This is a genomic window from Paucisalibacillus globulus, assembly GCF_900184735.1.
Classification (GTDB): Bacteria; Bacillota; Bacilli; order Bacillales; family Amphibacillaceae; genus Ornithinibacillus; species Ornithinibacillus globulus_B.
Window position 1 is genome coordinate 93132 of the sequence record NZ_LT855385.1, and the last position, 57671, is coordinate 150802.

Consider the following 57671-nt stretch of genomic DNA (forward strand, 5'->3'; position numbering starts at 1 on the left):
GTGTCTACCTTGCCGCGGGCGGCTGGTGAGCCTCGGGCCAACAGGATGTTGGTCACAAAGGCGTTGCCTCAGGATGAGGCGTTCCTAGCCTTTGAACCCCTATTTTGCTCTTGCGGGGTCTCACCGAAGCCTATCATCCCGCAGGACAAGGTACGCTACGAAAGCGATACATCGCACGCAGAAAAAGTGATTTTCTTTTTCAAGGAGTCTCCGTGTATTTCCTTCGCTGGTGTTGAGTGGTTTAAATCAGCACACAGACTTTATAAATTAAGTTGAATAGCTATCTTTTTTAGAGAACTAAACTAGCGCAGGCAGAATACGGAGACTCCTCGAAAATAAAGAGCAATTTTCTTCGTGCGATGATTATGCTGCCGAAGCCTTCCTTGTCCTGCGGGAATAGCACGTGTCCGAAGACCCCGCAGAGGCGGGTTTTCCTCGAGGAGGCTGAGGCCTGGCCCGTGGAAAGCGGAGTATTCTGCCGGAGCGGTAGCATTAGGCTTCACCATTTTAAATAAGGTTAAGTTACCTCACAGTTTCTATCAACAAACAACTTACTGTACGATAATATCCTTTTACTAAGTTGTACTAGTGGAAAAGAAATCTTCCCACTTTATAATAATTTCCTTACGTCTTAATGCGTAGATTAACAAAAGTAACGCAGATAATGATACGATGATATGCATAGGAGATAAGCTCGATAACCACCCACCAATTGATGTGTACAGCAGCGCTAGCGGTATACTACTTAACAGTGATGATCGAGTATAGTCAGAGAAATCGGAAGTTATTTCGATTAAACACAAGGATAACAAATGAAAATGAATAAAAGGAACTAGACGTAACAAAGAAATTTGTGTCGCAGTTAATTCAGTATGTTTACCAATTAGTTTCTTCTTCATGCGCATTAAGCGTTTTGATGTTTTAGGCATCCACTGAATCACAATATAAAAAATCATACTAGATAATGTAATACCTATTATGGAAAAAACTGTACCATAAAACACACCAAATATAATTCCACCTGATACACAAATAAACACAACAGGTAAGAAAAACAGAGGACGGAGTAAGTGTACACTTATAAATAATAACGGGGCGAACAATCCTCCTGTCTGTACAATTGCCATGATGTAGTTCCCGAATAATTCCATACGACTCCTCCTTCTTTCACAGGTAAGAAAGATATACAATGCATGAACTATTTACGGTACATGTATATGACAAGAGACGAGCTATTATGACATGAAAAAATAACCATATAGCACAACATGAACAATAATAATGAATGGTATACCAATGCGGAAGGAATTATGTTTTGTCTTATGACGAAAAACTCGCATTCCAATAAAAGAACCAATAGCTCCTCCTAAAATAGATACTCCCCATAGGGTGCGTTCAGGTATACGCCACTCATTATTTTTAGCGCGTTTTTTATCTACACCCATTAAGACAAAACCTAATAAATTAGCAAATCCAATATAATATAGCAATTCAGGGATCTCTACCATATACATTTTCCTCTCATTATGTAAAAATAACCAAACCAGCCTTAGCTAGTTTGGTTATTTTTAATTAGTTGTTTAGTGCAGCTTTAGCTTTTTCAGCTAATTGAGCAAATGCTTGTGAATCGTTCACAGCTAGGTCTGATAACATTTTACGGTTAATTTCAATACCTGCTAGTTTTAATCCATGCATTAATTTGTTATAAGAAAGATCATTTGTGCGTGCTGCAGCGTTGATACGTGCGATCCATAGCTTACGGAATTCACGCTTTCTATTTTTACGGTCACGATAAGCATATTGACCTGACTTCATTACTTGTTGTTTTGCAGTTTTAAATAACGTTCTTTTAGAACCGTAGTAACCTTTAGCTAATTTAAGTACGCGTTTACGACGAGCGCGCGTAACTGTTCCACCTTTAACACGTGGCATAGTAATTCCCTCCTAATTGGACCTTCATATATGTCATTTTAGTTTAGTAGTTATAATCCGTTATTGTGTACAATACTCCTTATTTAGGAAGCATTGCTTTGATACGCTTGTAGTCACCAGAAGAAACTAGTGTACCTTTACGTAATTTACGTTTTTGCTTTTGAGATTTATGAGCGAACATATGGCTTGTGTAAGCATGTGATCTTTTTACTTTTCCGCTACCAGTTTTTTTGAAACGTTTCGCAGAACCTTTATGAGTTTTCATTTTTGGCATGTTGATTTCCTCCTCGAATGCTTAAATGCTTATTACTTATTTTCATTGATTGGAGCAAGCATCATAAACATGTTACGACCTTCCATCTTCGGTTGTGATTCAACTGTTGCAATGTCTTTTACTTCTTTTGCAAAGCGATCTAAAACCTCACGACCTAGCTCCTTATGTGTAATTGCACGTCCGCGGAAACGAACTGCTGCTTTTACTTTGTCACCTTTTTCTAGGAATTTACGTGCATTCTTCAACTTTGTCTCAAAGTCATGAGCACCAATTCCTGGGGTGAAGCGTACTTCTTTCACGTTAATAATCTTTTGATTTTTGCGAGCTTCTTTTTCTTTCTTTTGTTGCTCGTAACGGAATTTACCGTAGTTCATGATTCTTGCAACTGGTGGTTTTGCAGTTGGTGCCACTAAAACTAAATCTAGATTTTGTTTTTGTGCAAGTTCCAATGCCTCTTGACGTGATTTCACACCAAGTTGATCACCATTTGCGTCAATCAATCGTAATTCTTTCGCACGAATCTTTTCATTAACGTTCATATCTTTGCTAATAGCCAGCCACCTCCAAATTTTTTGGGTTTCTGATCCATTACCTGACAAGTTCTTATCAAACAAAAAATGCGGGCACATAAATGCACCCACACGTCTTTAGTCGTTTACAAAAGATGTTAACCAGCCAACAACCATAGTAGCGTTGAAAGGTGAGAAGCGGGTGCCTCTACTTGTCATCAGAATCATTCAATTTTATTCAACTTTTATAGAATACCATGTATATGAATAAATTGTCAACCCTTTGTTCAACATCTATTATACACTACTTATCTAAAATAAGAAAGCCAATATAGATTACCTTTAATTGTACAGGTAATCATAGGTTTTAGGTTTAATAATATGGTTAATACTATCCTAATTGTTATCTACTTTCTTTCATTAAAAACTTTTAATGTTCTTAATTTCTCCATGAGCGATGACTTATAATCTGTGATTTCATATTGTGAATTATTGATTAATGTCTTTTTTATCTGTAACTGATCGTATATCTCTTTCTCTAGGTCACTTCTAGCTTTTAACACGGAAATAGTTCCTTCTAATCCAATAAGTCCTTTCTTTTTCCCATAACCCTGATTCGTATAATAATCAATAAAGCCAGATGACCATTCTTTTGGTCTCTCTTTATATGCTTTTTTGAATGAGTATTCCAAATTATCTTGTTCAATATATAATAGAACAGGATTTAATTTTTCTATGATTTTCGCTAATGTAAGAACATATTGGATTACCTTTTCGTTTTCCGCACCATACTTAACCATACCAATTGTAAGTGGGTTTTGAATAAAGCAACATTCGAATATATATGTATTATTTTCATTTATTGCTTGTTCAGCAAATTGTGTCCATCTCTGAGTAATTAAGTTTATATTCTCGTCTAATGATAATTCATAAATATCTTTATCAAAGATAGCATGAAATAAGTTATCATCAATAGTAATGCCGTATTCCTCCATTATTTTTCGGTACGGTAAGAAATATTCATTCCCCTGCTTAATAACTTTTTCTTGAAATATTTCCTTTAAATCTCCACTACATGCTATAAGACCTTCGAATTCGCTCTTATTAAAATATGATACCCCATCAAAATCAGCAGGATGGTCTAGATTGCCTTCGAGAAATAAGGATGCATTTATTTTGCTTTCTATTAGAATATCATGAACTAACTTTGCAGTAGTGGATTTACCGAAACCAGGAAGCCCCTCTATCAATATTAATTTTGTTTTCAAGAACATACTCCTTTCATAAATAATTTATTATAACGTCTTATATAAAATAACGTTGTCCATTGCACTCACCCCTTATATGTAATCCACAAAATATATAGAATGCTAACCTAAATTTTAAAATAATAAAATGCGCTTGTACATAACACCAGTTTAATCTTACCATAATATTCTGAACAAAAAGTCAATACTATAGAAAAAGGCTACCAAATTTTCATTTGATAGCCTTAACCATTATTTTGAAGCTTTCTTCTTGTGTAATGTCTTTTTCTCTATTTCATCTTTAATTAGTTTCTCGAAGGCATCATTGGATAATGTTTCAGATTTTTGTTCTCCGTATCTTCTTACATTAACCGCATTCTCTTCTACTTCTTTGTCTCCCACTACGAGAGCAAATGGTATCTTTTCAGTTTGCGCCTCACGAATCTTGTATCCAATTTTCTCATCACGCTCATCAACTTCTACACGAACTCCTTGATATTGTAACTTTTCAGCTACTTTCTTTGCATAGTCAAGATGAACCTGTGGTGATACTGGGATAATTTTCACTTGAACTGGTGCTAACCATGTTGGGAAGGCACCTTTATATTCTTCTAGTAAGAAAGCAACAAATCGTTCCATAGTCGATACCACACCACGGTGAATGACGACTGGACGGTGTTCCTTACCATCTTCTCCGATATATGATAGTTCAAAACGTTCAGGTAAAAGGACATCAATTTGTACTGTTGATAGTGTCTCATCTTTACCTAAAGCCGTCTTAACCTGTACATCTAGCTTCGGTCCATAGAAAGCTGCTTCTCCTTCAGCTTCTACATACTCTAGGTTCATATCTTCCATTGTTTCTTTTAGAGTGCTTTGTGTTCTTTCCCACATTTCATCATTGTCAATATATTTCTCTTTATCTTCAGGATCGCGATATGATAGGCGGAAATAATAATCTTCAATTCCAAAGTCTTTATATACATGCTGAATTAGTTCAACTACACGGATAAATTCTTCTTTTAATTGATCTGGTCGTGCAAAAATATGTGCGTCATTAAGAGTCATAGCACGAACACGTTGTAAACCAGCTAAAGCACCAGACATTTCATATCGATGCATAGTACCTAATTCCGCGATTCGAACTGGCATGTTGCGGTAGCTCCAAAGTTGATTCTTAAAAATCATCATATGGTGTGGACAATTCATTGGTCGAAGTACTAATTCTTCATTATCCATTTGCATTGTAGGGAACATATCTTCATGATAGTGATCCCAGTGTCCACTTGTTTTGTACAATTCAACATTTGCTAGAACTGGTGTATATACATGGTTATATCCTAAACGCTCCTCAAGGTCCACAATATAACGTTCGATTTGACGTCGAATAGTGGCACCCTTTGGTAACCAAAGTGGTAGACCCTGACCTACTTTTTGGTTTACAGTAAAGATACCAAGTTCTTTTCCAAGTTTACGATGATCTCGTTCTTTACGTTCTTCCAAAATTTGTAGATATTCTTCAACCTGTGCAGGCTTTTCAAAAGCTGTTCCATAAATACGTTGAAGTTGTTGGTTATTGCTATCTCCACGCCAATAAGCACCAGAGATACTTAATAGTTTAAATGCTTTAATTTTACTAGTAGATGGAACATGGATTCCACGACAAAGATCAAAAAATTCTCCTTGTTTGTAGATTGTTACCTGCTCCTCTTCCGGAATTGCATCAATTAATTCTAGCTTTAAGTCGTCTCCAATATCTGCAAACATTTTCTTTGCTTCTTCACGACTAACTTCAATTCGCTCAATTTGTAAATTTTCATCCACAATCCGCTTCATCTCTTTTTCAATCTTTGGAAGGTCTTCTGGAGTGATTTTTTCTTCCATATCAAAATCATAGTAAAATCCTTCTTCAATAACTGGGCCAACACCAAATTTCACATCTTTATATAGACGTTTAATAGCTTGTGCCATTAGATGGGCTGTAGAGTGCCTCGCGATTTCAATACCTTCTTGATTTTTATAAGTAATAATCTCAATTGCTCCACCTTGAGTTAATTCACGTTTTAAATCAATTTGTTTACCATCTAATTTGATTGCTAAAGCTTGTTTCTTTAATCCTGGTGAGATAGAAGCTGCAATATCTTCTCCAGTTGTTCCAATTGGGAACCCCTTACTAGCACCATCTGGAAACACTATTTTGATTTCTGCCATGTCTAACACTCCTTATTCTATTAATTTTTCTGTAATTAAAAAACGCCCATCCCTCTGCATACATTTGCAAAGGGACGAGCGTTGGTCACGTGGTTCCACCCTAATTTCCGTTAACATAAAACGGCTTAAATCTTTAACGCAGATTTACGCTACTATCTACTTAGAGTTTTCGGTAGTAGAGTTCAAAGGTGGTAATCATTTGGCTGTATGTGGAAGCTTTCACCACTAGGCTTCCCTCTCTTGGCATTACAGGATTCAAATGACCATGTCCTTATCGTTACAGATAAATATATTAAATATAATCCACATTATAGCGCTAGTTATAAGGATAATCAAGACCTAACGTTCACTTTTTAAATAAATTGGAAATGGAAACTTACTAATCGGTTCAAAATCAACTCTTTCTTGGAATACATTGATGACGGTTAACGTTTTTGGTTCGGAAGGATGATCACCATATATTTTTATTTTCTTAGGTGCCATTGCAACTAACGGGGCTAGATTTAATTCATCCTCATCTAAGCCAACTATGTACAGCGGCTCCTTTTGCATTAATACTCGCAATTCCATTCTGGTAAATCTTTTTCCATCTGCTTTAAAGAACGAGAATGTTTTACCTTGTACGATATGAACCACATTGTATATAGGTGTTTTCTTTGCTATATACTCCCGTAACATATTTACAAATTCTTGATGGTCTTCTTCCCGCTTATATTCGTCAATTGCTAGTCCTACCATATTTAATAAATAATCTTTAAATACCTTTAAGCGAAAGTTTACGATTGAATCAAAGTGTATGGTTGTCGTATTTTTCACATTAGAAACAAATAAAGAATATAACAATTGCAGTGGGTCATCTTTTTCCTTCCTCACTTGTACACTTTCATCATCTTCACCAGCAATAAGCCAATGGGTAATATCCAATATTTTTTCAATTTCATCTGTATCCGAGTAATAATAGTACTCTTCTGTAATCCCTTTTATCATGGTTGATAACCGATGGGTGACGAATACATCGATCATCGATTTTACAACAGAATCAGTTAATTCATTATCAGGTTGATGATAGTCAATTTTTAAATGATTCCCCCAATCTTCATGTGTTTTCCAATGTAATTCAATTTTTTTGTTATAATGAAATAATTGCTCACAGAAACTAATAACTTCTTTATTCGAAGAAAAATAAACATCCATTAAGCTTCACTCACCCTCATCAAAAACCAAACTGTTACATTATATGGACATACTTTTTAAAAAATGATAAATCCATTAAAACTAGTAACATTAGTTATTAAAGAGTGAGTCTAACATGTCCTATTATTATCGTTTGTAACATTTTGACTAGACTAAAAAGCTTCTAAAATTCCTCCTAAATAAAAAGCCAATAAAAGAAAAATTCTTTTATCGGCCTACCTCTCTCTCCTATTATCTGCAAATATAGGAACTTCAGTTGTTACTTGCTTTATTCGCTCCATAATTCTTCCTGCTTTAACCGCTTCAATATCACCACGGTTTGTTTTAGCCAGATGATCCTCTAATTGATCCATACTATAGTTAGAGGTGAAGAAAACTGGTAAACGCTCCATCATACGATATTGTAAAATTGTTCCTAGCACTTCATCGCGGAACCATGCAGATTGCGTTTCAGCCCCAATATCATCTAACATAAGAACATCTGCTTTTTTGAAAAAATCGATTTTTTCATTAATAGAGTCATCTTTAATAGATGATTTCATTTCTCGGACGAATTCAGGCATATAAATTAACATAGACGAAAGATTATATTTTTTTAATTCATTAGCAATTGCCCCAAGAAAGTAAGTTTTACCTACACCAAATGGTCCGTAGAGATACAGGCCTTTTTTAGGAAGACCATTCTTAACTTCACCAAGAAATTGAATAATCTCACGAATTGCTTTACTTCTATTAGGATCGTTATCAATTCCGTCAATTGTTGCTTCTAAAATTTCTTTCGGCATGTATAAGCTCTGAATTAACTTATGACGCTGCTGTTCTTTCTCATGTAAGATACGATTATGACATTTCTCATATGTTAAACTGATTTCGTTATTCTCAACACGAAGAATTGGTGAATATCCAGGAACAATATTTTTACAAGATCCATAGGAAGCACAAGCATCACACTGTTTCGACTGAGATTTATACTCATATAATTTAATAAGGCTTCTCTCAATTTCATGTTTCGGTAATTCTGGATGTAAAGATAAGAATTCTTTAATCTCAGGGTCACTCAATACTTCATTTTTAATCTTTATATAGTTTTCTTGAAAGTTTTTATTCTTTTCCATCCATTGTTTGAGTGTGGATTGTACTGGTTTCATGTCCATCATCCTTGTGTATACATGATTATTTTTTTGAACTATTAGAGTATTGCTTTAGTAGAGATGAAATCTCTTCTTTTTCACGTTCTAAGTCTATTGCAGACCCTTTATTAGTATTGTGTGTTTTACTTTTTCGTTCCTTAAACCACTCAGGAACAACTTCCTTGCGTGAACCTTGTTGTTTATAATTACGATAGTTTTGTTGCTTTTTCTCTGTAGCTATACGATATTGTTCTTTCTCTTTTTTAGCAAAAACCATCGCTTCTTTAGCTGTTTGTAAATTCGCTCTTGACCAATGACTAGCGATCTTCTCTAAATACGCCTTTGATAACTTCATATTAGTTTGCAACAAGACATAATGAATTAATACATTCATTACTGGAGAAGGCAACCCTTGGGTAGTCATGATTTCTCTAATCACTTTTAGATCTTGTTCAGAAGCATGGTTACCACTAGATAAATCCTCTAGTAATTGCTTCGGTGAGATTGTTTCAAGTTGATGGATTAATTGTTCTTCCTTCGTCATAGATGGTCTCAGCTCAGGTTGCTTTTTACCTTCTATTAGTTCTGCTTGTTTTGGAGCTAAATGAACAGATGCTTCTTTACGTGATGTCTTAAAGATATCGTGACATGCCTCTTTGAATTCTTCTATATCTAACCTATTTTCATCTGTTAATGCCCAAAGCACACATTTCTCTATTTCATATTCAGCCAGTCCATAAAGCTGCATCATTTGATTAATGATTCGTTTATTATCTGTTGTTAACACTTTCTTATATGGAATCATCCGTGATTTTAACATATGTTCCATCCAAGAAAAATCAATTGTATCTAATTGTGGGCCGTTAGCCTCTGGCAAACGATTAACATTTTGCTTTGGCATAAAATCAGAATGTATCGTATCAAAAACATCCCCGAATGATGCGGTAATATTGGTACCAAGTAACTGTTCGCGTTGCCCTATATAATGATTGTTAAGTAAGGAATATTTGTCCTCACCAATATGATGGTACAAGAGTTGTGAGAGCATAGCATCTCTAAAAAAGTCATACGGAGAGAATGGACTTTGTAATACGTAATGAAAGACCGTTTCCTCCGTTGACTTTTCCTCATATGTTTTTAATAAACCTATTCCCTCTAGCTTCAACCTCGCCTCATATATTTCAACTAATGAGATATTTAAATAATTCATCAATGTATGGTGTGTCTGAATAGGCACTTCTTTTTGAAGGTCTATCTCATGAAGTAATGTTTGATAAAGCATAACAGCTCTAATGCCAAGTAATGGCTGGTAAAGATGGGTTAACGACTTTGAATAATCAACTGGCAAATTACCATGTAAAACAACCGTATAACCATCAACAGGTAATATTTTTCCAATAAAATTCATCTTAACCCTTCTTTCTAGATAATAAGGAGTCTTAGGAGTTCTTCTTGTCTGTTTGGATTAAATCCTTTAATTCATCTAAGAAAACATTGATATCCTTAAATTGACGATATACCGATGCAAAACGTACATATGCAACATCATCCACCTTAGAAAGAAGTTCCATAACCATCTCGCCAACTTCTTTACTATCAATTTCAGATGCGCCTGTATTTCGTAGTTCTTTCTCTACATTAAAAGCAAGCGTTTCTATTTGTTCAATTGAAACAGGCCTTTTCTCACATGCTTTGATTAGTCCACGAATCAACTTTTCACGACTAAATTCCTGCCTTGTACCACCTTTTTTTACAACGATTAATGGAATTTCCTCCATTCGTTCAAACGTCGTAAATCGATAGCCACATTTCTCACATTCACGTCTCCTACGTATAGAACGTCCTTCTTCAATAGGTCTAGAATCTAAAACTTTTGTGTTTTTATTTTGACAGTTTGTACATCTCATCCTAATTAACCCCATTTACTAAACAATAACTATTTTTTATCAATTAATGTTAATTCCTTATCCAATTTCTCATAAAATTGTTTGATTAACTTCGAACTTTTTCCAAAGTCAAATGGAAGTGCAGATTCACTCGTAACGGTAAAATCAATTGCAGTTTGATATGGTCGCACCATAATAACCGTTGCAATAACAAATGCTTTACTACCTTTAACAACATGGAAACTAATCTCTCCATGCTCTAAGGAAACAGAATTAATTTTATAGTTAGTTGATCCTCTAATTATCTCCTCAAGCTTTGCTAGTCCTTTGTCCTTAGTTGTTTTATAATAATGGGTCTCGAGTTCTTTGTCCCAATGCTTCTCTACAGTTTCAGCTTGATTATAAAAAAACCTAGATAATTTCTTGCCAAAAGACATCCATTCCACTCCCATTTCTGCTCTTTCCGAATACTATAACTCTATTTATTTTAACATGTTTTATAGATTTACCCTAGTAAAAATTAAAAGCAAAGAGAGTTGAGCACACTATTTAGCTCAACTCTCTTCTATTCTATCATATTATTAGGTTAAGAAACGGATACTTTTTTTGCCTTTAAAAAACTTCCAACATATTTTACCAGATCCACAACTCTGGTAGAATAGCCCCATTCATTATCATACCATGCTAATACTTTTATTTTATTATCATCCATAACCATAGTGGATAACCCATCTATAATGGCTGAGTAATTTGAAGTTGTATAATCAATGGATACTAATGGTTCATCACTATATTGGATAATACCAGATAATTCATTCTTTGCTGCTGTTTGAAATACATTGTTCACGATTTCTGGTGTTACTGTTTCTTCCACATCAACAACTAAATCAACTAAAGAAACATTTGGTGTGGGAACACGTAAAGCCATACCATGTAGCTTTCCATTGAGATGTGGCAGTACTTCTCCTAAAGCCTTTGCCGCCCCTGTTGAAGTTGGAATTATGGATTGTGTACACCCTCTTGCACGACGCAAATCCTTATGTGGATTATCTAAGTTTTTTTGGTCATTTGTAAAAGCATGAACCGTCGTCATAAGACCATTTATAATTTTAAAGTTCTCGTCTAATACTTTTACCACTGGCGCTAAACAGTTTGTTGTACAAGAAGCATTGGATATAACATCATCAAGAGCTTCGTCATACGTATCATGATTTACCCCCATTACAATTGTTTTATCTACTTCTTTACCAGGGGCTGTGATGACTACTTTTCTTGCTCCAGCTTTTAGATGTAATCCCGCTGATTCTTTTGTTTTGAATTTACCAGTTGCATCAATTACAACATCAATTGTGAGTCTATTCCATGGTAATTTGTCAGGCTCTCTAGAATTAACAAGTTCTACTTTTTTTCCATCTACTAATATTCCTTCATGAAGCGCTTTCACTTCTGGTTGAAAAATTCCGTGTACACTATCATATTTTATAAGGTGGGCCAATGTTTCTGGAGGATAGCTGGCATTAATAGCTACAACCTCTAAATTAGGATCTGAAATTGCTTGCCTGAAAACCATTCTCCCAATTCGTCCAAATCCACTAATTGCAATTCGAGTTTTACTCATGAAAAGTCCTCCTGCATTATGATATACTATTTTATCAAAATTCACATATAGTATAACACATTAAGACTGGAATGTAAGCATAATTACAAAAAAACTCAGAAAGTGGTATTAATACCCTTCCTGAGCCTCTAATACGGACTTGTTAAATATACTTAGGTTGTTTTCATATAGATTGCTGCTATTTAATTAAAAATGTGGGGTAATTCATTTAAGAAAATAGTGTTAGTATACCGCTTCGGCAGAATACTCCGCTTTCCGCTGGCGACTGGTGAGCCTCCTCGCGCTATCTTCTTTAGGGGTCTCACCAATGCCTATCCTCCCGCAGAGTCTCCGTATTCTCCCTACGCTAGTACACGTTTCTATACAAATGATTTTTAAATTGTATAAAAATAAATTAACACTCAATCCTAGCGCAGGAAATACACGGAGACTCCTACGGGAATAGCACGTGTCCGAAGACCCCGCAGAGGTGATCTTTCCTCGAGGAGGCTGAGGCCGTGCCCGTGGAAAGCGGAGTGTATTTCCGTAGCGGCTATGTTGCACCCAAAATAAATTATTAAACGCACAGTTCCCCTATCTACTATAAGTTAAAAACTAGCCAGAAAAACAATACTCTTTTCTAAAACAGCCTATACTTAAAACTTAATGACATATAATAAATACGAAACCAAGAGGCTGAGCCATTGGACAGTTGCAAACAGAAATATTGTTTCCAGTGTATAGTTTGGGTCACTTAACAGTAATAACATTAAAATCGGAATCATCAAGATAGACAGTATACCTGTAACGATTAAACTTTTTGCCAGGATACTAACCTGATATTCATCGTACTTTTTCTTTCGCTTCATGATAATGATAACAATAATTACAATAGTTAAAGCGATAATAATATATCCTAAAAATCGCATATTACCAGTAGCGATAAAATCAGACCATCCATTCCAAAGAGTTGAATTTAGGGTTCTAGCGTGTGACAGTAAGCTTACAAATTCCATATGACCAGCGGTGAAGATATAAATAAACGAATAAAAAATTGATAATAAGCTAATAAAGACAATATTAACAAGAGGCTCCTTTAACAATTTCATTTTCTATCACTCTCCTCAAAAATAAATAGAGTTTCAATCGACATATTAAAGAACTTTGCTAGATCGTAAGCTAACCAAATAGATGGGTCAAATTTACTTTTTTCTATGGCATTAATTGCTTGCCTCGAAACACCAACTTTCTCTCCTAACTGAGCTTGTGTTAGACCATGTTGTTCTCGTAATGCTTTTACATTGTTCTTCAATCTAAGATATCCTTTCTTATGTAAGGTTAACCTTACATAAATGATAGTAATTTACTATAAGAATGTCAAGTGAACCTTACAAATTCACTTTAAAGTATTAGACATAAAAAATGACTATCAAACGTAACGTTGATAGTCATTTCTGTTAATTACTTTCACGAAAGAACTTGCCACTTTTCTAAGATATCTCTAAGCTGCTTGTAGGATTCTTCCTTTGAACCATTATTATCAATTATCGCATCGGCTTGTTTTACTTTTTCTTTTACTGGTATTTGTGACTGAATGCGTTCTAATGCTTCCTCTTTTGTAGAATTATCTCGCTCCATTAGCCGTTCTAGTTGGACATGCTCATCAACATATACGACTAGAATTTTATCTACCATATGTGTCAATTTACTTTCAAATAATAGTGGTATGTCCATGACAACACAGGATTCTCCATCCTTAAGGTATGTTTCTTTTTGTTCTAACATTCTTTTCCTTACAGCAGGATGAACAATGGAATTCAACATCTTACGTTTTTCATTGTTAGAGAAAATAATGGAACCTAGCTTTTTTCGATTAAGTGTTCCATCTGCATTAAGTATTTCTTTACCAAATGCCAAACCAATCTCTTTTAGAGTATCCTCACCGGGTTCTACAACATCTCTAGCAATTTGATCTGCATCAATAACTGGAAGATGAAGTTCTTTTAACATAGAGGATACAGTACTTTTCCCACTTGCGATACTTCCTGTTAATCCAATTACTAAAGCCATACTAATTCTCCTTTAAAGCTTTTGACAATCTAAACAGACATGGGTACCACGTCCACCAACCTTCATTTTGGTGATAGTCTTTCCACAATTCGGGCATGCCTCATTCTCCTGACCATAAACTGATAATTCCTGTTGAAACATCCCCATTTCCCCTTGGCTATTAACATAAGAGCGGATAGTGGTGCCTCCTTGCTTTACTGCCTCCTCTAGGGTCGCTATTGCCTGTCTACGTATTTCTCCGACTTCTTTCTTAGTCAGTTTATTGGCCTTTTTCAAAGGGTGTATCCTTGCTTTGAATAAGGTTTCATCAACATAAATATTTCCCAGGCCAGCAACAACAGTTTGATCAAGCAGCACAGCTTTTATAGAACGATTCGTGTTTTTAAGTTTTTTGTAGAAATAATCTAAGGTAAATTCCTTATCAAAAGGATCAGGGCCGAGTTGAATTAATGGTTTCTGGGTTAATTCCTCACCCTTCCTTACAATATGCATGGTACCAAATTTACGAACATCGTTATAACGTAATTCCTCTTCTGTTGTAAATTCAAATATGACATGGGTGTGCTTCTTAACTGGTTCATCTTTATAATGAACACTGTATTTCCCTTCCATTCTAAGATGCGAAATTAATGTCATATCATCTAGTTCAAATAACAGAAATTTACCTTTTCTTTTTATGTCATGGATCGTTTGTCCCAATAAAAGTAGTTTAAACTCTTCTACATCATCTGGCTTTTTTACGATGTTGCCCCAAAATACATGGACATCTTTAATTGTCCTGTTCAACACAAATCGTTTTAGGGTATTCCGTATTGTTTCTACTTCTGGTAATTCTGGCATTTCTATTTCTCCTTACTTTGCATCATACCAGCTTTCTCCAAATGCATACTCAGCTTTTAGCGGCACACTAAGCTCAACGGTGTTTTCCATCATTGCTGGAACAATTTCTTTTAATTTCTCAAGCTCTTCTTTTGGTGCTTCTAAGATAAGTTCATCATGTACCTGGAGAAGCATACGTGCCTGCATCTTTTCGTCTTTAAGCTTTTCCCTTAAATCAATCATCGCTTTTTTAATGATATCTGCAGCTGTTCCTTGGATTGGTGTATTCATTGCCGTTCTTTCGGCAAAGCTTCTTAAATTGAAGTTTCTGCTCGTTATTTCTGGTAAGTATCTTCTACGATTCATTAATGTTGTCACATAACCTTTATGTTTTGCTTCCTGAACAATATCATCCATATATGCTTTTACCCCAGGATAGCTTTCAAAATAACGTTCAATAAATTGTTTTGCTTCCTTACGAGTAATGCCTAGGTTTTGTGATAGTCCAAAATCACTGATACCATATACAATTCCAAAGTTAACAGCTTTTGCCTGTCTTCTCATATTGGAAGTCACTTCTTCCTCTTTCACATGGAAAACATCCATTGCTGTCTGAGTATGAATATCCTGACCACTCTTAAAAGCAGCAATTAATTTTTCGTCTTTCGCAATATGAGCTAATACTCGTAATTCTATCTGTGAATAATCTGCTGCAAACAAAATCCAATCTTTTTCAGAAGGTACAAATGCATGTCTTATTTTACGTCCTTCTTCAATCCGAATCGGTATATTTTGCAAATTGGGTTCAATTGAACTTAATCTCCCCGTTTGGGTTAAAGCTTGGTTATAGCGTGTATGGATTTTGCTAGACTCCTTGTCAACCACTTTTAATAACCCTTCAATGTATGTAGATTGAAGCTTTCCTAGTTGACGATACAATAAGATTTTCGGAATTATTTCATGGTCATGTTCTAGTTGTTCCAACACATCTGCAGCTGTTGAATATCCTGTTTTGGTTTTCTTAATAATTCGAAGTCCGAGTTTTTCAAATAGTATCGGACCTAATTGTTTAGGTGAGTTTATATTGAATTCTTCTCCAGCTAACTCATAAATCTCTTTCTCAATTTCTTCGAGTCGTCGTTTTAACTCTGTACCCATTTCTTCTAATCTGGGGACATCCACTAGGACACCTGTATGCTCCATTTCTGCTAGGATTAATGCTAATGGCATTTCAAGTTCCTTAAGCAATGTATACAGTTCATGTTCACGAAGCTCTTCTTCCATCTTTTCTTGTAGCAAATGGAGTGCTTTTGTTTTACGAACCAAATGATCTGCCAGTATTTCTTGCCCAGGTACTTTCATTTTTGCGCCCTTACCATATACTTCTTCATCATATAAAACCGACTTTATCCCCATTCTGTGCGCAATAGCTGGAATGTCATGATTGTTTTCTGAAGGGTCTAGTAAATAGGAAGCTAGTAATACATCGAAATGCATTCCTTGTAGATGAATGCCTTTCTTTAACAATGCAACTAATGATTGCTTTGCATCAAAAACAATTTTCTTGCTTTTTGCATCCTCAGCCCATTTCTTAAACACTTCTGACTCTATTGCAACTTCAGTTGGTATAAAGTATGCTTTTTCCTGGTTCGCAATACCGATCCCTTCAATAGGAGCTGTGTGATAACTATCTGAAAGCATTTCAATAATTAATGCCTCGTCACCTGTAAACATTTCTTCAGTAACCTTATCCACTATTTCAAAGTTTATCTCTTCCATTTTTTCTTGTATTTCTTCAACTGTTTCTTCTGCACCGATTCTATTTAATAAGGATTGGAAGCCTAAATCTTTAAAGAGGGATGAAACGTCCTGACTTGAGTAGCCCTCATATGACAGGTCGTCTATTGATACTTCAATTGGAGATTCACAGTTAATCGTTGCAAGCTCTCTACTCATATAAGCATCTTCTTTATGATTGGTTAAGTTTTCTTTTAACTTCTTACCACTGACCTCTTCCAAATGTTCGTATAGGTTATCTAGTGTTTCATATTGTTTTAATAACTTAGTAGCAGTCTTTTGTCCAACACCCGGAACACCTGGGATATTGTCTGAGCTATCACCCATTAACGCCTTCAATTCAATAATTTGTTCAGGTGTAACCTCCATTTTTTCAAGTAGATATTCCGGAGTATAGGCTTCAACTTCGGAAATTCCTTTTTTCGTTACATTTACGGTTACATCTTTAGAAACAAGTTGCAACATATCTTTGTCACCAGAAATAACGGTAACCTCAAAATCCTTCTCTTGCCCCTGCTTTGATAACGTACCAATAATATCGTCTGCTTCATAATTCTCTAACTCGTAGTGGCGGATGTTAAAAGCATCTAGTAATTCTCTAACTAATGGAAATTGCTCTGATAATTCAGATGGCGTTTTTTGGCGGCCACCTTTATATTCCTTATAAGTACTATGTCTAAAGGTAGTCTTCCCTGCATCAAAGGCAACCAATAAATGTGTTGGCTTTTGTTCTTCTAGAATTCTAAGTAGCATGGTTGTAAACCCATAGACTGCATTGGTGTAGACACCTTTGTCATTATTCAACAATGGCAATGCAAAAAATGCTCGATATGTAATACTATTACCGTCTATTAAAACTAATTTATTAGTCATTTATCTTTTCCTCCTTACCGCTCACGCTTTTCATCTATTTTACCATTTAAACAACTTATCGTAAAAATATTGACTGTTTGTAGTGAAATGCTAGGTCGAATACGATTTATGTAAGAGGATGTAGATAAGTTTAAAGTTTATTAGAAACTGTGCGGTAACTAAGCATTATGGTAGCGCATCATACCCGCTACGGAAATACACTCCGCTTTCCGCGGGCGGCTGGTGAGCCTCCTCGCGCTTACGCACTGCGGGGTCTCACCGATGCCTATCCTCCCGCAGGAGTCTCCGTGTATTTCCTTCGCTAGTGTGGAGTGAAATAATTTCAATGCACTCAACACCAATACAAAAATCATTTACTACTATAAATTAGAAAGCTTAAACTAGCGCAGGCAGAATACGGAGACTCCTACGGGAATAGCACGTGTCCGAAGACCCCGCAGAGGCGAACTTTCCTCGAGGAGGCTGAGGCCGTGCCCGTGAAAAGCGGAGTATTCTGCCGGAGCGGTATCATTCCTCCATACTGAATAATTTTAGAGAGTACTTACCGCACAGTTTCTATCAAATCCTCAACTAGATTACAATCAAAAAATCCGAATGGATACGAATTCTAGTGATAGAATTTTATATCGCAATTCGGATTCCATATAGATAATTCTCTCATTGGTTTGGGAAGTAAATATGAAATGTACTACCTACATTCACTTCACTTTCAATCTCTATTTTACCTCTATGAAGTTCTACTATATGTTTAACAATGGCTAGTCCTAAACCAGTTCCACCTGTATTTCGACTTCGCGCTTTATCCACTCGATAAAAGCGTTCAAAGACTCTAGATAATGCATCATTTGGTATTCCAATACCAGTATCTTTCACCATGATATGAATAAATTCTTCCTGTTCCTCTGAAAGGAGTGTAACTTCTCCACCTTTTGGAGTGTAATTAATAGCATTTTCTAATAGGTTGATTAGGACTTGTTTGACCCGAGCTAAGTCTGCACTAAACTTTAGGTTATTTTCACTTTTTATATGTAGAGTTATATCTTTTTGTTTAGCATGCTGACATAGTACAGGAATGACTTCATTAATAATATCGGACAAATCAATAGTAGAAAGAAGTATATGAGATTCGTCCTTCTCTAATTTTGATAAAGTAAGCAAATCTTGAATTAAGGTTTGCAGACGTTTGCTTTCTTCATTAATAATTCCTAGGAAATGTCTTGCTGTTTCTTTATCATTAAGATCCTCGTCGAGTAGCGTTTCTGAGAATCCCCTAATGGAAGTTATAGGTGTTTTCAATTCATGGGAAACATTTGCTACAAAGTCCTTACGCATTGTTTCTAGTTTCTTTAATTCTGTTATATCATATAACACTAATACAGCACCTTTTAACATATTTCTTTCATCAAATATTGGTGCTCCAACGATTTCAAAATATTGCTTAAAGCCATTGTCAACCATAATGGATTCTTTCACATTTTCTTCATATAAAAATGTTTGTTGAATCGATTTATGTAACGTCTCATTATCTAAAACATCATAATATAAATAACCAATATAATCCTTATCTGTTTTTCCAAAAATAGAGAGAAAATTCTTATTTACAAGATGAATATATCCTTTTTCATCGATCAATATTAATCCACTTTGAATATTCTCTATAACCGTTGTTAATTGCTCTGCTTGGATTTTTTCGTTAATGGATAGCTCACTTAAGCTTCGTGCTAGCTTGTTAATTTTCATCAGCAAGGATGCCATACTACCAGACACAGGATGGTGCATTCTTGCACGGAAATTTCCTCTTACTAATTCATCTAATGTATCAGTAGCCTTCTTAATTGGTTTAACGTACTTATCAAATACATAATGAAGCATCATCATGAGGATTATGAATTCTGTTAACAGAACAATAATCACCACAATTAGATTATCGGTAAATTGGCTAAATATAGCTCCAGTTAAAATGATGATACATAATATTATTAATGCATAACGCATAATTAATTTGGATGAAAAAAAACTCACATTGGATCCTCCATTTTATAACCAAGTCCACGAACAGTCTTAATATAAATTGGCTTTTTTGTATTAGGTTCGATCTTTTCCCGTAAATGACTTACATGAACGTCCACAATTCTAGTATCGCCAACAAAATCATAATCCCATACAGCGCTTAATAATTGATCCCTTGATAATACTTTATCCTTGTGTGTGGCAAGGTAATGCAACAGTTCAAATTCCTTACGAGTAAATGTGAGTACAATGCCATCTTTTTCTGCTTCATAACGCTCTGGAAAGATTGTAATGTCGCCAACTTTTAGTTGTTTTGTTTTACTAGTGCCCGTTGTATTCGTTCTTCTGAGGATTGCCTTAATTCTAGCTATTACTTCTTTAGGGCTAAAGGGTTTCGTTAAATAGTCGTCTGCCCCTATTTCTAGACCAAGCACCTTATCGAACTCTTCATCTCTTGCCGTAAGCATGAGTACTGGTGTATCGATTTGATTTCTCCTAAGATGCTTACAAACTTCAATTCCATCCATTTCAGGGAGCATTAAATCAAGTATAATAAAATCATAGCTATTACTGTCCGTTTTCCGGATAGCCTCTAAACCGTCATAAGCAACATCTGTAATAAAGGTTGCCTTTTCTAAGTTGTACTTTAGTAATGTTACAATCGACTGTTCATCATCTACAATCAATACTTTTTCATTCATGCTATCATATCCCCATTTCTATTATGCTACGAACTAAACTATCTATCTTCATCTTACAATGAAACCAATATAAAGAAAATGATAGAAAGCTATTGTAAATAAATTTTTACATTGAACAGTGGTTTCTATCTTCTAATATTTGCTATTCTATCTACTTTTATTTATGTTCTATTCTAATTCCTCGACTATTCCATCCTACACATTTACTTCACCGTTCTAGAACGGCATAATATGTGAACATAAAAGAGCTTCATCTCACTGTTACAAGTGGGATGAAGCTCTTAATTTAATTCAATACATCTAATACTTTCTTAACAGAATCAGCAGATTTATCTAGTGCTGCTTTTTCTTCTTCTGTTAATTCTAATTCAATTATTTCCTCAATACCATTACCACCCAAGATTGTTGGTACCCCAAGGTAGATATCATGATATCCATAATCACCTTCAAGATAAGCAATGGAAGGTAGTATCCGTCGTTGATCCTTAAGAATTGCTTCTGCCATTACTACAAGCGAGGCAGCTGGTGCAAAATAAGCACTACCATTTCCTAATAAGTTAACGATTTCTCCTCCACCCGTCCGTGTTCTTGCGACAATTTCTTTAAGGCGGTTTTGAGAGATTAATTTTTCTAAAGGAATACCTCCTGCATAAGAGTAACGAATTAATGGAACCATATCATCACCGTGACCACCTAAGACGAACCCGGTAATATCTTTCACGGAGACATTCAACTCTTGTGCAATAAAGGTTCGGAAACGAGCAGTATCTAAAACCCCAGATTGACCAATTACGCGTTCTTTGGGGAATCCAGATTCTTTAAAAACAGTATAAGTCATAGCGTCTACAGGATTTGTAAGTACAACAATTATCGCCTCTTTAGAGTACTTAACAACTTCTTGTGTAACAGTTCTCATAATTTTAGCGTTCGTATTCACCAAGTCATCCCGACTCATTCCGGGCTTTCTGGCAATACCAGCAGTAATGATTACAAGATCTGAATCCCTTCTATCCTCATAGTTAGCTGTACCGATAATAGTAGCATCAAATCCTTGGACTGGACTTGCTTCTAACATATCAAGTGCCTTTCCTTTAGTTGGATTCTCCATTGATGGAATATCCACTAAAACGACATTCCCAAGCTCTTTTTGAGCTAGCATTAATGCTGTTGTTGCACCTGTAAAACCAGATCCGATGACCGATATCTTTTTACGCTTGTTTCCCATAGGTTTCCTCCTTGTGGATTAGTTCATGTTCTTAATTAACTCATCAGCAAACTCGGAACATTTAACTTCTGTTGCACCATCCATTAGGCGAGCAAAGTCATAAGTAACAACCTTAGAGGCAATAGTCTTATCCATTGCTTTTGTAATTAGATCTCCAGCTTCTCTCCATCCAAGGTGTTCAAGCATTAATACACCAGAAAGAATGACAGAAGAAGGGTTAACCTTATCTAAACCAGCATATTTTGGTGCAGTACCATGAGTTGCTTCAAAAATAGCATGACCAGTATTGTAATTAATATTAGCTCCTGGAGCGATTCCAATTCCACCCACTTGTGCAGCAAGTGCATCAGAGATATAATCTCCGTTTAAGTTCATTGTTGCTACAACATCGAACTCATTTGGACGCGTAAGAATTTGTTGTAAGAAGATATCAGCAATTGCATCTTTCACAATAATTTTTCCTGCAGCAACCGCTTCGTCTTGTGCTTTATTAGCAGCATCTTTGCCATCAGTTTCAGCAATACGATCATATTGTGCCCAAGTGAATACTTTATCACCAAATTCTTCCTCGGCAACTTCATAACCCCAGCCTTTAAATGCACCTTCTGTAAATTTCATGATGTTCCCTTTATGAACGAGTGTAACACTCTTACGTCCTTCATTTAATGCATATTCAATCGCAGCGCGAACAAGACGTTTAGTTCCTTCTTCTGATACTGGCTTGATTCCAATTCCAGAAGTTTCAGGGAAACGGATTTTATGTACACCCATTTCATTTTTTAAGAATTCGATAACTTTCTTTACATCATCTGAACCCTTTTGCCATTCAATACCTGCATAAATATCTTCTGTATTTTCACGGAAAATAACCATATCCACATCTTCTGGACGTTTTACTGGAGAAGGAACACCTTCGAAGTAACGAACAGGACGTAGGCATGTAAATAGGTCTAGTTCTTGACGTAATGCAACGTTTAGAGAACGAATTCCCCCACCAATTGGTGTTGTAAGAGGTCCTTTGATTGCAATTTTATATTCATCAATTTTATCTAGTGTATCTTGCGGCAACCATTCACCAGTCTTATCAAAAGCTTTTTGACCAGCATAAACTTCTAACCATTCGATTTTCTTTGTTCCGTTATAAGCTTTTTCAACTGCTGCTTCTAATACACGGCTTGCAGCTGCCCAAATATCTGGACCAGTTCCGTCTCCCTCAATAAATGGAATAACCGGGTTATTTGGAACGTTCAATCTACCATTTTCTACAACTATTTTTTCACCTTGTGACATTAATAATTCCTCCTAGACTAGTAAGCTTATCGTAATAATAGCCGGAAGACCGGCTATTAGAACTAACATAATTAATGATACGTTTAGCGATTTTCTAATGGTATATATTCTTGTGTGTTTGGACCAACATACTCTGCACGAGGTCGAATAAGGCGGTTGTTTGCATACTGCTCTAGGATGTGAGCAATCCAACCAGATACACGACTCATCGCAAAGATTGGTGTGAATAAATCATGATCAATTCCAATACTATGGTATACAGAAGCTGAATAGAAATCTACGTTTGCTGGTAGACCCTTCTCCTGCTTAATATATTCCTCAATTTTAACAGACATATTATACCATTTTTCCTGGCCAGTAAGTTCTGTTAATTCTTTGGACATCTTTTGAAGATGTTTTGCTCTTGGATCACCACTTCTATATACACGGTGGCCCATTCCCATAATTTTTTCTTTGTTTGCTAATTTTTCTTTAACATACGGAAGTGCATTCTCTTCCGTACCAATTTCAGTAAACATCTTCATAACACGCTCGTTAGCACCACCATGAAGTGGCCCTTTCAATGCGCCAATTGCTGCCGTAATACCAGAATACATATCTGATAATGTAGCAACACATACTCTTGCTGTGAAAGTAGAGGCATTAAGTTCATGATCCGCATGTAAAACTAATGCTTTATCGATAGCTTCTACTTCTATCGGACTAGGTTTTTCACCTTTTAACATATATAAGAAGTTTTCAGCATAACTAACATCTTTAAGTGGTTTAACTGGATCTTTTCCTTGTCTAATACGAGAAAATGCAGCAACTATTGTTGCAATTTTAGCTTGTAAGCGAACTGCTTTTCTTCTATTAGCTGCTTCTTCCATTATATCTGATTCTTCATCGTATAAACCTAGTAAAGATATAGAAGTTCTAAGTGCAGCCATAGGATGAACACTAGTTAAGTCATAAGAGCGTAATTGTTCTATTACTGCTTCAGGGACTTCCATATTCTCAACAAGTTCTTGTTTAAAGGCTTCCAATTCAGCTTGGTTTGGTAATTTTAAATTCCATAGCAAATACACAACTTCTTCAAAACTTGCATTCTCAGCTAAATCATCAATTCTATATCCTACATACGTTAACTGATCATCGATGATAGAACTAATTGATGATTGTGTTGCTACAACCCCTTCAAGACCTTTCGTTGCTGTCATGATAAAACCCTCTCCTTTTTCTATATTGTTCTAACATTAAGCATTGTATAATGTTAAATAATTTCGACAATTCCCTAGTGATTTAATCGGATATTGTCAACCCCAAACCAATTATAAAGTATTTTCAGGCTAAAGTGAAATGAAACCGTTTAATTTGTATCATGTTTTTATTTTCCATTGCGTACTTGTCTATTAATATTTCATCTCTCGTGTACATATAATTTAACTGATACAGACAATATTTCAATTACTATCATCTTGTACTTCTACTTACCTACTATACTGTTAAAATGGGGTTTTTATCTTGTACAAGCAGTTTATTGATCCGATAATCAGGATATTTGTTTTACTTCTTATCGTAACTATTGCATTCTTTTTAGCAAAGTTTACAATCGTCTATGTTTATCCTTTTATTATTGCGTTTTTTATAGCAGCATTGCTGAATCCTTCCGTTAGTTATTTAGAACTAAATTGGAAAATTCCTCGCACTATGGCAACTATAATCGTTATATGCGTAATTTTTCTAATGTTCTTTGGCATTGTCATATTCTTAATAAACGAGATCATCCAAGGTATGTCCTCACTATTAACAAAACTTCCAGACTATTTCCAATCATTCATGAAGATGATAGAAGCCATATTAAATGAACATATCATACCAATCTATCAAAAAATTGTTACTTTATTTAAATCCTTGGATACTTCACAGCAAACTGCCATTCAGGAAAACTTGGAAAATTTCCTTCATAAACTTGGCAATACGGGGACAAACATTATTCAGACTTCAATTGCTCAATTACCTGAAATAGTTGGCTTCTTTCCTAGCTCCATTACAATTTTCATCTTTATTTTACTTGCAACATTTATGATAACAAAGGACTGGCATTATCTAACTGAAAAGTTACAACATGTGCTTCCCAAAAATATTCTAGCAATTATTAGTGATCTGCATAAAGGCACTAAGAAGGCATTTACTGGATACTTACGAGCACAATTTATCCTAATATTTGTATCAGCAGTACTCATTTATATAGGACTGGTAATCTTTAAAGTCGAACATGCTCTAACAATAGCAGCGATTGCAGCTCTTGTAGACTTTTTGCCAGTTATCGGAACAGGAATTATATTCGTACCTTGGATGATATACACCTTCATAACGGGTGATTTTTCATTAACAATTGGATTGAGTCTTCTTTATATGGTAGTTATTGTTGTAAGACAAATGATTGAGCCAAAGATACTATCTGCAAGCATTGGAATAAATCCGCTAGCTAGCTTAGTCATCTTGTTTGTTACGATTCAACTGTGGGGAATTGCAGGTGTCGTTATTGCACCAATTATTCTAATTTCTGTTTATGTACTTTTTCAATCTGGTATATTCATCAAGATATTCCAATTTATAAAAGGATAGATTTATCTTCGATGAATAACAATTTTATTCTTATCTACTAATCTTTTTATTAACATTCCTAAAAAGGGCTTTACAAATTTCCTAGTATAAGGTAATACGAGTATAAAACCAGTTAAATCAGTGATGAATCCCGGGCTGAACAATAGAACTCCACCAATAAAAATACAGATACCATCAATAATCTCTCTAGCAGGAACCTGGCCATACTGTATAGCTGTTTGAGCACGTCTCCAGGTATCTAAACCTTCTTTTTTAGCCAAAGAGACGCCGAAGAACCCTGTTAAAAAGATAATGATAACTACCCACCACGGTCCTATGATTCCACCAGCCCAAACAAACAATCCTATCTCTGCTGCAGATAATATTAGAAAAAACAGCAACCATTTCATGAGCATTAACCCTTTCATGAAAAAGAGGTAGAGACATTAGCGATTATATCGAACAACCAGGACTAGCTTATTGTTTGTTCATGTAATTACACGTTTGGTTTTGTCTCTACCTCTTAAATTTTACGTTACATTATAAATAACTACGGTTAATAAGATTCGTTGATATAAAGGTACTCTTAACTAATTATAATACCCCTGCATGACCTTTATAGATGTCACCTTTTGTACTGTCTATTGTGATATCTTCTCCGTCAGAAATTAGTTCAAATGCATTCTCCACGCCAACTACAACAGGGATTCCGAGGCTTAGCCCCACTACTCCCGCATGTGAAGTAAGACCTCCTTCAAGGGTTACGATACCAGCAGATTTTTCAATTGCAGGCATCATATCACGGTCGGTACCGTATGTAACAATGATATCTCCTGGTTGCACTTTATTTAATGCGTCTTCTGCGTTCTTTACTATAACCGCTCTCCCGTATGCACTTCGCTTTCCAATACCTTGACCTTTTGCTATAACATCTCCAATGATGTGAACTTTCATGATGTTCGTTGCACCAGTTTCTCCAACAGGAACGCCTGCTGTAATTACTACCCGGTCACCACGTTTAAGCAGATTTTTACTAAGCCCTAGCTCAATTGCGTTATCAAGCATTTCATCTGTTGTATTCGCTTTTTTACCTGATACAGCATTAACACCCCAAACTAAAGATAACTGACGGTTAACTCGTTCGTCATGTGTGATTGCTACAATTGGTGCTTTAGGTCTATATTTGGATATCATTCGTGCTGTATGACCACTTTCAGTAGGTGTAACTATTGCACTTACAGATAGATTCATGGCAGTGTGTGTTACGGACTGACTAATCGCATCTGTTATTGTCATGTCAACTAATTGACTGCGATTCTTTAGAATAGACTGATGGTCTAGAGCTGTTTCTGTCTTTTCTGCGATGTTATTCATCGTTCTTACAGATTCAACCGGATAACTTCCAGCTGCGGTTTCTCCTGAAAGCATGATAGCATCAGTACCATCAAATATAGCATTCGCCACATCAGAAGCTTCTGCTCTTGTTGGGCGCGGGTTTCGTTGCATGGAATCAAGCATTTGAGTTGCCGTAATAACCGGTTTACCAACCGTATTACATTTTTGAATCAGCATCTTTTGCACAAGTGGTACATCTTCTGCTGGAATTTCTACACCTAAGTCCCCACGTGCAACCATTAATCCATCACTAACCTCTAGGATGCTATCAATATTATCCACACCCTCTTGATTTTCGATCTTAGGAATTAGTTGAATATGGGTCGCATTGTGTTGCTCCAGTAATTCTCTAATTTCTAAAATATCAGAAGGTCTACGTACAAAGGAAGCAGCAATAAAGTCAACTTCTTGTTCGATACCAAATTTAATATCATTTGCATCCTTATCGGTTATACCTGGTAAATTAACGGAAACATTTGGAACGTTAACACCTTTTTTGTTTTTGATTAAACCGGAATTAAGAGCCACCGTTTTTAATTCTTTGTTAGCTTGATCGATTTCCTTAACTTCTAATTCAATTAGTCCATCATCAAGTAAAATTCTTGATCCAACATGTACATCATCAATTAAACCCGGATACGTAATGGAGAAACGTTCGGCAGTACCTTCCACTTCATTCATAGAAACGTATACGGTATTACCTTGAATAAGTTCTGCTTGTCCTTCTTTGAAATTACCTGTACGAATTTCAGGACCTTTTGTATCAAGTAGTATGGCAATCGTCTTTCCAGTCTTTTCTGCTGCCTCTCTGATGTTTTTAATTCGTGCACCATGCTCTTCATAATCCCCATGGGAAAAATTAAGACGTGCAACATTCATCCCAGCTTCCATCAAATTCACCAATGTTTCCACTGATTCAGAAGCTGGACCGATTGTACAGACAATTTTTGTTCTTCTCATGAATAAATTCCTCCTAAAGTTATATCGATAGTTCTTTTGATAGTTGGTACATTTCTTCATCAATGGAGTGAGTATTATTTAAAATATCATTAATATCGTGATCTACTAATTGATTTTTTTGAATACCAACCATTCTTCCAGCTTTTCCTGCTAATAGTAAATCTACTGCTTTTGCACCTAACCGACTAGCTAACACACGGTCATTAGCAGTAGGTGATCCTCCACGTTGAATATGACCAAGAACCGTTACTCTTGTTTCTAGATTTGCGGCCTTACTAATCAATTCGCCATATTCAATTCCGCTTCCTACACCCTCAGCTAAAATAATAATACTATGTTTCTTCCCACGTTCAATACCACGCTTCAGACGGGATACTACTTCATCTAAGTCATCCTTTTTCTCGGGAATAAGAATAGATTCTGCTCCATCAGCAAGCCCAGCCCAAAGAGCCAAGTCGCCAGCATCTCTCCCCATAACTTCAATGATATATGTACGTTCATGCGAGGTAGCCGTGTCTCTAATTTTATCGATAGCTTCAATAATAGTGTTGAGGGCGGTATCAAAGCCAATCGTGAAATCAGTACCCGGGATATCATTATCTATTGTACCTGGTACACCGATACAAGGAAATCCTTTTTCTGTTAATTTTTGTGCACCTCGAAAACTTCCATCGCCACCAATAACAATTAGTCCCTGTATCCCGAATTTCTTTAATTGTTCAATTCCTTTCTGTTGGCCTTCTTCCGTTTTAAACTCTTCACTTCTAGCAGAGTAAAGCATCGTTCCACCACGTTGAATAATATCTCCAACAGAACCAACATCCATTTTTTCAATATTACCTTCCATTAGTCCTTGAAAACCATTCTTAATCCCATATATTTCAACGTCATGATAAATGCATTTTCTTACAACTGCCCGAATTGCTGCATTCATTCCCGGAGCATCTCCGCCACTGGTTAGTATTCCTAATCTTTTCATACCATTTCCACCTCTATATCCATTTTCAATTTTAGTATGTACTTGATAGTTTGATTTACTACGAATAGTAGTGGTACGTAAACCTAAATTAGGTTAACAAAAAATGCTAACCTCCCATTACAAGATAAGCTTAAAATCGTAAAATATCAATAAAAAACGCTGGAATTATCTAGTTTATTGATATGTGTTCTACTTATTCTAATCATTTGCACGAATAAGTAAAACATATTGAAAATGCGTTATACTCATAAAATAAAATAGAATATAATGGTGTTGCTAAAAAATAGTTATTTTTCGGGAGAGTTTAATCTAATAAATAGTAGTAGATAGAAACTGTGCTTTAACTAAGTATTTTGGATAGAGCATCATACCCGCTACGGAAAAACACTACGCTTTCCGCGGGCCCGGCCTCAGCCTCCTCGAGGAAAGTTCACCTCTCTAGGGGTCTTCGGACACGTGCTATTCCCGCAGGAGTCTTCGTGTTTTTCCTTCGCTAGCATGTGTGTCAATTTATTACTCCGAATATTTAATATAGATAATCAACTAATAGCAGACATCTCTCAATAGAAGAATTCACTAGCGTAGGCAGAATACGGAGACTCCTGCGGGAGGATAGGCATAGGTGAGACCCCTAAAGAAGATAGCACGAGGAGGCTCACCAGCCGCCCGCGGAAAGCGGAGTATTCTGCCGGAGCGGTAATCGTTCCACTATCCTCTTTTAAAGGGTTAATAGTACGTTACCGCGCAGTTTCTATCAAGGTAACAAATAATTGTACGAATACAACCAAATAAAAAAAGTTGTCTCAAGGGGGGAAGACCCCCTATAAGAGACAGCTTTTTTTATTGTTCCTTATATTCTCCAATTTGTTTATATTTTTCCCATCTTTGTTCTAATAATTCATTATTAGATAAATTATTTAATTCTTTAAGGGCTTTTTCTATAACAACATCGATATTTGCTGCTTGCAGTTTAATATCACGATGAGCTCCGCCTTTAGGTTCTGGAATTATTTCATCTACAATACCTAGTTCAAATAAATCTGGTGCTGTGATTTTCATGGATTCAGCAGCTCGTTGAGCAAGTCCAGAATCTTTCCATAATAGTGCTGCAGCACCTTCAGGAGAGATAACAGAATAGGTAGAGTTTTCTAGCATAAATATCCGATCACCTACACCTAGAGCAAGTGCTCCACCACTTCCACCTTCACCAATCACAACACATATTACCGGAACTTTAAGTCCTGCCATCTCCATTAGGTTCCTCGCAATTGCTTCACTCTGACCACGTTCTTCAGATTCCTTACCAGGATCTGCTCCCTTTGTATCAATAAAACAAATAATAGGTCGGTTAAATTTATCCGCCTGTTTCATATGTCTTAAAGCTTTACGATATCCTTCAGGATGTGGCATTCCGAAATTACGACGAATATTTTCTTTCGTATTCTTCCCTCGTTGATGACCAATAACCGTAACAGGAACGTCTTTGTAATAAGCGATACCAGATACAATGGCTTCATCATCGCCAAAGGTTCGGTCCCCATGAAATTCAAGGAAATCTGTAAATAATTCACCAATATAGTCTAATGTGGTTGGTCGTTCTTGGTGTCTAGCCATTTGAACTCGTTGCCACGGTTTTAAATTCCCATAGATATTATCTTCTAAATCAGACAATCTTTTCTCAAGAGTGCTAATTTCTTCAGTTAAATCTATTTCACTTTCTCCAGTAAACTTCTTTAACTCAGCAATTTTTTCTCTTAAGTTTACGATTGGTTTTTCAAACTCTAGTATTTGCTTCATTTAGGACTACCACCCTTCTGATGCATTTTCAGCAGTGTGCCTAAAACATAAGTTAAATCATGACGATGAATTACTTGGTCTAACTGCCCATGTTTTAACAAGAACTCTGCAGTCTGGAAGTCATCTGGCAGTTTTTCTCTTGTTGTTTGCTCAATAATCCTTCTACCAGCAAAACCTATTAAGGCACCTGGTTCTGCAAAGTTATAGTCTCCTAGGGAAGCAAAACTTGCTGATACTCCTCCTGTAGTAGGATGAGTCATCACAGATACCATTAATCCACCTGCCTCTGAGAAACGACTTATTGCTACAGAGGTTTTAGACATTTGCATTAAGCTTAGAACACCTTCTTGCATTCTTGCCCCACCAGATGCAGTGAAGATGATGAACGGTATAGATTTTTCCCTAGCATTTTCAATTGCTCTAGCAATCTTTTCACCTACTACCGATCCCATGCTTCCCATTCTAAATCTAGCATCCATAACAGCAAATGCGGTAGCATGTCCATCAATATTTCCTAATCCGGTAACTACTGCCTCATTTAACCCTGTTTTCTTACGGTCCTTTTCCAATTTCCCCTCATATTCCGGGAAATCAAGTGGATTAGATGTTATCATGCCTTTGTCCCATTCTACAAATGTACCTTCATCAAATAAACTATTAATACGTTCCCAAGCGTTTAATTGATGATGATGACCACAGTTTGGACATACATTAAGATTCGTACTCAATTCCTTGCGATAGATAATTTTATTACAGTTGTCACATTTCTTCATTAATCCTTCAGGAATATCAACCTTTGATCCTTCAGTCGGGATAGAGGCGTATTTCTTCTTCTTATTAAAAAGATCTTTAAGCAAGATATAAGTCCCCCTTTTCATAACCAACCACTATATTTGACAGATTTTCTCTCTGTCCAAGCACCCTATTTTTAACCTGATTATTTAACTATACAGAACTCTATCCAAAAAAGTTGTCATTAATAGTCGAAGAAAAAGAAAAATTTAATAGAATATAAATACAAAACAAAATACGTTTATTCTTCGTTAAAAAGACCTTCAATAGTTGAATAGTTTTGGGTGTTATAAAGTTTAATTAAATTTAAATAAAATTCTCTTGAATAGTGACCTGTAAAACTTTTAGAATACTGATCAATTAATCCCCAAATTCGTGCTAACAATTGGTTTTCCGTTAACTCCACTATATTTTTAAAAAAGGAATAATGTAGTTCCTTCATCGTTAAAGAGGGATCATTTACTATATTTGTCAATTGTTCAAGTTTGTGCTGGTCCATTTGATGGAAAAGTAGTTTGGCTGCTTCTTTTTCCAATAATTGCTTTACAATAAGTAGGTCGTCTTTAGTAGTCTGGCTAAGAATAAATGTAGATAATAGCTCAACTGTATGGTAAGGACGATACTTACTTAAGAAGGTACCTCCTCCATGCCTAGTCTCTATAATTCCTATTAACTCCATTGCTCTTAGTGCCTCACGAATAGAAGATCTCCCAGCACCTAACTTATCCGATAGTTCTCTCTCAGATGGAAGTTTATCACCTGGCTTTAAATCGTTTACCTCAATAAACTTGCGAATTTCATCTAAAACCCCTTGATATACCTTTTGTTTTGGTGACATGGACACTCCATGTTTCACTCCTTTAGATAAACCCCTTCCGTTAGAAGGAAAAGTATTATTTAATTTTTGCAAGCTGCCTTGTCTTTTCACTTATCTCATCTGGATCTACTTGGATACGTGCTACTCCTGAATCCATTGCAGCTCTTGCCACTTCAGAAGCTACTAATGGTGCTACTCTTGGATCAAATGGAGCAGGTATCACATAGTCTTCATTCAATTCTTCTTCTGTTATTAACGAAGCAATTGCTTCTGCAGCAGCAACTTTCATCTTCTCGTTAATCCGCGTTGCACGTACGTCTAGAGCACCACGGAATATACCAGGGAACGCAAGAACATTATTAACTTGGTTAGGAAAATCAGATCTGCCTGTGCCAATTACTTTTGCGCCGGCTTCTTTTGCATCTTTTGGTAGGATTTCAGGATCAGGATTAGCCATTGCAAAGATAATTGGATCAGCGTTCATCTTTCTAACCATATCTTGTGTTAAAGCACCACCCACTGATACGCCTATAAAAACATCCGCACCGTCAAGCACTTCTTCTAAGGATCCTTCTTTTTTATTGCGGTTTGTAATTTGGGCGACGGAATCTTTTACATCATTCATTCCATATGAACGTCCTTCAAAGATTGCTCCTCTGGAATCACACATGATAAGGTCTCGTACACCAAAATGATAAAGTAATTTAACAATAGCAATCCCAGCTGCACCAGCACCATTGGAAACTACCTTAATTTCTGAGAAGGATTTTCCAACAAGCTTTAATGCATTAATTAAGCCCGCAACGGTCACGATGGCCGTACCATGTTGATCATCATGGAAAATAGGAATATTAGTCTCCTTCTTTAATCGCTCTTCAATAATAAAGCAGTTAGGAGCTGCAATATCTTCTAAGTTAACCCCACCAAAGGTAGGTTCCATAAGTTTTACCGTATTTACGATTTCATCCACATCATGTGTATCTAAACAGATAGGAAAAGAATCAACTCCAGCAAAAGTCTTGAAAAGTACAGACTTACCCTCCATTACTGGCAATGCCGCTTCTGGACCAATGTTACCTAAGCCTAGAACTGCGGAACCATCACTTACAACAGCAACCATATTGCCTTTCATCGTATAATCATAAACCGTTTCTTTACGATCGTGGATTACCTTACATGGTTCAGCAACACCAGGAGAATATGCAAGACTTAATTCTTTTGCATTGGTAACCTGCACCTTCGATACGGTTTCCAGTTTTCCCTTGTTCTGTTTATGCATATGCAATGCTTCATCTTTTAAATTCACTACTCTTTCGCTCCTTTTTGCGAGTCAAAGTGGTCTGACCACTTAACTATTACATTATAACAAAATGTTGAACTCTGTAAAGTTTCGTTTTTATTACTTCCGTTCATAAACTACGTTTGATTTGCCAAAATAATCTATTAATGAGTTTAGAGCATCTCTATTAACATGGATAAAATAGTCCTTTGATAACTGATAGGTTTTCTTTTGTTCTTCATAATATATAATGACTGGGGTTGATCCTGGATTAACTTTAGCTATTTTTAGAATCACAGGCAAAGCTTCCTTACTAGTTTGCTCTGTTGTCTTAATAAACAATCTCTGTTTAACTTCTTTATCCAATTTATTTTCATCGAAAGGTTCGATAGAAGATAGAAGCCATTGTTTTTTACCATTACGTGTTTCAATCTTCCCCGAAATGAAGATTAATTCCTCTTCAACTAAATAACGGCTTTCCTTACGATAAAGCTCCGGAAAGACTACGGCATCCATATCTTCCGTTTCATCACTTACGGTTAAGAACGCCATTGGCTCTCCTCGCTTCGTACGTATTGTTTTAATACCTTGGATAATAACGGCACTTTTATAGCTTTTACTTGCTTCTATAGTTTCTGCGTGATTTAAGGAAATATAGCCATTTTCCCTAAGTTGATTTCGATACTGTACGAGTGGATGACTGGATATATAAATGCCAACTAACTCTTTTTCATCCGAAAGCTTTTTAATTTGCGTAAAATCTTCTATATCTACATAGTTCGGCTCTAAATCCAATTGATCCTGAAATAAACTAGGCTGATCGGTAAATTCTCTAAATAATTCACCAGAATCTACAGCCTGATCTATGGAGGCTAAAAGACTTGCTCTATTTCCATAGGTTTCATCAAAAGCTCCCGCTAATATTAATGATTCCATTGTTGCGCGATTCACGATTTTAGGTGTAACACGCAAACAAAAGTCAAATAGATTTTTAAATGGCCCTTGTTTCCGAGCTCGAATAATTTCCTGTACAGCTTGATTTCCAACTCCTTTAATGGATTGTAACCCCATACGAATACAGTCTTTTTCGACTGAAAACCGTCCAAAGCTTCTATTTATAGAAGGAGTTCCAATCTTTATACCTAAGTCTTTCATTTCTTTCATATACATATGAATTTTATCGTGTTGATTACCGATTGAAGTTAATAGTTCCGCGTAAAAATGCTTAGGAAAATGTGCCTTTAAATAGGCGAGCTGGTAAGAGATTTTACTGTAAGCAACCGCATGACTTTTTGGAAACCCGTAATTAGAGAATTTAACAATCCACGCAAAAATCTCTTCGCCTACTTTTCGCTCGTAACCATTTTCCATACACCCTCTGATGAAAGCTTCTTTTTGTTGGTCCATCATGTCCTGTTTCTTTTTACTAACAGCACGTCTCAAAACATCCGCTTCCCCCAACGAGTAACCTGCAATCTGGTGGGCAATTTGCATGATTTGTTCCTGATAGATTAACACCCCATACGTGGTATTCAAGATTGGCTCTAAATCTGGATGTGGGTAGGTTACTGTTTTCCTACCATGTTTTCGTTCAATATAAGTTGGAATAAAATCCATTGGACCTGGTCTATATAAAGCATTTACCGCCACAATATCATCAAAGGTATTTGGCTTTAATTGTTCCAAAACTTGTTTCATACCATCTGATTCCAATTGGAAAACACCATTCGTTTTTCCACTTTTTAATAATTCAAATGTCAGGTCATCCTGTTCAGGTATTTCATCTAATCGAAAGTTCTTTTCATCCTTAAAACGGATTGAATTGACTATCCGTTCAATTAGCGTTAAGTTACGTAATCCTAAGAAGTCCATTTTAAGTAAGCCTAATGATTCTAAATCTGTCATTGGATACTGTGTTAAAGCTGTATGGTTTGCTCCAATTGTAAGTGGAACATGCTCAACGAGGGGTTGCTCACTAATCACTACCCCTGCAGCATGTGTAGAGATATGTCTTGGTATCCCTTCTAATACCGTTGCAATTTTAAATAACCCTTTTAGACTCTCTGATTGTTGGACGTAATCTGTAAGCTCTCGAGATCCTTTTAATATACTAGCTAATGTACCAGGAGTTTGGCTTGGAATTTGTTTTAGGATAAAATAAATATCCTGTTGATTAATCCCCATTGTTTTTCCTAACTCTCGAATTAACGAACGAGGTGCAAAAGTACCAAACGTAATAATTTGTGCAACATGCTCAGCACCATACTTTTCCCGGACGTAAGCAATTACTTCATCCCTTCTGATATCCGAAAAGTCGATATCAATATCAGGCATAGTAATTCGTTCCGGATTCAAGAATCGTTCAAATAACAGATTATATTTAATTGGATCGACATCCGTTATTCCTAATGTATAGGCTACAATGGAGCCTGCAGAAGAGCCACGCCCGGGCCCTACCATAATACTTTGTTCCTTCGCATATTTGATAAAATCCCATACAATCAGGAAGTAATCACTAAATCCCATTGATTTAATAATGGAGAGCTCATGCTCTAATCTATACTTTATCTTTTCAGTTACCGTTGGGTAACGTTTATTAATATTCTCCCAACAAATCTTTTCCAAATAATCATTTTGTATTGAGCCATCTGGGACTGGATATGTCGGGAGCATTCTAGCATCAAAATCAAATGTGACAGTACATTTTTCTTGAATGTTTCTTGATTCTTGAATGGCTTCTGGCCAATCTAGAAATGATTGTTCCATTTCAAAGGAAGAACGTAAATGATGGTGCTTCTTTTTCATGTTTGCTTGCTGTAGGGTCCAATCTTTACCTTGTTTCATTGCCTGTAAACAATCAAATGCATATACATCCTTCTCTTGAAGGTATGTAACATCATTAATTGCAACAACCTTTGTATGGTATATCTCTTGATAGGAACGAATTCCTTTATTAATTAGTCGATCTTGTTCTGTTCCAAAATTACTTACACCCAAATAGAAGTCATCCTGGTGAACATGCGATTTCCAAAATGTTAGAAAATCTTCTAGTTGATGATAAGTAGAGTGTTGTACTAGAACAGACACTTTACTAGTATGTACAGGCAGTATAACAACTAGGTTACCGAAATAACTAACTACCTTTTCTTTTGCAATCCTGTTTTCCTGGTTTCGTTGAATATCCGTACTTAACTTTGTTAAATTATTGTATCCAATTGTATCTTTAGCTAATAAAATAATTTCCTCGATATGATCCTCTTCATCTGATACCGATACAGTCATTCCAATGATGGGTTTTATCCCATTCGCTTTACATTCCTTATAAAATGGAACAACCCCATGTAACACATTCTCATCTGTAATACTTAGCCCATCAAAGTTTAACTGCTTCGCCTGTTTAATTAACTTCTCAATTGTAATGGTGCTATTAAAAAAACTATAACCAGTTTTAACTTGTAAATGAGTAAATGACATACTATCCCGCCTCTTCTTTCTCTTATTCTATTATAGCCAAATTAAATGCTATCTGTATATCAACTAACATAACTTGTCCTTGTTCTTCATAGAATGAAGGGAACACAACTATCAGTTAAGGGGAAATTTACCATGGAAGAACGCTTCTTTGCTCAGTTTATACATTGTTTTTTTATTGCTTTAGGTGTCATTCTTGGTGGTTCATTAATTGGAAGCATCGGTGCGTTCGCTACTGGTGATGCACCCTTAACAGAGGTGCTTCGAATCGCCAAAAAGCTTGGTATCTGGGCAATTGTTGCTGCAATAGGAGGTACATTTGATGCAATAGAAAACTTGCAAAAAGGCTTTCTAGAAGGCCCATTTATTGAAGTTCTTAAACAAGGGCTACTCATCTTATCTGCTATGGGAGGAGCGAAAGTCGGTATGATCATTCTGGAGTGGCTTATCCAGGAGGAAATTACCTAATGCATATTCCAAGATATTATAGAAAACCAGGTTGGCAACGATTTTTAGTTGGTATTTTCTTCGGTGCACTTATTTCCTACTGGATTGTATTATTCATGTATGGAACGATGTATGAGCGACTACTAGAAGAAAACAGTAAAATACAACAAAAGTTGAATAACGCAGAAAATAAAATCCTTGCATTGGAAAAGGATAATGTAGATCTAAATGAGAAATCCAAACAAAAAATAACAGTCGAGGAAATTGATTTAGTCATCCTAAATGCAGAGGAATTAAAGATTGATACCCTATTACAACACCAGTTAGAAGGACTAGTCAAAGAAGAGATTCAGGATATTATTGGAAGGGATGTAGCTTCCTTAACAGAAAGTGATTCACTCATCATCTCTTCTATTGAAAATAAAACGTTTAGAGTAGATGATTTCACGTATTATTTCGTAATTGAACGGTTAATTATTTCACCTACAATAAGAATTGTCGTCAAAGCAAAAGTTTCTAATTAATTTTATCCTTATATACAAACACTCTACCCCTTCCTCTTTCATATGTTTATGAGGGAAGGGTTTTTAGATGGGCTTTAGATAATGTGAACATTTCATGAAACAGTACTTTTGGAGGTATTAATTTGAAATTTTTTCAAGTAAAATAGTTATAGATGAATAAACATTCATATAATAATCAAAAGTAGATGTACCTCAGGTGTATGAAAAATGGGAAAGGGGAAGATCTTATGTTAATTATGAATGAAAGAAGTATTCGTGACCGGAAGATCGAGCAGTTAATGAATGGGCGTACTGCATATGCGGAATCAAAAGAAGTGATCCGTCTGATTAAGAGAGATATAGAGCGTTATGGACTTAATGTGTTATATGATGAAACTCCTACTGGTTGCTGGTTTATCCCAGTAAAGGTAAGTAAAAGTAGTTAATAGATGCTGATTTCTAATAGGAAATCAGCATCTTTTTTTTGATTGCTCTAGCTTTGTTTGTATTTATCGATTGTCTCTCTTAGATCATGCACAACATCAAGTGCTTCTTCCCAGGAATATATGGATGCACCTGAAGCAAGCGGATGTCCACCGCCATTATATTTTGCAGCTACTTCATTAATTACTGGACCTTTTGAGCGCAACCTTACACGGATTTGGTCTTCTTCTTCGATAAAGAAAACCCATGCTAATATTCCTTCCACTTCTCCTAAAGTACCAACTAACTGCCCTGTTTCTAGTGGACTTATTTTATATTCATCCAGAATGTCTCTTTTTAATTTAATTACACTTAGTCCATTATCAAGCGTAAAGTTCTGGAGAATGTATCCACGCATTCTAGCAATATTATCTTTCACATTATAGATACCATCATATAATTTTGTACGGTCAAAATCATAAGTTACTAAGTCAGCTGCATATTGTAGCGTTTTTTTCGTCGTACTTGGGAATAAAAATCTTCCTGTATCGCCTACTATTCCGCCATATAATAATCTAGCTGCATCAGCATTCATGGTTAGACCTTCAGCATGTTTATAGAAATCATAAATCATCTCACTGGTTGAACTAGCGGTTGTATCAACCCATCTAATGTCTCCATATGGGTCAACATTAGGATGATGGTCAATTTTAATAATTTTATCTCCAAGAGTGTACCTATTATCTGCGATTCTAGCGGTATTTGCTGTATCACAAATGATTACTAACGCATTCTGATAAACGGAATCGGCGATTTCTTCCATCTGAACTAAAAAGGTAAGAGATGGATCATCCTCTCCAACAACATAAACTTGTTTTTCTGGGTACGATGCTTTAATTATTTCTCGTAATCCAGCTTGGGACCCTAATGCATCTGGATCTGGACGAACATGTCGATGGATTATAATCGTGTTATATTCTTCAATGGCTTGTTGAATTGCTTTTATAGACATGGTTCTTCTCCTTCTGTTCAAAATATTATCACCTAATAACTAGCTTAGCCCATGTATAAAATGTTAGAATATGTATTGGACAACTTTTTGTATGATTAGGAGTAGATGAAATGGATCTTATGGTTATTTTTCCAATTATTATTGTGATATCCGCTGTTATGTACATATATTACAAGGTTTCCATCCTGAAGACAAAGGATGGATTAACTCAACGTTATTTTAATGCAAAATCTAGAGTTTGTCTTGGATTATTTTTACTTACTTTTGGAATAAACCAGTATGTATTCTATCAAACTCAGATTTCTTTATTTGTCGGGATTCTTTTTGTTATTCTTGGTGTTATGCAGCTTGTTAGGGGCTCCAAGGAAACGAAGCATTATCGTAATGAATGGAAAAGATTAAATCCAGCTGACTAGAATTTCTAGTCAGCTTTTTTATTTACCTACTACCTATCAATTATCTGGGCCATTAACAGTGCTTTTCCTACTAGCTTTTTCTCATTGTACATTTCTACGTCTATTTTAGCATAGATACGGCCAGTTTCGATGATCGTTGGTTTGATTGTTAGATTAGCATCTATTGGTACTGGTTTAATGAAGTAAACAGTTAGGTTCTCTACTACTAGATCCCCTTTTTTCAACCGTAATAATAAACGACTGCTTGCTTCTGTAATGAGAGATGTAAATACTCCAGGAGATAAAGTACCTAACTGATTGGTCATTTGTGGAATTACTTTGGCTCGATAAATGGTTTTATCATCTTCTATGGACTCCACATTACTTTTCACAATATCATCGATCGTTTCACCAATTTGTGGCTGTCGTTGAATCTGTTGCAGAGCCTTTAGGACATCCTGCCGGGAAACAATTCCTTTCAACACGGTTGATTCATCCACAACAGGAACCACTTCAATACCTTCCCACACCATCATATGTCCTACAGATGCTAAGGAGGTTTTCGATTGTACTACGATTGGATTTTTTGTCATCACTTTATCAATTGGGAAATTCTTCTCTTTACCAATAATATCTTTTGATGTCACCATTCCAACTACACGATTCTTACCATCTAATACCGGAAATCTAGAATGTGTGGATTTTTCATTTATTTCATACCAATCTTCAACACGATCTCCCAATTTTAAGTAATGGGCATTTTCAGCAGGTGTACAAATATCACCAACCAATACAATCTCTTTCTTTATCAACTGGTCATAAATTGCCCTGTTAATCATGGCAGCTACTGTAAAGGTATCATAACTTGTTGAGATAATCGGAAGCTGTTTTTCATCGGCTAATTTCTTAATATAATCTTCCGTATCAAATCCACCCGTTATTAAGACAGCAGCACCTTCATTTAGAGCAAGTTCATGTGCTTTTATTCGGTTACCTACTATTAGTAATGACCCTGCCTCTGTATAACGCATCATTGCATCTAATTGCATTGCACCGATTACAAACTTGTTAAGTGTTTTATGAAGACCTTCCCGTCCACCAAGTACTTGTCCATCCACAATATTGATTACCTCAGCAAACGTAAGTCTTTCAAAATTCTCTTTTTTCTTTCGTTCTATACGAATAGTACCTACTCGTTCAATTGTACTAACCAAGCCTATATTCTCCGCTTCTTTAATAGCGCGGTAAGCAGTACCATCACTGACATTTAAATCTTTCGCAATTTGTCTAACGGAAATTTTACTCCCGACAGATAAAGAAATAATATGTTGAATAATTTGTTCATGTTTTGTTGCCACTACGTTCCTCACCAACTTCCAACTGTACTAGTCATCTTTAGTATCTATATTATACAGTTGAATGGCTTTAGACTCAATGTTTAACCATCTGTTTGTCTAACTTTGGCATACTCCTGTTCCATTACAGGTGGCTCTGACATTTTCAACAACGTAGCAAAATTTGCTCCAAAAACTAATACAAAAAAAGCTAACCAAGCTCCCCAGAATAACATTTCTAATTGTGAAGTAGCTTGTGGTATTAGTGGCCAGGCGAAGTACATAAAGAATGCCGCTAACAATAACCTTAGAAAAGCGTAGTGTCTCATAATTTCCCTCCTTTGTTCTTTGTAGTAAAGTTTATGAGGAAATTAGATTAATTAGTACCTTGTCCCCTGTCACTTCATAATGCACAAACATAAAAAAAGCAAGATAACAAAGCATTATCCTGCCTAATCTATGGTATTCCCTGAGTAGAAAGTTGTCATAGTTACAGAAACTGCAACAGACTGTTCATCTTGGGATATTAATAACGTATCCATAACCATTAATCTTTCACTTTCTAATATTGAATCCAGAAATTCATTTACATCCTCTAGACTATCGCCTTGGACTTCTAAGGAATACCCTGTCCTATTTACCTTTACTGCTTCATCCTCTTCATTAGGTTCCTTATCCATCTCACTACCCACTGAAGATATAGAAGTAATTTGTACATTGGCATTAGATGCTAATACTTGTAAATTTGAAAGAACTTGATCGGGTGACTCCCCATATGGAACTTTTAACATTACATTCTCTAAATCTTCATCTAATTCTTCCTGTTCGGATTGGTTATTAATCGTTTCATAGCGCTTTTCAACCATGTCGAGCTGTTGTTCAACATTATTCATTTCTACCTGGAGCGGTCTTATAATCATAAAAAAACAAATGACATAAATAGCCACAACCGCTATTACAACACCTATTAAGAAATAAGTATGTGTTTTTGTCCACTTATTCATGCTTTAGCTCCTCTCGCATTATATCTGGCTCAATATAAAAGGTTAAGGTAGCTAAATAGGTATCCTCTTGACGGTAAATACTACTTAAATCCGCATCTAAGATATAATTCCACTTAAGAACGGTAGAAAGATATTGTGCAACAGAATCTAAGTTCTCAAAATTCGCATTCAGTACAAATCGATTACTATCCGAATAGTCGAAGCTAATAAATTGACCCGGTGAATCAAGTAAACCAAGAACATTACGATACAGTGAAACATTTGGAATAATTCCATTCTCAATCGAATCAACTTCTTGTTTTAGTTCAGCAAGTTGTCGTTCTGATCCACTTTCCTGATTATGCTTCTGTAGGAGGATTTCTATCTGAGATATTTTCTCCTCCTCTATCTTGATAGCCTGTTCATACTTATTTTGTTGAAAATAAATAAGTAATGATACGGCGGCCAGTAAGATTAGAAATAATAGAGCCAGTATAAGAGGTATAAGATATTTATTTGGTTGTTTTTCAAGAAAATTAATTTCCGTGTTCATCGTTTACCCCCTATACCTCTTTCTTTAAAGCGAGTCCCAGCACATCAAAGTATTTTACCGATACCTTTTCTTCCGAGAATTGATGGATTGGAATGGAACTATTTTCTAAGATAGTTTGTTCCACTTTCGATAGGTATGGAAAATCACCAGAAAGAAGAAGCAAGTCAATACTAGACTTTCCTTTTGTTATAGAATACTGGTAAAAGTCAATAATACGATTTATTTCTACACTATATTCTTGAATAATTTGTATTGCAGTTTCTTTTGTTAATTCAGCTTGCACGTCTGTTGTTTTCATATATCTAGTAAATATGGCTTTGTGTTGTTGAAAAGCTGTTAATATTAATGCTTCGTGGTTCCAATGTATAAGTAAGACATTTTCTTTATCTTCTTGTTTCTGTTGGTAGTAATAGCGATAGACAGATAAAGCGGTTAAGTCCGCCACGACAGGCTTAAGTCCTTTCTCTTCAAACGCTTCTTCAAATGATGAAATCTTTTCCTTTGGGTATGCATATAAAAGAACATTCCTGTTTCTCTCATCCGCATCTAAGAAATCGATAGCAATAGCTGGATCTGAAAAAGGCAGATAGAAACTATTACCAATCTGCGTCTTAATATATCCAGAAGCCTCTTCCTCTGTTAAGGTTGACGGAATTTGCAACTGCCGTATCACGACGGTGTCATCTGGAACACTAAAACACAGTTTCTTCCCTTTCCATTTATTCTCCCTTACTAACTTGTGGACAATTTCTTCAAAGACAGCTTTGTTTGTAATGACGCCATCTTTAATTAAACCCTCTGGTAAGACTACTTCTCCATGAGTAAGCATACTGTCAATGGAAGTATTCCTGTGACAAGAATATCGTAAAACCCGATTTGTAATCACGATATTCACCCTGCCAGAATTCATAAAGCCCATGCTATCACCTACTTATACTAGTATGTTGAAATACCAATTCATCAAAGATTCTCCATAATAATATGTAATAATTGTTGCAACTACAATATAAGGCCCAAATGGAACTGGTTGCTTTCGATTTATTATCTTTAAGGCTAAGAGAATGATGCCAAAAATTGAACCAATGATACAGGATAAAAAGAATGCTAACAGGACGTTTTTCATTCCTAACACAATACCAAGAACCGCAAATAACTTCATATCACCAGCGCCCATACCACCACGGCTGACCAGAATGATAATAGCAATTAAAACGAACCCAATTATAGCGCCTGCTACTGGCGACCACCAAGGGTCAAGAGGTTCCAACACTCGGATGATAATAAATAATGGTAAAAAGAATAACAATACTTTATTTGGAATAAGCATATACGTTATATCTGAGACAAAGATAATTACTAACATGGACATTAGTAAAAGTGAAGTAATTAATTCCACTGTAAAGCCAAAATGTATATAACTCAAAGCAAATAATATTCCAGTAGCTAACTCCATTATTGGATAAATAACCGAAATCTTTGTCTTACAGTTCCTGCACTTCCCACGCTGGAGTATGTATGATAAAACTGGGATGAGTTCATACCAAGATAATGTATGTTTACACTGAGGACAGAAGGAACGATCATTGGTGAAGGCTTGTTTTTTAGGTACACGGAGGCCTACTACGTTGAAAAAGGAACCGAAGATAAGGCCAAATAAGGAAATAATAATTAATTCCATAACAAAAAGCCCCTACTTTCTACAAAAACATTCTAAAAGGAATAAAACGCCCTTAAACTATTGAGAAAGGGCGTTAAATTTATAGATATTATTTATTCAGTATATTTAAATTTTGCTCCACTAGACTCTGATTCCTTAGTAACATCTATAGTACCGGTGTATTTTTCTTTAGTACCAGGTTTAGTTGGTATTTCACTTAGAAATCCACTATCTTCTAGTTCAGAAAGTGTGTATGCAGTTCCATTCGCTGGGTCAACATTACTAGTATATGCTAATCTCGCAGCGTCTTCCATTAATTTAATGTTCGCTTCATCAGCTTTCTTCTCTGAACTGTCAATCACATTCCCGATTGTAGGAATCGCAATTGCCACAATAATCCCCAAAATAGCAATTACCGCCAATAGTTCTACTAAAGTAAAACCTTTCTCTTTCTTCAACTTCTTCCATGTTTGCTTTAACAAAATACTCCCACCTTTACCTTGATTTTTTTGTATTATGTTAAGACAATGTTGTTGTCGGTTGCACTAGTTACTCCTGACTATCCAAGTGCCCAGATACGGATAATCAATCATTGTATCCTACATAAGTCCTACAATCCAATTATAAAACATAATTAGACATATTTCTATATTATTATTGAATATTTTCAAATAAGGAGAACATCGGTATTACTACTGCAGCAATTATTCCACCAACTATAACAGTAAGCACAATAATCATTAATGGTTCAATTAAAGTTTTTATCCGGTTGGACAATTGATCTAGTTCCTCTTCATAGAACTCTGCAGCTTTAAGAAGCATATGGTCTAATGTACCTGTTTTTTCTCCTATTTGGACCATTTGAACTACTAAAGCTGGAAATGCCCAATGTTCTTTCATCGGTTTTGTAATGGATTCACCTTTTTCCAAGGATTTTCTCGAACGTGCTAGAACATCTTGGATAACACGATTCCCTACGATTCTCTCCGTTATTTCGATAGATTGTAAAATCGGGACGGCACTGTTGACCAATGTACTAAGTGTTTGGGTCATTCGCACTAATACGCCTTTATGAACTAGAACACCTAGAAAAGGAAATTTCAGTTTTAAGTAATCCATTCTAAATGCAAATTGGTCATTTTGTAATAAAAACTTGTATAAGACAAAACAAAGCATAAATAGGACGACTAACATCCACCAAAATGCCCCTACAAATTCACTTAAATTAAGAATAAATTGTGTATAAGCTGGTATTTCCTCACCAAAGGAGTTAAACATATTAACAAATTGTGGGACAATAAATACTAATAAAAATACCGTAAGAAAAAAAGTTACAACACTAACAACGGCAGGATACATAATAGCTGAAATTAACTTTTGTTTATTCCGATATTCTTTTTCATAGTAATCAGCCATTTGATTCAAGATTTCATCCAATTTACCAGCGACTTCTCCTGCGCTTATCATATTTACCAGTAATGTTGGAAACACCTTTGGGTGTCGCTCTGCCGCTACAGAAAGTGCTTGTCCCTGGTCAAGTTGTTTATCAATATCATCTAAGGCATTCTGCAGGGCATAGTTATTCGTCTGCTTACTCATCGTTTTGGTAGCATCGGAAATAGAAACTCCAGCATGTATTAATGTTGCATATTGTCTTAGAAATATAACAAAATCCTCATTTTTTATTTTTTTATTTAAAATGATTTCTTTATTCCAAGGCTTGGTTTCTTCAATACCTAATATAATAAAGCCTTCTTTTTCTAGTTGCTCTAGTGCGTCTTTCTTGGAATCTGCATCAATTTTCCCTTTAACTTTTTCTCCTGATAACCGCTTTCCAGTATATTGATAGTTCATTTAGTAACCCCTTTCCTGCATAAAAGGAGCTGCTACTTCAAATGAAATAATATCTTCTTGTAATAACCGCTTTAAATCCATTTCCAAGGTATGCATTCCTTGCTCTTTGGATGTTTGTAGCACATTCTGGACTTGATGGAGTTTTTCATTACGAATTAGATTTTTAACAGCAGAAGTATTGATTAATACCTCGGTTGCTACTCTTCTCCCGGAGCCATCCTTTGTAATTAATAAACGCTGTGAAATGACTGCCTTTAGTATGGAAGACAATTGAATTCTAATTTGTGTTTGTTGTTCAGCAGGAAACACATCAATAATCCTTTCGATTGTGGAGATAGCATCTGTCGTATGTAATGTCCCAAGTACTAAGTGACCTGTTTCAGCAGCAGTAACAGCCGTGGAAATCGTTTCTAAATCCCGCATTTCTCCAACTAGAATTACATCCGGATCTTGACGCAGACTCGCCCTAAGCCCTGAAACAAAACTGTTCGTATCAAAGCCCACTTCCCGTTGGTCAATAACAGATTGTTGGTGGGAGTGCATATATTCAATCGGATCCTCTAGTGTAATAATGTGTTTAGGCATCGACTTATTCATAAAATCTATCATCGAAGCAAGTGTTGTACTTTTCCCGCTTCCAGTAGGACCGGTAACTAGAATTAACCCTTGCGGCTGTTTGACGATTTCTTTTGCAATTGGCGGCAAATATAGTTCTTCTATAGAAGGAATTCTGGTTGGGACTATCCGTATTGATAATGATAATTCACCACGTTGATAAAATGTATTGATTCGAAATCTAGATACACCATGAATTCCATAAGAAAAATCCAATTCTCGATTCTTTTCTAACTTGTCCCATAACTCACCCGGAATAATCTCTCTAACAATGTTAGTAGTATCTGATGGGTTTAATTTTTCCATATCTTGCTCGATAAGATTTCCATTCACACGGAAAATAGGGGCTTTCCCAATTGTTAAATGTACATCTGATGCCTGTTTATAGAATGCATCCTTTAACCATTGATCAAATAACTCTTTCATAATTTTAGTCCCCCTATATACTTATTGAAACCTGCATAATCTCTTCCATAGTCGTTAAACCAGTTTGTATTTTTTTCAATCCATCATGGATCAAGAATTCCATACCTTCATTCTTTGCATACGTGCGAATATCAGCAATGGAACGTTGATTTAATAACATTCCTTTAATCGTTTCGTCTATGACTAATACCTCATGAACCGCAATCCTACCTCTATATCCACGATGGTGACAGCTACTACAACCTTTACCATAGTAAACAGTATCAACGGTCATATTATTTTTAGAAAAAATATCTTTTTCCATCTCAGTTGGCTGTCTCTCAGTTAGGCAATCGCGGCAAATCTTTCGTACTAGACGTTGTGCAACAACACCGTTTAGTGAGGACACTACTAAATAAGGCTCTATGCCCATGTCAGTAAGTCTTGGAATTGCATCTAGGGCACTGTTTGTATGCAGCGTACTTAATACTAGATGACCGGTCAGGGAAGCACGAATTGCTATTTCAGCAGTCTCCTGATCACGTATTTCTCCAACCATAATAATATTTGGGTCTTGTCTTAAGATTGAACGTAAGCCTTCCGCAAATGTCAGGCCAACTGAACTATTAACCTGGACTTGGTTTACACCTTCCATTTGAAACTCCACCGGATCCTCAATCGTGACAATATTAACCGTTTCTTTATTCAAATCATTGATTGAAGCATATAATGTGGAGGTTTTTCCTGATCCTGTTGGTCCTGTTAATAATACCAATCCAGATGGTTGTGAAATTAACTGCCTATATTTCCTTTTATTTTGCTCAGAGAAATTTAACTCATTTAACTGCATTAAGGCATTATTTAAATCTAAAATACGAATTACTATTTTTTCACCATTGACAGTAGGTAGACTGGATATCCGTAAATCAACGGGTGTCACCCCTACAGTTGTTTTAATCCGACCATCTTGAGGTAAGCGTGTTTGGGTAATGTTTAGGTTTGCCAAGATTTTGATTCTAGCAATTAACGAATTCTGAAATTGTTTAGGTATTGTTTTCTCAGAACGTAATTGACCATCAATACGGTAGCGAACATGTACATGTTGCTCTTGAGGGTCAATATGAATATCACTTGCTTTAAGTTGAACACCAGTTGTTAGTATTTGATCAAGTGTATTAATGATTGGGGATTCATCATCATCTTCTAACACACTAGGATCTATTCCGTCATCATTATTAAAGTAGTACCGATTTATGGCATATAAGATATCGTCTCTTGTTGCAATTACTGGTGATATACCTAATCCAGTTGATATCTCAAGGTCATCAATCACGTAGTAATCCATTGGATCGTTCATCGCAACCAATAATTCATTTTCCTGCATTCTTAGAGGCATTATGTGTTGCTCCTGCGCCATTTCCTTAGAGACAAATCCAAGTACTCTTTCATCTATTGGATATTGGTATAAAGAAACATGTGGTATACCTAATTGAAATTCAAGTACTTCTATTAATTGTCGCTCGGTAATGTACCCTCGCTCAAGTAGTGCATCCCCTAGTTTCTGATTGTTACTTTTATTTGTCAGTGTTTCATTTATTTGTTCTTCCGATACAAGACCTGCATCCTTTAACAAATCTCCTAAACGCTTCCGTGTCGGCATTAATTATCCCCACTTTCTAATTGGATCTTAATGGAAGATTGAATACTTTCTTTTTTCCCGTTGGCCTCCCCAAAACTAGTAAATTCAATAACAACTTCATTATCGGTTATACTAGTTGGTGCTTCACTTTCAATCCAAAACTTATGATTCACATCTAATTCAATCAGATTTAATTCCTGAATTGCTAAATTCTCAATTTGCTCTACATCGTTTATCGTGTCGGGGATAATAGAATCAATATATGTACGAAAATAATCGACTCCCATTTGAGCAATCTGTTCAGCTACGATATTCTTTTCCATTGTTGTCACTTGTTTCGTAGTATTTGTTATTTGAAATAAAAGGGTCATGATAAATAATAGCAATAATGTAATAATCATTAATGTCATAACCAGAGCTGCACCATATTCATTACTACGTTTTTTCATTCTATTCACCTACATATGTATAGGATTGACTTAGTAATTTATTGTTTAAGTAGATTTTAATATTTGTTCTATATAGCTCCACCGTTTCTTCCTTGCAAAGAGTTAGCTTCACTTTAAATCTATTTTCCATAAATTCTTTAGTAAAAGGTTCTCCCAGATTACATTCATTAATAGGTTGACTATTATAAAGTGAAGAATCTTCTTTTATATCATAAGCAATTTTACCTAGTAAATTACTCGCAACCAATTCATCATCTGCTTGATTTGTCCATTGCATGATTTGAGGAAAAATCGGTAAAAAAATCACAATAATCATACCTAAAATTGCAATAGATGCTATAATTTCAATAAGGGTAAAACCGTCATTTGAATGGTTATCTATTTTGGAAAACAATAGAGTTCAATCCTTTTATGTGTATTTATACCTATTATATCATTCCTAGAGGAAGTGTATATATGAAAAAAAGTCATTTCAATAATGAGAAAGGGTTAACTCTTATAGAGTTACTAGGTGCTATTGGATTATTCGCAATTGTAATAGTTCTCTCTGCCACTGCATTAACTCAAGCAATAGGTAATCAAGAGAAAGTCAGTCATAGTATTTCATTGAATAAAGAAATGAACTTAGCTATTAATGATCTTCGTAATCAATATAAAGAAGGTATGGACAAAATTTGTATTTCAGACGTTGATATTCAATATACTTTTGAAAATGTACAAAATGGGACTTCCAATGGGAATTGTATAGAAGCTGATCCAGTGCAGGATACATTATCGTTTACACTAACTGCTTCAAATGGGAATAATCAAACAGAAATTAGTACTGCTTTTGAGAAAAAATCATTTTCCTATAGTGTAAATAGAGCCATTGGAGATAAGCCACCTAACGAGTTTACAGAAGAAGACGATATTTCGGGATGTATTTTTGAGGACAATACACTATTTAATAAATACGTTAATATTTCAACCAATGGGAATCAAAATAAAGCAATATGTGACGGTGAATTTCTTTTTATGAAGAGTGTTGCCTTTTTTGGGGGATTGAATGTTTTTAACCATAACACTATTGTTGTGAATGAGAATATGTATGTGATTGGAAATAATTTATCCTTAAGTAATCATGTAAAGCTTGTAGTAAAGGGAAATCTTTATATTCAGGCAAATGAACAATATAAACCAAATGCAAGAATAGAGGTTCATGGGCAAGTTTGTAAAGTTGAAGATATTAATAAGATAAAATCATGTGAAATTGAGATTAATTGGAAATAGATTTACCGAAAAATTTAATGACTAATATAAGAAGCCGCTGTTTGAACTGTACCCCAATTAAGGTTTTGTTCATGAAAAAGCGGCCTCTTTTAGTTTAGTTCTCTAATCGTAATATCCAGATACATTTAGTAACAAAATGCCAAAAATTACAACTATTAATCCAGCAATAAACACCACAACTACTGTCTTCTTCTCCTTAGTCCCATACCAAGCAGCTAAAGTCACAATAACCGTAAATAGTAAACCAAAAAATATCGAAGCTTTCGGATTTGTTGGTTGTATGAAATCATTCCAACTAATAAAATCCATCTATTCACTCCTTATGGGTCATTACTACGGATTCAATCCTACAATTCTAATTTTTCACCAGGTCTCATAACCTTCCCTTGCCCGGAGCGCAATTTCTGAACAAACTCCTCCGGATCTTGTTCAATCACCGGGAATGTATTATAGTGAATCGGTACTACTATTTTCGCATTCACCCATTCTGCCGCAACTGATGCATCTTCAGGACCCATGGTAAAGTTATCACCAATTGGGATAAATGCAAGGTCAATATCGTTCATTTCCCCGTACATCTTTAAATCTGTAAATAATGCCGTATCTCCTAAATGATAAATGGTTTTACCTTCAACAGTTAAAAGGATTCCCGATGGCATTCCAGTATAAATAATGGAACCATCCTCCTCAACGAATGATGAACCATGGAAAGCCTGAGTAAACTTTACCATTCCAAATTCAAAAACTCGCGAACCACCAATATGCATATTATGAACCTTTACTCCTTTAGAGCCAATATAATCCGCCAGTTCATTTGGAGCAATTACTAATGCATCATTTCGCTTCGCAATTTCTACTGTGTCTCCTACATGATCATTGTGACCATGAGTCAATAATATGTAGTCAGCTTTTACTTCATCTTCTTTTAAATCACATAATCCATTCCCATTAATGAATGGATCAATTAGTATTGTATGTTCCCCAGTTTCTACCTTTACAACTGAATGTCCATGATAAGATACTTTCAAATCAATCATCCTTTCATACATTTATCGTTCCTATTATAGATTCTATATTTACACGAATATTCCTTTAATAAACATAAAAAAAGGCAGCACGGGGTTCAATATGCTGCCTTGTCTATTTTCTTACTCTTTACCCATTGCTTTCTTTAATGCTTCTAGCTCGTCATCCACATTAGAATCTAACTTTCTAAACTCGTCATCTAACGTACGGCTCTCCGTAGACAAATCCTCACTAGTCTCTGCTTCTGCTTCAAAACGCAGTACTTTTTCTTCCATACGTTCAAATCCACGTCTCGATTCATCCCCACCTATAGAGGACATGCTTCGATTAATCTTCGTTCGTGTTTGTGCGGACTCTGCACGTGCTTTTAATGAATCTTTCTTCAGATTCATTTCTTGGTATTCTCGCTTCATTTCATCAAGCTTACTTTTAAGTATTTGGGAATCACTTTTAGCTTGCTCATAAGATTGTTGTAATAAGCTAGCTTGGTTCTCATATTCTTTCTTTTCTTGTAATGCACGTTTTGCTAACTCATCTTCCCCTGCTACTACTGCCTTTTCCGCTTGGGCCTGTCTCTTCTCGACCATAGCTTGTGCATCTTCTGCTTTACGTTTTAATATCTTCTCATTGGCAATTTGTTTTGCTACTGCCGCTTCTGCATCTCTTATATCTTCACCCATATCCCGTAAGAATTGGTCCAGCATTTTTACTGGATCCTCTGCTTTATCTAACATTGCATTTAGTTCTGAACTTACTACTGTCTTCATTCGTTTGAAAAATTTAAACATACTAATTACCCTCCAATTATTTAAATTTTTAACGCGTTACCTTTCATACGTAAATAAAACAAAATGGTTTCAAAAACTTCTCTGTTGTACAATATTTTTTTTAAAGTTTATAATGGATAGTAAATGAGGTGATATATATGTCTACAAGAATTGAGGCATTACTAGAGGAACTTAGTACAAAACAACTAGAAAGCATATTGGTTACTTCTCCAGCAAATGTCTATTATTTAAGTAACTATTATACGGATCCACATGAGAGAGTGGTTGCTGTTTATGTTTCAACACATCATGAACCAGTCTTAATTCTTCCAGCTATGGAATCAGAAGATGCTAAAGCTGCTGGTTGGAATTATTCTATGATTGATTATCATGATCACGAGGATCCTTGGGAATTATTTCTAGCATTTCTAAATAACTCAGGAAAAATACCTGAGACACTCGGCGTTGAAGAAGATAATCTAACTTTAAGCCGCTACAATAATATTAAAGAAATCTTACCTGATACAGACGTAAAACAGGCACAAGAACTGTTAGCATCTCTACGTGTCATTAAAAATCAACAGGAATACGAATTGCTTAAAAAAGCTGCCGAACTTGCTGATTTCGGGGTTCAAACTGGGGTGAACGCTCTAAGAGAAGGCATTACGGAACTTGAGGTTATTGCTGAGATTGAATATGAGCTTAAAAAACAAGGTGTTCAGTCCATGTCATTCTCTACTATGGTTTTATTTGGTCAAAAAGCAGCTTCTCCACATGGAACTCCAGGTGCAGCTAAATTACAGCCTGGTGATATGGTGTTATTCGATCTTGGCGTTATTTATGAGGGATATTGTTCAGATATCACAAGAACTGTTGCCTTTAAATCTGTTAACGACGAACAAAAGAAGATTTATCAAACAGTACTAGAAGGGCAACTTAAAGCAATTGAAGCATCAAAAATTGGTACTGCAGTTGGAAACATTGATTTAGCAGCACGAGACCATATTGAAGCAAATGGATATGGTAAATACTTTAATCATCGCATTGGACATGGATTAGGTATTGAAACTCATGAATACCCTTCACTTCATGGAAAGAATACACTTCCTTTAGAAAAAGGAATGTGTTTTACCATTGAACCAGGCATCTATGTTCCAAAGACAGCGGGAGTCCGTATTGAAGATATGATTTTTGTAACAGAAAACGGCGCTGAAATATTAACCAAGTTTCCAAAAGAACTACAAATTATTAAATAAAAAAACAAGGGGCAGACTATTTTGAAGTCTGCCCCTTATAATTAGGCTAATAATTCCTCAGATTTTCTATATTCCAGCCCATGTGCAATCGCAACTGCCTCATAGGTCACATAACCATCCAATGTATTAAGACCTTTTAATAATGCTGCATTACTTAGACATGCTTGCGCGTAGCCTTTATTAGCAATTTGAAGTGCATATGGAACGGTCACATTCGTTAAACCAATTGTCGCTGTGCGAGGTACACCCCCAGGCATATTCGCAACAGAGTAATGAAGTACGCCATGTTTCGTAAATGTCGGGTTATCATGGGTAGTAATTCGATCACTTGTCTCAAAGATACCACCTTGGTCAATCGCAACATCTACAATAACAGACCCCTCAGACATCTGCTTAACCATTTCTTCTGTCACAAGTTTAGGTGCTTTTGCTCCTGGAATTAATACAGCTCCAATTACTAAATCAGATTGTGCAACACAATCTGCAATATTCATTGGGTTAGACATCATCGTGTTTACTGAAGAACCAAAAACATCATCCAAATAACGGAGTCTCTCAGGGCTTAAATCCAAAATCGTAACATTCGCTCCAAGACCTACTGCTATTTTGGCAGCGTTTGCTCCAACAACTCCTCCACCAATAACGGTTACATTGGCACGTTTTACCCCAGGTATTCCGGCAAGTAGTATCCCTTTACCACCTTTAGACTTTTCGAGGAACTGAGCACCGATTTGGGCAGCCATACGTCCTGCAACTTCACTCATTGGGGTTAGTAATGGTAATGTACGATTATCTAATTGTACCGTTTCATAAGCTAGTCCAACTACTTTTTTCTCCAATAGCACACGTGTTAATTCTGGTTCAGCAGCTAGATGTAAATATGTAAATAATATTTGACCTTCATAAAAATAATCATATTCAGCTGGTAGTGGCTCTTTAACTTTCATAACCATTTCTTGCTTCCATGCTTCCTTTGCACTATCAACAATAAATGCACCAGCTTGAGTGTATTGCTCGTCCGTAAATCCGGAACCAAGACCTGCTGTAGTTTCTACATAAACTTCATGTCCTGCATTTGTTAAGGTTAATACCCCAGCGGGAGTGATAGCTACCCTATTTTCATTATTCTTTATCTCTTTTGGAACTCCTATCTTCATATAGAACACCATCCCTCTTTATATGTAAGCACTTTCATTGTACCAAAAAATTTAAAAAGATACACTATTATAATCATATCGAATTAAATAAAAACAATCTACCCCAATTTAGGGTAGATTGTAGTTGGATGGGTAAATACTAAGCCTTTCTATTATTAAAGGTCCAAATACCTTTATTATTATGCAATTGGTCTTCTACTACACCACTTTGATAACTTTCAAATAACTGGTTTTTCACTGCGGAAACACCGCTTGGATCTTCAAATAGCTTATTTTGATCTTTTTTCTTGGCCATGTACTCACCTCCACTATTAGTTTGTACCGAAATTGCCAATAAAAGCTTGTTTACTTTTACCAATTGAAAACGCTTTATAATATAATGGAAGTAGATAAGGAAAGGGGAGATTCAAGTGAAATTTGAATACAAAAATATTGTTGTTGCGGTTGATGGTTCAGAAGCATCCGAGATTGCATTTAATAAAGCCCTTGATATTGTGAAGCGTAATGATGCCCATCTAATTATTGCCCATGTTGTAGACTTCCGATCATTTGCATATGCAGAGGCTTATGATGGTTCTTTATCAGACCAAGCTGAGGCTTACGCAAAGGATTTAGTGGATAGCTGTGTCGAGAGTGCAAAAGAAGTTGGAATAAATCAAATCTCCCGTTGTATCGAATATGGTTCACCCAAAGTAAAAATTGCAAAAGATATTGCACAGAACTTTAAAGCTGATTTAATAATCTGTGGAGCCACAGGTATGAATGCAGTGGAACGATTTTTAATTGGTAGTGTTTCAGAGAGTATAACAAGACATGCAAACTGTGATGTTCTAGTTGTGAGGTAAACATAAAAAAGGTTTTGATATGGAATACATATCAAAACCTTTATATTACTGTGTTAAACGAATAACATCTCTTGCTATCATAACTTCTTCATTAGTAGGAATGACCATTACTTTTACCGGTGAGTGTGGATAGCTAATAAAAGTTTCTTTCCCTCTCGCAGATTGGTTTAGCATTGGATCCCAATAAATACCCATAAATTCTAATCCATTTAGTACTTTTGCACGGATAACATCACTATTTTCACCAACACCTGCAGTGAAAATAACTGCATCAATACCAGACATTTTTGCTGCATAGGAACCAATATATTTATGGATTCTTCCTGCAAATACATCTAATGCAAGCTCCGCACGTTTATTTGATTCAGCTTGTTCTTCAATATCACGAAGGTCACTTGAAAAACCTGATAGAGCAAGCATCCCACTTTCTTTATTTAGGACATTGACTACTTCTTCAGCAGTCATTTCTGTCTTCTCCATGATATAAGGAATTAAAGCCGGATCAATATTACCTGAACGCGTCCCCATTGTAACACCAGCTAGTGGAGTGAATCCCATCGAAGTATCCATTGCTTTTCCACCTTTAATCGCTGCAATACTAGCTCCATTCCCTAAATGACAAGATATTAATCGCAGGTCTTCAAGTGGTCGATTCATCAATTCTGCTGCCCGTCTTGAAACATACTTATGGGAAGTACCGTGAAATCCGTATTTACGAATTCCATATTTCTCGTAATATTCATATGGAAGACTGTACAAATAAGATTTAGGCTCCATTGTTTGATGGAATGCAGTGTCAAATACCGCTACCATTGGAATATTGGGTAATACTTCTCTAAATGCCTGAATACCCGTTAAGTTTGCCGGATTATGCAATGGTGCAAGTTCTGAGACTTCATCAATATCCTGAATAACTTGTTCCGTTATAACGACAGAATCACTGAACTTCTCTCCTCCATGAACAACACGGTGGCCCACAGCATCAATTTCGTCTAAAGATTGGATTACACCCGATGATGTAAGTTTTTCAAGTAGTAGTTTTACAGCTACTTCATGATTTGGAATATCTGTCACGTTTTTATCTTTGTTTCCACTAATTTCAATAGTAAATACTGCTTCTGGTAACCCGATCCGTTCCACAAGTCCCTTTGCCTTCACTGTTTCCTCTGGCATTTGAATGAGTTGAAATTTCAAGGAAGAACTCCCTGCGTTAATTGCTAATACGTTAGTCATGCTGTACACTCCTGTTATTTATGATAATTTGTAAACCATTCGTTCATTTTACCTAAGACATCTTCCATTGCATGTGAATTTTTCAATGATGGAAGTTGTACTAATAAAGGTTGTTTCGGTCCTTCTGTATTTTTCCCCTTCTTTTGTAAGATTAATATGCATTTCGCGTTTTTCTTGGACTTAAATGCACTTTCAGGGAGTTGAAGGACACCGATGATATGAGCATTCTTCTGAAGAAATGCATGTAGTTTATCGGCATCTTCCCCATCAAAAATAATATTAGGAACCATTAACACTAAATATCCACCAGGGTTTGTATAGTTAATACTTTGTTCCAGGAATAAATAATGCGCAAAAGAATGCCCTTCATTAGCTTTTAGCTCGAAGTTTGCTGCCCGTATATCATCCGGATAATACCCTACCGGGAAATCGGAAACAACCACATCAACTGGGTCTAATAGGAAAGGACGTAAACTATCCTGATGGAAAAACTCTATGGGAATTTTCTGTAGGTTAGCACTCACAACCCCAAGTTGAATTAAGGTTGGATCCACTTCTCCTGCATATGCTTCTGTTGGTTTCTTTAGTTGCGAGATCACTGTTGTTATAAGATTCCCAGTACCGGCCGCTGGGTCAAAGATTCGAATGTTTTCATAATTTTTCATTAGTTTCTGAACTAAATAACCTAGAATTAATGCGATAGCTTCCGGAGTAATCAAATGTTGTTGTTGAGTTGTATCCTTCATACCTTTTAGGACTGTAAATTGTATCGCTTTACGAATATCTTCTGGATGATAATCATTTAGATTAATCTTTTCTAATGCTGTATGTAATTTATGCGTAAGAATGTCATCCATCGATTCATCTGCACTTTGATAAAATAATGTCTCCATTGCAATAATCAAACTATCCAAATATGTCTCATTTAAGTGTTGTTCAACAATTTTGGTTGTATCATCTAACCACTCAAATAAAGATTCAACTTTTGTTTTCTCCATATAACTC

General features: G+C 35.8%; 60 protein-coding genes, 1 riboswitch and 2 other annotated features. Of the genes, 9 read left to right on the plus strand and 51 right to left on the minus strand.

What is annotated here, in order from left to right:
- The coding region (locus BN999_RS20845; RefSeq protein ID WP_217988455.1) for a hypothetical protein at positions 1 to 276 on the plus strand (276 nt) is incomplete at its 5' end.
- A 299-nt stretch (positions 277 to 575) separates the two neighbouring features.
- Here the strand turns inward: BN999_RS20845 and BN999_RS01600 are convergent.
- From BN999_RS01600 to citZ, 23 genes are all read right to left on the minus strand, one after another.
- Positions 576 to 1151: a TVP38/TMEM64 family protein gene (locus tag BN999_RS01600; protein WP_096269644.1), complete on the minus strand. Its 576-nt coding sequence runs from the start codon at positions 1149 to 1151 to the stop codon at positions 576 to 578.
- An 84-nt stretch (positions 1152 to 1235) separates the two neighbouring features.
- Positions 1236 to 1508, minus strand: a complete 273-nt coding sequence (locus BN999_RS01605; RefSeq protein WP_255247377.1) for a DUF1294 domain-containing protein — start codon at positions 1506 to 1508, stop codon at positions 1236 to 1238.
- A 64-nt stretch (positions 1509 to 1572) separates the two neighbouring features.
- Positions 1573 to 1932: a 50S ribosomal protein L20 gene (gene rplT, locus BN999_RS01610; protein WP_096269646.1), complete on the minus strand. Its 360-nt coding sequence runs from the start codon at positions 1930 to 1932 to the stop codon at positions 1573 to 1575.
- Positions 1933 to 2011: 79 nt separating this feature from the next.
- On the minus strand, positions 2012 to 2206 hold the full coding sequence (rpmI, locus tag BN999_RS01615; protein ID WP_042146308.1) for a 50S ribosomal protein L35: 195 nt from the start codon (positions 2204 to 2206) through the stop codon (positions 2012 to 2014).
- Between the two features lie 32 nt (positions 2207 to 2238).
- Positions 2239 to 2745, minus strand: coding sequence for a translation initiation factor IF-3 (gene infC / locus BN999_RS01620; protein WP_141249032.1), 507 nt, complete (start codon positions 2743 to 2745; stop codon positions 2239 to 2241).
- Positions 2746 to 2811: 66 nt separating this feature from the next.
- Positions 2812 to 2935 (minus strand) — a sequence feature (ribosomal protein L20 leader region).
- Positions 2936 to 3122: 187 nt separating this feature from the next.
- On the minus strand, positions 3123 to 3983 hold the full coding sequence (locus BN999_RS01625; RefSeq protein ID WP_096269647.1) for a hypothetical protein: 861 nt from the start codon (positions 3981 to 3983) through the stop codon (positions 3123 to 3125).
- A gap of 231 nt (positions 3984 to 4214) precedes the next feature.
- Entirely contained in the window at positions 4215 to 6173 is a 1959-nt protein-coding gene (gene thrS / locus BN999_RS01630) for a threonine--tRNA ligase (protein ID WP_096269648.1), read from the minus strand.
- A 67-nt stretch (positions 6174 to 6240) separates the two neighbouring features.
- Positions 6241 to 6460, minus strand: a binding site (T-box leader).
- A gap of 52 nt (positions 6461 to 6512) precedes the next feature.
- Positions 6513 to 7367 carry a putative sporulation protein YtxC gene (gene ytxC, locus BN999_RS01635; protein ID WP_096269649.1) on the minus strand — a complete coding sequence of 285 codons (855 nt, stop codon included), beginning with the start codon at positions 7365 to 7367 and terminating at the stop codon, positions 6513 to 6515.
- A gap of 215 nt (positions 7368 to 7582) precedes the next feature.
- Complete coding sequence (gene dnaI, locus BN999_RS01640; RefSeq protein ID WP_096269650.1) at positions 7583 to 8515, minus strand: primosomal protein DnaI; 933 nt, start codon at positions 8513 to 8515, stop codon at positions 7583 to 7585.
- Between the two features lie 25 nt (positions 8516 to 8540).
- A complete protein-coding gene (locus BN999_RS01645; protein ID WP_096269651.1) occupies positions 8541 to 9905 on the minus strand; it encodes a replication initiation and membrane attachment family protein in 1365 nt (454 codons plus the stop codon).
- Positions 9906 to 9936: 31 nt separating this feature from the next.
- Complete coding sequence (gene nrdR, locus BN999_RS01650; RefSeq protein ID WP_096269652.1) at positions 9937 to 10404, minus strand: transcriptional regulator NrdR; 468 nt, start codon at positions 10402 to 10404, stop codon at positions 9937 to 9939.
- 29 nt (positions 10405 to 10433) lie between these two features.
- Positions 10434 to 10820 (minus strand): cytosolic protein, encoded by a 387-nt coding sequence (locus tag BN999_RS01655; RefSeq protein WP_096269653.1) that lies wholly within the window; start codon positions 10818 to 10820, stop codon positions 10434 to 10436.
- 149 nt (positions 10821 to 10969) lie between these two features.
- Positions 10970 to 12001: a glyceraldehyde-3-phosphate dehydrogenase gene (locus BN999_RS01660; protein ID WP_096269654.1), complete on the minus strand. Its 1032-nt coding sequence runs from the start codon at positions 11999 to 12001 to the stop codon at positions 10970 to 10972.
- Positions 12002 to 12636: 635 nt separating this feature from the next.
- The gene (locus BN999_RS01665) at positions 12637 to 13089 is read right to left on the minus strand and encodes a hypothetical protein (protein ID WP_096269655.1); all 453 of its coding nucleotides are present in this window, start codon (positions 13087 to 13089) and stop codon (positions 12637 to 12639) included.
- Entirely contained in the window at positions 13086 to 13292 is a 207-nt protein-coding gene (locus BN999_RS01670; protein ID WP_096269656.1) for a helix-turn-helix transcriptional regulator, read from the minus strand. The genes BN999_RS01665 and BN999_RS01670 overlap by 4 nt, the downstream gene beginning before the upstream one ends.
- 155 nt (positions 13293 to 13447) lie before the next feature.
- Positions 13448 to 14050, minus strand: a complete 603-nt coding sequence (gene coaE, locus BN999_RS01675) for a dephospho-CoA kinase (RefSeq protein WP_096269657.1) — start codon at positions 14048 to 14050, stop codon at positions 13448 to 13450.
- A 12-nt stretch (positions 14051 to 14062) separates the two neighbouring features.
- Positions 14063 to 14890, minus strand: coding sequence for a DNA-formamidopyrimidine glycosylase (mutM, locus tag BN999_RS01680; RefSeq protein ID WP_096269658.1), 828 nt, complete (start codon positions 14888 to 14890; stop codon positions 14063 to 14065).
- Between the two features lie 12 nt (positions 14891 to 14902).
- On the minus strand, positions 14903 to 17539 hold the full coding sequence (polA, locus tag BN999_RS01685) for a DNA polymerase I (protein ID WP_096269659.1): 2637 nt from the start codon (positions 17537 to 17539) through the stop codon (positions 14903 to 14905).
- A 657-nt stretch (positions 17540 to 18196) separates the two neighbouring features.
- Positions 18197 to 19561 (minus strand): two-component system histidine kinase PnpS, encoded by a 1365-nt coding sequence (gene pnpS, locus BN999_RS01690; protein WP_255247378.1) that lies wholly within the window; start codon positions 19559 to 19561, stop codon positions 18197 to 18199.
- Positions 19558 to 20250, minus strand: a complete 693-nt coding sequence (locus BN999_RS01695) for a response regulator transcription factor (protein ID WP_096269660.1) — start codon at positions 20248 to 20250, stop codon at positions 19558 to 19560. The genes pnpS and BN999_RS01695 overlap by 4 nt, the downstream gene beginning before the upstream one ends.
- A 286-nt stretch (positions 20251 to 20536) precedes the next feature.
- The gene (mdh, locus tag BN999_RS01700) at positions 20537 to 21475 is read right to left on the minus strand and encodes a malate dehydrogenase (protein WP_096269661.1); all 939 of its coding nucleotides are present in this window, start codon (positions 21473 to 21475) and stop codon (positions 20537 to 20539) included.
- Positions 21476 to 21493: 18 nt separating this feature from the next.
- The gene (gene icd, locus BN999_RS01705) at positions 21494 to 22765 is read right to left on the minus strand and encodes an NADP-dependent isocitrate dehydrogenase (RefSeq protein WP_096269662.1); all 1272 of its coding nucleotides are present in this window, start codon (positions 22763 to 22765) and stop codon (positions 21494 to 21496) included.
- 83 nt (positions 22766 to 22848) lie between these two features.
- Positions 22849 to 23964 (minus strand): citrate synthase, encoded by a 1116-nt coding sequence (gene citZ / locus BN999_RS01710; protein ID WP_096269663.1) that lies wholly within the window; start codon positions 23962 to 23964, stop codon positions 22849 to 22851.
- 304 nt (positions 23965 to 24268) lie between these two features.
- Between citZ and ytvI the strand changes: the two genes are divergently transcribed.
- The gene (gene ytvI, locus BN999_RS01715; protein WP_176481840.1) at positions 24269 to 25375 is read left to right on the plus strand and encodes a sporulation integral membrane protein YtvI; all 1107 of its coding nucleotides are present in this window, start codon (positions 24269 to 24271) and stop codon (positions 25373 to 25375) included.
- Between the two features lie 2 nt (positions 25376 to 25377).
- Here the strand turns inward: ytvI and BN999_RS01720 are convergent, their stop codons facing one another.
- From BN999_RS01720 to dnaE, 8 genes are all read right to left on the minus strand, one after another.
- Entirely contained in the window at positions 25378 to 25764 is a 387-nt protein-coding gene (locus tag BN999_RS01720; protein ID WP_096269665.1) for an FxsA family protein, read from the minus strand.
- 184 nt (positions 25765 to 25948) lie between these two features.
- Positions 25949 to 27709: a pyruvate kinase gene (gene pyk, locus BN999_RS01725; RefSeq protein ID WP_096269666.1), complete on the minus strand. Its 1761-nt coding sequence runs from the start codon at positions 27707 to 27709 to the stop codon at positions 25949 to 25951.
- Between the two features lie 19 nt (positions 27710 to 27728).
- Positions 27729 to 28688 carry a 6-phosphofructokinase gene (gene pfkA / locus BN999_RS01730; protein WP_096269667.1) on the minus strand — a complete coding sequence of 320 codons (960 nt, stop codon included), beginning with the start codon at positions 28686 to 28688 and terminating at the stop codon, positions 27729 to 27731.
- Positions 28689 to 29528: 840 nt separating this feature from the next.
- Positions 29529 to 30485, minus strand: coding sequence for an acetyl-CoA carboxylase carboxyl transferase subunit alpha (accA, locus tag BN999_RS01735; protein WP_096269668.1), 957 nt, complete (start codon positions 30483 to 30485; stop codon positions 29529 to 29531).
- The gene (accD, locus tag BN999_RS01740; protein WP_096269669.1) at positions 30482 to 31342 is read right to left on the minus strand and encodes an acetyl-CoA carboxylase, carboxyltransferase subunit beta; all 861 of its coding nucleotides are present in this window, start codon (positions 31340 to 31342) and stop codon (positions 30482 to 30484) included. The genes accA and accD overlap by 4 nt, the downstream gene beginning before the upstream one ends.
- A 176-nt stretch (positions 31343 to 31518) precedes the next feature.
- A complete protein-coding gene (locus BN999_RS01745; protein ID WP_306418989.1) occupies positions 31519 to 32205 on the minus strand; it encodes a FadR/GntR family transcriptional regulator in 687 nt (228 codons plus the stop codon).
- Positions 32171 to 33373 (minus strand): NAD(P)-dependent malic enzyme, encoded by a 1203-nt coding sequence (locus BN999_RS01750; RefSeq protein WP_096269754.1) that lies wholly within the window; start codon positions 33371 to 33373, stop codon positions 32171 to 32173. Before BN999_RS01750 ends, BN999_RS01745 begins: the two co-directional genes overlap by 35 nt.
- A gap of 120 nt (positions 33374 to 33493) precedes the next feature.
- A complete protein-coding gene (gene dnaE / locus BN999_RS01755; RefSeq protein ID WP_096269670.1) occupies positions 33494 to 36847 on the minus strand; it encodes a DNA polymerase III subunit alpha in 3354 nt (1117 codons plus the stop codon).
- Between the two features lie 132 nt (positions 36848 to 36979).
- Between dnaE and BN999_RS01760 the strand changes: the two genes are divergently transcribed.
- From BN999_RS01760 to BN999_RS01770, 3 genes are all read left to right on the plus strand, one after another.
- Entirely contained in the window at positions 36980 to 37312 is a 333-nt protein-coding gene (locus BN999_RS01760; protein WP_096269671.1) for a YtrH family sporulation protein, read from the plus strand.
- The gene (ytrI, locus tag BN999_RS01765) at positions 37312 to 37815 is read left to right on the plus strand and encodes a sporulation membrane protein YtrI (protein WP_096269672.1); all 504 of its coding nucleotides are present in this window, start codon (positions 37312 to 37314) and stop codon (positions 37813 to 37815) included. The genes BN999_RS01760 and ytrI overlap by 1 nt, the downstream gene beginning before the upstream one ends.
- A gap of 227 nt (positions 37816 to 38042) precedes the next feature.
- The gene (locus BN999_RS01770) at positions 38043 to 38240 is read left to right on the plus strand and encodes a hypothetical protein (protein WP_096269673.1); all 198 of its coding nucleotides are present in this window, start codon (positions 38043 to 38045) and stop codon (positions 38238 to 38240) included.
- Positions 38241 to 38287: 47 nt separating this feature from the next.
- Here the strand turns inward: BN999_RS01770 and BN999_RS01775 are convergent, their stop codons facing one another.
- Positions 38288 to 39229 carry a DHH family phosphoesterase gene (locus BN999_RS01775; protein WP_096269674.1) on the minus strand — a complete coding sequence of 314 codons (942 nt, stop codon included), beginning with the start codon at positions 39227 to 39229 and terminating at the stop codon, positions 38288 to 38290.
- Positions 39230 to 39348: 119 nt separating this feature from the next.
- On the opposite strand from BN999_RS01775, the gene BN999_RS01780 reads away from it, so the two are divergent.
- Positions 39349 to 39645 carry a YtpI family protein gene (locus tag BN999_RS01780; RefSeq protein WP_096269755.1) on the plus strand — a complete coding sequence of 99 codons (297 nt, stop codon included), beginning with the start codon at positions 39349 to 39351 and terminating at the stop codon, positions 39643 to 39645.
- Between the two features lie 29 nt (positions 39646 to 39674).
- Here the strand turns inward: BN999_RS01780 and BN999_RS01785 are convergent, their stop codons facing one another.
- The 12 genes from BN999_RS01785 to BN999_RS01840 form a co-directional block, all read right to left on the minus strand.
- Positions 39675 to 40982, minus strand: a complete 1308-nt coding sequence (locus tag BN999_RS01785; protein WP_096269675.1) for a DRTGG domain-containing protein — start codon at positions 40980 to 40982, stop codon at positions 39675 to 39677.
- Positions 40983 to 41062: 80 nt separating this feature from the next.
- Positions 41063 to 41287 carry a hypothetical protein gene (locus BN999_RS01790; RefSeq protein WP_096269676.1) on the minus strand — a complete coding sequence of 75 codons (225 nt, stop codon included), beginning with the start codon at positions 41285 to 41287 and terminating at the stop codon, positions 41063 to 41065.
- Positions 41288 to 41410: 123 nt separating this feature from the next.
- On the minus strand, positions 41411 to 41962 hold the full coding sequence (locus BN999_RS01795; protein WP_096269677.1) for a hypothetical protein: 552 nt from the start codon (positions 41960 to 41962) through the stop codon (positions 41411 to 41413).
- The gene (locus tag BN999_RS01800) at positions 41955 to 42494 is read right to left on the minus strand and encodes a hypothetical protein (protein WP_096269678.1); all 540 of its coding nucleotides are present in this window, start codon (positions 42492 to 42494) and stop codon (positions 41955 to 41957) included. The genes BN999_RS01795 and BN999_RS01800 overlap by 8 nt, the downstream gene beginning before the upstream one ends.
- Positions 42495 to 42504: 10 nt before the next feature.
- Positions 42505 to 43413 (minus strand): type IV pilus biogenesis protein PilM, encoded by a 909-nt coding sequence (pilM, locus tag BN999_RS01805; protein ID WP_096269679.1) that lies wholly within the window; start codon positions 43411 to 43413, stop codon positions 42505 to 42507.
- Positions 43414 to 43425: 12 nt separating this feature from the next.
- The gene (locus BN999_RS01810) at positions 43426 to 44172 is read right to left on the minus strand and encodes a prepilin peptidase (RefSeq protein ID WP_096269680.1); all 747 of its coding nucleotides are present in this window, start codon (positions 44170 to 44172) and stop codon (positions 43426 to 43428) included.
- Positions 44173 to 44264: 92 nt separating this feature from the next.
- Complete coding sequence (locus BN999_RS01815) at positions 44265 to 44633, minus strand: competence type IV pilus major pilin ComGC (RefSeq protein ID WP_096269681.1); 369 nt, start codon at positions 44631 to 44633, stop codon at positions 44265 to 44267.
- Positions 44634 to 44676: 43 nt separating this feature from the next.
- Positions 44677 to 44758, minus strand: a riboswitch (cyclic di-GMP riboswitch).
- Positions 44759 to 44805: 47 nt separating this feature from the next.
- The gene (locus BN999_RS01820; protein WP_096269682.1) at positions 44806 to 46005 is read right to left on the minus strand and encodes a type II secretion system F family protein; all 1200 of its coding nucleotides are present in this window, start codon (positions 46003 to 46005) and stop codon (positions 44806 to 44808) included.
- Positions 46006 to 47046 carry a type IV pilus twitching motility protein PilT gene (locus tag BN999_RS01825; protein ID WP_096269683.1) on the minus strand — a complete coding sequence of 347 codons (1041 nt, stop codon included), beginning with the start codon at positions 47044 to 47046 and terminating at the stop codon, positions 46006 to 46008. It abuts the gene before it with no gap.
- A gap of 13 nt (positions 47047 to 47059) precedes the next feature.
- Positions 47060 to 48685, minus strand: coding sequence for a GspE/PulE family protein (locus tag BN999_RS01830; RefSeq protein WP_096269684.1), 1626 nt, complete (start codon positions 48683 to 48685; stop codon positions 47060 to 47062).
- Complete coding sequence (locus BN999_RS01835; protein ID WP_096269685.1) at positions 48685 to 49113, minus strand: hypothetical protein; 429 nt, start codon at positions 49111 to 49113, stop codon at positions 48685 to 48687. The genes BN999_RS01830 and BN999_RS01835 overlap by 1 nt, the downstream gene beginning before the upstream one ends.
- 1 nt (position 49114) lies before the next feature.
- On the minus strand, positions 49115 to 49507 hold the full coding sequence (locus BN999_RS01840) for a type II secretion system protein (RefSeq protein ID WP_096269686.1): 393 nt from the start codon (positions 49505 to 49507) through the stop codon (positions 49115 to 49117).
- A gap of 62 nt (positions 49508 to 49569) precedes the next feature.
- Between BN999_RS01840 and BN999_RS01845 the strand changes: the two genes are divergently transcribed.
- Positions 49570 to 50382 carry a type II secretion system protein gene (locus BN999_RS01845; RefSeq protein WP_096269687.1) on the plus strand — a complete coding sequence of 271 codons (813 nt, stop codon included), beginning with the start codon at positions 49570 to 49572 and terminating at the stop codon, positions 50380 to 50382.
- A gap of 102 nt (positions 50383 to 50484) precedes the next feature.
- Here the strand turns inward: BN999_RS01845 and BN999_RS01850 are convergent, their stop codons facing one another.
- From BN999_RS01850 to BN999_RS01860, 3 genes are all read right to left on the minus strand, one after another.
- Entirely contained in the window at positions 50485 to 50691 is a 207-nt protein-coding gene (locus tag BN999_RS01850; RefSeq protein ID WP_096269688.1) for a hypothetical protein, read from the minus strand.
- 38 nt (positions 50692 to 50729) lie between these two features.
- Positions 50730 to 51410 carry a metal-dependent hydrolase gene (locus BN999_RS01855; RefSeq protein ID WP_096269689.1) on the minus strand — a complete coding sequence of 227 codons (681 nt, stop codon included), beginning with the start codon at positions 51408 to 51410 and terminating at the stop codon, positions 50730 to 50732.
- A gap of 120 nt (positions 51411 to 51530) precedes the next feature.
- On the minus strand, positions 51531 to 52196 hold the full coding sequence (locus BN999_RS01860; protein ID WP_096269690.1) for a PspA/IM30 family protein: 666 nt from the start codon (positions 52194 to 52196) through the stop codon (positions 51531 to 51533).
- A gap of 137 nt (positions 52197 to 52333) precedes the next feature.
- On the opposite strand from BN999_RS01860, the gene BN999_RS01865 reads away from it, so the two are divergent.
- Positions 52334 to 53431, plus strand: a complete 1098-nt coding sequence (locus BN999_RS01865; protein ID WP_096269691.1) for a M24 family metallopeptidase — start codon at positions 52334 to 52336, stop codon at positions 53429 to 53431.
- Between the two features lie 41 nt (positions 53432 to 53472).
- On the opposite strand, the gene ald is transcribed toward BN999_RS01865, so the two are convergent.
- Positions 53473 to 54588: an alanine dehydrogenase gene (gene ald / locus BN999_RS01870; protein WP_096269692.1), complete on the minus strand. Its 1116-nt coding sequence runs from the start codon at positions 54586 to 54588 to the stop codon at positions 53473 to 53475.
- 139 nt (positions 54589 to 54727) lie between these two features.
- Positions 54728 to 54883, minus strand: coding sequence for a hypothetical protein (locus BN999_RS20465; RefSeq protein WP_176481842.1), 156 nt, complete (start codon positions 54881 to 54883; stop codon positions 54728 to 54730).
- 115 nt (positions 54884 to 54998) lie between these two features.
- Here BN999_RS20465 and BN999_RS01875 point away from each other — a divergent pair, with 115 nt between their 5' ends.
- Positions 54999 to 55433, plus strand: coding sequence for a universal stress protein (locus tag BN999_RS01875; RefSeq protein ID WP_096269693.1), 435 nt, complete (start codon positions 54999 to 55001; stop codon positions 55431 to 55433).
- A gap of 45 nt (positions 55434 to 55478) precedes the next feature.
- Here BN999_RS01875 and BN999_RS01880 read toward each other — a convergent pair whose 3' ends face one another.
- Complete coding sequence (locus tag BN999_RS01880; protein WP_096269694.1) at positions 55479 to 56666, minus strand: acetate kinase; 1188 nt, start codon at positions 56664 to 56666, stop codon at positions 55479 to 55481.
- 14 nt (positions 56667 to 56680) lie between these two features.
- Entirely contained in the window at positions 56681 to 57664 is a 984-nt protein-coding gene (locus BN999_RS01885; RefSeq protein WP_096269695.1) for a class I SAM-dependent methyltransferase, read from the minus strand.
- Between the last annotated feature and the right edge of the window lie 7 nt (positions 57665 to 57671).

Coding starts and splice junctions, on each gene's coding strand:
- rplT (WP_096269646.1), bottom strand. CDS start 1,932: ATGCCACGTGTTAAAGGTGGAACAGTTACGCGCGCTCGTCGTAAACGC.
- citZ (WP_096269663.1), bottom strand. CDS start 23,964: ATGACAGCAACGAAAGGTCTTGAAGGGGTTGTAGCAACACAATCATCA.
- BN999_RS01835 (WP_096269685.1), bottom strand. CDS start 49,113: ATGAAAAAACGTAGTAATGAATATGGTGCAGCTCTGGTTATGACATTA.
- BN999_RS01865 (WP_096269691.1), top strand. CDS start 52,334: ATGTCTACAAGAATTGAGGCATTACTAGAGGAACTTAGTACAAAACAA.
- BN999_RS01665 (WP_096269655.1), bottom strand. CDS start 13,089: ATGAAATTGTTAAAGGAGCCTCTTGTTAATATTGTCTTTATTAGCTTA.
- BN999_RS01645 (WP_096269651.1), bottom strand. CDS start 9,905: ATGAATTTTATTGGAAAAATATTACCTGTTGATGGTTATACGGTTGTT.
- pyk (WP_096269666.1), bottom strand. CDS start 27,709: ATGAGAAGAACAAAAATTGTCTGTACAATCGGTCCAGCTTCTGAATCA.
- BN999_RS01605 (WP_255247377.1), bottom strand. CDS start 1,508: ATGGTAGAGATCCCTGAATTGCTATATTATATTGGATTTGCTAATTTA.
- BN999_RS01795 (WP_096269677.1), bottom strand. CDS start 41,962: ATGAATAAGTGGACAAAAACACATACTTATTTCTTAATAGGTGTTGTA.
- BN999_RS01810 (WP_096269680.1), bottom strand. CDS start 44,172: ATGGAATTAATTATTATTTCCTTATTTGGCCTTATCTTCGGTTCCTTT.
- ald (WP_096269692.1), bottom strand. CDS start 54,588: ATGAAGATAGGAGTTCCAAAAGAGATAAAGAATAATGAAAATAGGGTA.
- BN999_RS01880 (WP_096269694.1), bottom strand. CDS start 56,666: ATGACTAACGTATTAGCAATTAACGCAGGGAGTTCTTCCTTGAAATTT.
- BN999_RS01850 (WP_096269688.1), bottom strand. CDS start 50,691: ATGGATTTTATTAGTTGGAATGATTTCATACAACCAACAAATCCGAAA.
- BN999_RS01885 (WP_096269695.1), bottom strand. CDS start 57,664: ATGGAGAAAACAAAAGTTGAATCTTTATTTGAGTGGTTAGATGATACA.
- dnaI (WP_096269650.1), bottom strand. CDS start 8,515: ATGAAACCAGTACAATCCACACTCAAACAATGGATGGAAAAGAATAAA.
- BN999_RS01600 (WP_096269644.1), bottom strand. CDS start 1,151: ATGGAATTATTCGGGAACTACATCATGGCAATTGTACAGACAGGAGGA.
- BN999_RS01820 (WP_096269682.1), bottom strand. CDS start 46,005: ATGAACTATCAATATACTGGAAAGCGGTTATCAGGAGAAAAAGTTAAA.
- BN999_RS01655 (WP_096269653.1), bottom strand. CDS start 10,820: ATGTCTTTTGGCAAGAAATTATCTAGGTTTTTTTATAATCAAGCTGAA.
- BN999_RS01825 (WP_096269683.1), bottom strand. CDS start 47,046: ATGAAAGAGTTATTTGATCAATGGTTAAAGGATGCATTCTATAAACAG.
- nrdR (WP_096269652.1), bottom strand. CDS start 10,404: ATGAGATGTACAAACTGTCAAAATAAAAACACAAAAGTTTTAGATTCT.
- rpmI (WP_042146308.1), bottom strand. CDS start 2,206: ATGCCAAAAATGAAAACTCATAAAGGTTCTGCGAAACGTTTCAAAAAA.
- thrS (WP_096269648.1), bottom strand. CDS start 6,173: ATGGCAGAAATCAAAATAGTGTTTCCAGATGGTGCTAGTAAGGGGTTC.
- pilM (WP_096269679.1), bottom strand. CDS start 43,413: ATGGGCTTTATGAATTCTGGCAGGGTGAATATCGTGATTACAAATCGG.
- BN999_RS01695 (WP_096269660.1), bottom strand. CDS start 20,250: ATGAATGAAAAAGTATTGATTGTAGATGATGAACAGTCGATTGTAACA.
- infC (WP_141249032.1), bottom strand. CDS start 2,745: ATGAACGTTAATGAAAAGATTCGTGCGAAAGAATTACGATTGATTGAC.
- coaE (WP_096269657.1), bottom strand. CDS start 14,050: ATGGCTTTAGTAATTGGATTAACAGGAAGTATCGCAAGTGGGAAAAGT.
- BN999_RS01860 (WP_096269690.1), bottom strand. CDS start 52,196: ATGTTTAAATTTTTCAAACGAATGAAGACAGTAGTAAGTTCAGAACTA.
- mutM (WP_096269658.1), bottom strand. CDS start 14,890: ATGCCAGAATTACCAGAAGTAGAAACAATACGGAATACCCTAAAACGA.
- ytxC (WP_096269649.1), bottom strand. CDS start 7,367: ATGGATGTTTATTTTTCTTCGAATAAAGAAGTTATTAGTTTCTGTGAG.
- mdh (WP_096269661.1), bottom strand. CDS start 21,475: ATGGGAAACAAGCGTAAAAAGATATCGGTCATCGGATCTGGTTTTACA.
- BN999_RS01830 (WP_096269684.1), bottom strand. CDS start 48,685: ATGCCGACACGGAAGCGTTTAGGAGATTTGTTAAAGGATGCAGGTCTT.
- dnaE (WP_096269670.1), bottom strand. CDS start 36,847: ATGTCATTTACTCATTTACAAGTTAAAACTGGTTATAGTTTTTTTAAT.
- polA (WP_096269659.1), bottom strand. CDS start 17,539: ATGACTAATAAATTAGTTTTAATAGACGGTAATAGTATTACATATCGA.
- pfkA (WP_096269667.1), bottom strand. CDS start 28,688: ATGAAAAGATTAGGAATACTAACCAGTGGCGGAGATGCTCCGGGAATG.
- icd (WP_096269662.1), bottom strand. CDS start 22,765: ATGTCACAAGGTGAAAAAATAGTTGTAGAAAATGGTAGATTGAACGTT.
- BN999_RS01770 (WP_096269673.1), top strand. CDS start 38,043: ATGTTAATTATGAATGAAAGAAGTATTCGTGACCGGAAGATCGAGCAG.
- BN999_RS01790 (WP_096269676.1), bottom strand. CDS start 41,287: ATGAGACACTACGCTTTTCTAAGGTTATTGTTAGCGGCATTCTTTATG.
- BN999_RS01845 (WP_096269687.1), top strand. CDS start 49,570: ATGAAAAAAAGTCATTTCAATAATGAGAAAGGGTTAACTCTTATAGAG.
- BN999_RS01750 (WP_096269754.1), bottom strand. CDS start 33,373: ATGCATAAACAGAACAAGGGAAAACTGGAAACCGTATCGAAGGTGCAG.
- BN999_RS01720 (WP_096269665.1), bottom strand. CDS start 25,764: ATGAAATGGTTGCTGTTTTTTCTAATATTATCTGCAGCAGAGATAGGA.
- BN999_RS01780 (WP_096269755.1), top strand. CDS start 39,349: ATGGTTATTTTTCCAATTATTATTGTGATATCCGCTGTTATGTACATA.
- ytrI (WP_096269672.1), top strand. CDS start 37,312: ATGCATATTCCAAGATATTATAGAAAACCAGGTTGGCAACGATTTTTA.
- BN999_RS01660 (WP_096269654.1), bottom strand. CDS start 12,001: ATGAGTAAAACTCGAATTGCAATTAGTGGATTTGGACGAATTGGGAGA.
- BN999_RS20465 (WP_176481842.1), bottom strand. CDS start 54,883: ATGGCCAAGAAAAAAGATCAAAATAAGCTATTTGAAGATCCAAGCGGT.
- accA (WP_096269668.1), bottom strand. CDS start 30,485: ATGAAGCAAATACTAGAGTTTGAAAAACCAATCGTAAACTTAAGAGAA.
- BN999_RS01800 (WP_096269678.1), bottom strand. CDS start 42,494: ATGAACACGGAAATTAATTTTCTTGAAAAACAACCAAATAAATATCTT.
- BN999_RS01775 (WP_096269674.1), bottom strand. CDS start 39,229: ATGTCTATAAAAGCAATTCAACAAGCCATTGAAGAATATAACACGATT.
- BN999_RS01760 (WP_096269671.1), top strand. CDS start 36,980: ATGGAAGAACGCTTCTTTGCTCAGTTTATACATTGTTTTTTTATTGCT.